68 protein-coding genes and 1 pseudogene (2 of these 69 cut by a window edge) are annotated in these 53,625 nt (G+C 68.6%); 9 read left to right on the plus strand and 60 right to left on the minus strand.

Annotation, left to right across the window (positions count from 1 at the left end):
* Positions 1-351, minus strand: partial view of a glycerol-3-phosphate dehydrogenase/oxidase gene (locus tag ACFVXC_RS12100; RefSeq protein WP_389904283.1) — the start only. The gene continues 1,356 nt to the left of window position 1, outside the view; the window shows 351 of its 1,707 coding nt (coding positions 1-351); its start codon is at positions 349-351; its stop codon lies off the left edge, out of view.
* Between the two features lie 228 nt (positions 352-579).
* On the opposite strand from ACFVXC_RS12100, the gene ACFVXC_RS12105 reads away from it, so the two are divergent.
* On the plus strand, positions 580-1,833 hold the full coding sequence (locus ACFVXC_RS12105) for a nucleotide sugar dehydrogenase (RefSeq protein ID WP_389904285.1): 1,254 nt from the start codon (positions 580-582) through the stop codon (positions 1,831-1,833).
* A 57-nt stretch (positions 1,834-1,890) separates the two neighbouring features.
* Here the strand turns inward: ACFVXC_RS12105 and ACFVXC_RS12110 are convergent, their stop codons facing one another.
* The 4 genes from ACFVXC_RS12110 to ACFVXC_RS12125 form a co-directional block, all read right to left on the minus strand.
* A complete protein-coding gene (locus tag ACFVXC_RS12110; RefSeq protein ID WP_389904286.1) occupies positions 1,891-3,015 on the minus strand; it encodes a GuaB3 family IMP dehydrogenase-related protein in 1,125 nt (374 codons plus the stop codon).
* 148 nt (positions 3,016-3,163) lie between these two features.
* Entirely contained in the window at positions 3,164-4,669 is a 1,506-nt protein-coding gene (gene guaB, locus ACFVXC_RS12115) for an IMP dehydrogenase (RefSeq protein WP_389904289.1), read from the minus strand.
* A gap of 141 nt (positions 4,670-4,810) precedes the next feature.
* Positions 4,811-5,386: a sigma-70 family RNA polymerase sigma factor gene (locus ACFVXC_RS12120; protein ID WP_389904291.1), complete on the minus strand. Its 576-nt coding sequence runs from the start codon at positions 5,384-5,386 to the stop codon at positions 4,811-4,813.
* Positions 5,387-5,652: 266 nt separating this feature from the next.
* Positions 5,653-6,264 carry a response regulator transcription factor gene (locus tag ACFVXC_RS12125; protein ID WP_003948568.1) on the minus strand — a complete coding sequence of 204 codons (612 nt, stop codon included), beginning with the start codon at positions 6,262-6,264 and terminating at the stop codon, positions 5,653-5,655.
* Positions 6,265-6,653: 389 nt separating this feature from the next.
* Between ACFVXC_RS12125 and ACFVXC_RS12130 the strand changes: the two genes are divergently transcribed.
* A complete protein-coding gene (locus tag ACFVXC_RS12130) occupies positions 6,654-6,971 on the plus strand; it encodes a WhiB family transcriptional regulator (RefSeq protein WP_389904293.1) in 318 nt (105 codons plus the stop codon).
* A gap of 49 nt (positions 6,972-7,020) precedes the next feature.
* Here ACFVXC_RS12130 and ACFVXC_RS12135 read toward each other — a convergent pair whose 3' ends face one another.
* Complete coding sequence (locus ACFVXC_RS12135) at positions 7,021-7,917, minus strand: LysR family transcriptional regulator (RefSeq protein ID WP_389904295.1); 897 nt, start codon at positions 7,915-7,917, stop codon at positions 7,021-7,023.
* Positions 7,918-7,997: 80 nt separating this feature from the next.
* Between ACFVXC_RS12135 and ACFVXC_RS12140 the strand changes: the two genes are divergently transcribed.
* Both ACFVXC_RS12140 and ACFVXC_RS12145 read left to right on the plus strand, forming a co-directional pair.
* The gene (locus ACFVXC_RS12140; RefSeq protein WP_389904298.1) at positions 7,998-8,711 is read left to right on the plus strand and encodes an MOSC domain-containing protein; all 714 of its coding nucleotides are present in this window, start codon (positions 7,998-8,000) and stop codon (positions 8,709-8,711) included.
* Positions 8,712-8,720: 9 nt separating this feature from the next.
* Entirely contained in the window at positions 8,721-9,494 is a 774-nt protein-coding gene (locus ACFVXC_RS12145) for an SDR family NAD(P)-dependent oxidoreductase (RefSeq protein WP_389904300.1), read from the plus strand.
* A 171-nt stretch (positions 9,495-9,665) separates the two neighbouring features.
* Here ACFVXC_RS12145 and groL read toward each other — a convergent pair whose 3' ends face one another.
* From groL to ACFVXC_RS12165, 4 genes are all read right to left on the minus strand, one after another.
* Positions 9,666-11,291, minus strand: a complete 1,626-nt coding sequence (gene groL, locus ACFVXC_RS12150) for a chaperonin GroEL (RefSeq protein ID WP_389904302.1) — start codon at positions 11,289-11,291, stop codon at positions 9,666-9,668.
* 134 nt (positions 11,292-11,425) lie between these two features.
* Positions 11,426-11,734: a co-chaperone GroES gene (groES, locus tag ACFVXC_RS12155; protein ID WP_006347174.1), complete on the minus strand. Its 309-nt coding sequence runs from the start codon at positions 11,732-11,734 to the stop codon at positions 11,426-11,428.
* 187 nt (positions 11,735-11,921) lie between these two features.
* Entirely contained in the window at positions 11,922-12,251 is a 330-nt protein-coding gene (locus ACFVXC_RS12160) for a hypothetical protein (protein ID WP_389904304.1), read from the minus strand.
* On the minus strand, positions 12,248-13,240 hold the full coding sequence (locus ACFVXC_RS12165; protein WP_389904307.1) for a polysaccharide deacetylase family protein: 993 nt from the start codon (positions 13,238-13,240) through the stop codon (positions 12,248-12,250). Before ACFVXC_RS12165 ends, ACFVXC_RS12160 begins: the two co-directional genes overlap by 4 nt.
* A gap of 82 nt (positions 13,241-13,322) precedes the next feature.
* Between ACFVXC_RS12165 and ACFVXC_RS12170 the strand changes: the two genes are divergently transcribed.
* A complete protein-coding gene (locus ACFVXC_RS12170; protein WP_389904309.1) occupies positions 13,323-14,534 on the plus strand; it encodes a methyltransferase domain-containing protein in 1,212 nt (403 codons plus the stop codon).
* Positions 14,535-14,624: 90 nt separating this feature from the next.
* Here ACFVXC_RS12170 and ACFVXC_RS12175 read toward each other — a convergent pair whose 3' ends face one another.
* The 6 genes from ACFVXC_RS12175 to tsaB all read right to left on the minus strand — a co-directional run bounded on the left by ACFVXC_RS12175 (position 14,625) and on the right by tsaB (position 19,140).
* Complete coding sequence (locus tag ACFVXC_RS12175; protein ID WP_389904471.1) at positions 14,625-15,875, minus strand: RNA polymerase sigma factor; 1,251 nt, start codon at positions 15,873-15,875, stop codon at positions 14,625-14,627.
* A 104-nt stretch (positions 15,876-15,979) separates the two neighbouring features.
* Entirely contained in the window at positions 15,980-16,336 is a 357-nt protein-coding gene (locus ACFVXC_RS12180; RefSeq protein WP_389904312.1) for a YciI family protein, read from the minus strand.
* Positions 16,337-16,621: 285 nt separating this feature from the next.
* Positions 16,622-16,879 (minus strand): hypothetical protein, encoded by a 258-nt coding sequence (locus ACFVXC_RS12185; RefSeq protein WP_389904313.1) that lies wholly within the window; start codon positions 16,877-16,879, stop codon positions 16,622-16,624.
* The gene (tsaD, locus tag ACFVXC_RS12190; protein ID WP_389904315.1) at positions 16,876-17,988 is read right to left on the minus strand and encodes a tRNA (adenosine(37)-N6)-threonylcarbamoyltransferase complex transferase subunit TsaD; all 1,113 of its coding nucleotides are present in this window, start codon (positions 17,986-17,988) and stop codon (positions 16,876-16,878) included. The genes ACFVXC_RS12185 and tsaD overlap by 4 nt, the downstream gene beginning before the upstream one ends.
* A complete protein-coding gene (gene rimI / locus ACFVXC_RS12195) occupies positions 17,981-18,454 on the minus strand; it encodes a ribosomal protein S18-alanine N-acetyltransferase (protein WP_389904473.1) in 474 nt (157 codons plus the stop codon). Before rimI ends, tsaD begins: the two co-directional genes overlap by 8 nt.
* A 29-nt stretch (positions 18,455-18,483) precedes the next feature.
* Positions 18,484-19,140 (minus strand): tRNA (adenosine(37)-N6)-threonylcarbamoyltransferase complex dimerization subunit type 1 TsaB, encoded by a 657-nt coding sequence (gene tsaB / locus ACFVXC_RS12200; RefSeq protein WP_389904316.1) that lies wholly within the window; start codon positions 19,138-19,140, stop codon positions 18,484-18,486.
* Positions 19,141-19,248: 108 nt separating this feature from the next.
* On the opposite strand from tsaB, the gene ACFVXC_RS12205 reads away from it, so the two are divergent.
* Positions 19,249-19,800: a hypothetical protein gene (locus ACFVXC_RS12205; protein WP_389904317.1), complete on the plus strand. Its 552-nt coding sequence runs from the start codon at positions 19,249-19,251 to the stop codon at positions 19,798-19,800.
* Between the two features lie 403 nt (positions 19,801-20,203).
* On the opposite strand, the gene tsaE is transcribed toward ACFVXC_RS12205, so the two are convergent.
* The 5 genes and pseudogenes from tsaE to ACFVXC_RS12230 form a co-directional block, all read right to left on the minus strand.
* Entirely contained in the window at positions 20,204-20,728 is a 525-nt protein-coding gene (gene tsaE / locus ACFVXC_RS12210; RefSeq protein ID WP_389904318.1) for a tRNA (adenosine(37)-N6)-threonylcarbamoyltransferase complex ATPase subunit type 1 TsaE, read from the minus strand.
* Positions 20,655-21,960, minus strand: a pseudogene (locus ACFVXC_RS12215) (alpha/beta fold hydrolase). Before ACFVXC_RS12215 ends, tsaE begins: the two are co-directional and overlap by 74 nt.
* Positions 21,961-21,973: 13 nt before the next feature.
* Complete coding sequence (alr, locus tag ACFVXC_RS12220) at positions 21,974-23,125, minus strand: alanine racemase (protein WP_389904320.1); 1,152 nt, start codon at positions 23,123-23,125, stop codon at positions 21,974-21,976.
* A 377-nt stretch (positions 23,126-23,502) separates the two neighbouring features.
* Positions 23,503-24,990 (minus strand): NAD(P)H-hydrate dehydratase, encoded by a 1,488-nt coding sequence (locus tag ACFVXC_RS12225; RefSeq protein WP_389904322.1) that lies wholly within the window; start codon positions 24,988-24,990, stop codon positions 23,503-23,505.
* Positions 24,991-25,039: 49 nt separating this feature from the next.
* The gene (locus ACFVXC_RS12230; protein WP_389904323.1) at positions 25,040-25,408 is read right to left on the minus strand and encodes a holo-ACP synthase; all 369 of its coding nucleotides are present in this window, start codon (positions 25,406-25,408) and stop codon (positions 25,040-25,042) included.
* Positions 25,409-25,508: 100 nt separating this feature from the next.
* On the opposite strand from ACFVXC_RS12230, the gene coaA reads away from it, so the two are divergent.
* Together coaA and ACFVXC_RS12240 are read left to right on the plus strand one after the other, a co-directional pair.
* Positions 25,509-26,507, plus strand: coding sequence for a type I pantothenate kinase (gene coaA / locus ACFVXC_RS12235; RefSeq protein ID WP_389904324.1), 999 nt, complete (start codon positions 25,509-25,511; stop codon positions 26,505-26,507).
* A 45-nt stretch (positions 26,508-26,552) separates the two neighbouring features.
* A complete protein-coding gene (locus tag ACFVXC_RS12240; RefSeq protein WP_389904326.1) occupies positions 26,553-27,500 on the plus strand; it encodes a DUF389 domain-containing protein in 948 nt (315 codons plus the stop codon).
* Positions 27,501-27,513: 13 nt separating this feature from the next.
* Here ACFVXC_RS12240 and glmM read toward each other — a convergent pair whose 3' ends face one another.
* From glmM to ACFVXC_RS12260, 4 genes are all read right to left on the minus strand, one after another.
* Positions 27,514-28,872: a phosphoglucosamine mutase gene (gene glmM, locus ACFVXC_RS12245; RefSeq protein WP_389904328.1), complete on the minus strand. Its 1,359-nt coding sequence runs from the start codon at positions 28,870-28,872 to the stop codon at positions 27,514-27,516.
* Between the two features lie 145 nt (positions 28,873-29,017).
* On the minus strand, positions 29,018-29,539 hold the full coding sequence (gene rpsI / locus ACFVXC_RS12250) for a 30S ribosomal protein S9 (RefSeq protein ID WP_361716623.1): 522 nt from the start codon (positions 29,537-29,539) through the stop codon (positions 29,018-29,020).
* 45 nt (positions 29,540-29,584) lie between these two features.
* On the minus strand, positions 29,585-30,028 hold the full coding sequence (gene rplM / locus ACFVXC_RS12255; RefSeq protein WP_361837244.1) for a 50S ribosomal protein L13: 444 nt from the start codon (positions 30,026-30,028) through the stop codon (positions 29,585-29,587).
* 212 nt (positions 30,029-30,240) lie between these two features.
* The gene (locus tag ACFVXC_RS12260; RefSeq protein WP_389904330.1) at positions 30,241-31,452 is read right to left on the minus strand and encodes a glycosyltransferase family 87 protein; all 1,212 of its coding nucleotides are present in this window, start codon (positions 31,450-31,452) and stop codon (positions 30,241-30,243) included.
* A gap of 74 nt (positions 31,453-31,526) precedes the next feature.
* Between ACFVXC_RS12260 and ACFVXC_RS12265 the strand changes: the two genes are divergently transcribed.
* A complete protein-coding gene (locus ACFVXC_RS12265) occupies positions 31,527-32,378 on the plus strand; it encodes a hypothetical protein (RefSeq protein WP_389904332.1) in 852 nt (283 codons plus the stop codon).
* 27 nt (positions 32,379-32,405) lie between these two features.
* Here ACFVXC_RS12265 and truA read toward each other — a convergent pair whose 3' ends face one another.
* The 35 genes from truA to fusA form a co-directional block, all read right to left on the minus strand.
* Entirely contained in the window at positions 32,406-33,260 is an 855-nt protein-coding gene (gene truA / locus ACFVXC_RS12270) for a tRNA pseudouridine(38-40) synthase TruA (RefSeq protein WP_389904333.1), read from the minus strand.
* An 81-nt stretch (positions 33,261-33,341) separates the two neighbouring features.
* Positions 33,342-33,839, minus strand: a complete 498-nt coding sequence (rplQ, locus tag ACFVXC_RS12275) for a 50S ribosomal protein L17 (RefSeq protein ID WP_389904335.1) — start codon at positions 33,837-33,839, stop codon at positions 33,342-33,344.
* A gap of 143 nt (positions 33,840-33,982) precedes the next feature.
* On the minus strand, positions 33,983-35,005 hold the full coding sequence (locus ACFVXC_RS12280) for a DNA-directed RNA polymerase subunit alpha (protein WP_016645160.1): 1,023 nt from the start codon (positions 35,003-35,005) through the stop codon (positions 33,983-33,985).
* Between the two features lie 149 nt (positions 35,006-35,154).
* Positions 35,155-35,559 (minus strand): 30S ribosomal protein S11, encoded by a 405-nt coding sequence (rpsK, locus tag ACFVXC_RS12285; RefSeq protein ID WP_003948617.1) that lies wholly within the window; start codon positions 35,557-35,559, stop codon positions 35,155-35,157.
* Between the two features lie 62 nt (positions 35,560-35,621).
* Positions 35,622-36,002 carry a 30S ribosomal protein S13 gene (rpsM, locus tag ACFVXC_RS12290; protein WP_383275917.1) on the minus strand — a complete coding sequence of 127 codons (381 nt, stop codon included), beginning with the start codon at positions 36,000-36,002 and terminating at the stop codon, positions 35,622-35,624.
* A 178-nt stretch (positions 36,003-36,180) separates the two neighbouring features.
* Positions 36,181-36,294 carry a 50S ribosomal protein L36 gene (gene rpmJ / locus ACFVXC_RS12295; RefSeq protein WP_003974245.1) on the minus strand — a complete coding sequence of 38 codons (114 nt, stop codon included), beginning with the start codon at positions 36,292-36,294 and terminating at the stop codon, positions 36,181-36,183.
* 56 nt (positions 36,295-36,350) lie between these two features.
* The gene (gene infA, locus ACFVXC_RS12300; protein ID WP_003948620.1) at positions 36,351-36,572 is read right to left on the minus strand and encodes a translation initiation factor IF-1; all 222 of its coding nucleotides are present in this window, start codon (positions 36,570-36,572) and stop codon (positions 36,351-36,353) included.
* Between the two features lie 275 nt (positions 36,573-36,847).
* Positions 36,848-37,684, minus strand: a complete 837-nt coding sequence (map, locus tag ACFVXC_RS12305; RefSeq protein ID WP_389904336.1) for a type I methionyl aminopeptidase — start codon at positions 37,682-37,684, stop codon at positions 36,848-36,850.
* Between the two features lie 126 nt (positions 37,685-37,810).
* Complete coding sequence (locus ACFVXC_RS12310; RefSeq protein ID WP_389904337.1) at positions 37,811-38,464, minus strand: adenylate kinase; 654 nt, start codon at positions 38,462-38,464, stop codon at positions 37,811-37,813.
* Positions 38,464-39,777 (minus strand): preprotein translocase subunit SecY, encoded by a 1,314-nt coding sequence (gene secY / locus ACFVXC_RS12315; protein WP_389904339.1) that lies wholly within the window; start codon positions 39,775-39,777, stop codon positions 38,464-38,466. The genes ACFVXC_RS12310 and secY overlap by 1 nt, the downstream gene beginning before the upstream one ends.
* A 224-nt stretch (positions 39,778-40,001) precedes the next feature.
* Positions 40,002-40,457 carry a 50S ribosomal protein L15 gene (gene rplO / locus ACFVXC_RS12320; RefSeq protein ID WP_249588330.1) on the minus strand — a complete coding sequence of 152 codons (456 nt, stop codon included), beginning with the start codon at positions 40,455-40,457 and terminating at the stop codon, positions 40,002-40,004.
* Between the two features lies 1 nt (position 40,458).
* Positions 40,459-40,641, minus strand: a complete 183-nt coding sequence (gene rpmD / locus ACFVXC_RS12325) for a 50S ribosomal protein L30 (RefSeq protein WP_041985698.1) — start codon at positions 40,639-40,641, stop codon at positions 40,459-40,461.
* Entirely contained in the window at positions 40,641-41,243 is a 603-nt protein-coding gene (rpsE, locus tag ACFVXC_RS12330) for a 30S ribosomal protein S5 (protein ID WP_381190757.1), read from the minus strand. Before rpsE ends, rpmD begins: the two co-directional genes overlap by 1 nt.
* Positions 41,244-41,289: 46 nt before the next feature.
* Positions 41,290-41,673 carry a 50S ribosomal protein L18 gene (rplR, locus tag ACFVXC_RS12335; protein WP_344522013.1) on the minus strand — a complete coding sequence of 128 codons (384 nt, stop codon included), beginning with the start codon at positions 41,671-41,673 and terminating at the stop codon, positions 41,290-41,292.
* Positions 41,674-41,676: 3 nt separating this feature from the next.
* A complete protein-coding gene (rplF, locus tag ACFVXC_RS12340) occupies positions 41,677-42,216 on the minus strand; it encodes a 50S ribosomal protein L6 (RefSeq protein WP_249588331.1) in 540 nt (179 codons plus the stop codon).
* Between the two features lie 21 nt (positions 42,217-42,237).
* Positions 42,238-42,636 (minus strand): 30S ribosomal protein S8, encoded by a 399-nt coding sequence (gene rpsH, locus ACFVXC_RS12345; RefSeq protein ID WP_389904341.1) that lies wholly within the window; start codon positions 42,634-42,636, stop codon positions 42,238-42,240.
* Between the two features lie 224 nt (positions 42,637-42,860).
* Positions 42,861-43,046, minus strand: a complete 186-nt coding sequence (locus ACFVXC_RS12350) for a type Z 30S ribosomal protein S14 (RefSeq protein WP_003948630.1) — start codon at positions 43,044-43,046, stop codon at positions 42,861-42,863.
* A gap of 5 nt (positions 43,047-43,051) precedes the next feature.
* The gene (rplE, locus tag ACFVXC_RS12355; protein WP_344522014.1) at positions 43,052-43,609 is read right to left on the minus strand and encodes a 50S ribosomal protein L5; all 558 of its coding nucleotides are present in this window, start codon (positions 43,607-43,609) and stop codon (positions 43,052-43,054) included.
* Positions 43,609-43,932: a 50S ribosomal protein L24 gene (rplX, locus tag ACFVXC_RS12360; RefSeq protein WP_160506664.1), complete on the minus strand. Its 324-nt coding sequence runs from the start codon at positions 43,930-43,932 to the stop codon at positions 43,609-43,611. Before rplX ends, rplE begins: the two co-directional genes overlap by 1 nt.
* Positions 43,933-43,934: 2 nt before the next feature.
* On the minus strand, positions 43,935-44,303 hold the full coding sequence (rplN, locus tag ACFVXC_RS12365) for a 50S ribosomal protein L14 (protein WP_073768975.1): 369 nt from the start codon (positions 44,301-44,303) through the stop codon (positions 43,935-43,937).
* Positions 44,304-44,407: 104 nt separating this feature from the next.
* Positions 44,408-44,692 (minus strand): 30S ribosomal protein S17, encoded by a 285-nt coding sequence (gene rpsQ, locus ACFVXC_RS12370; RefSeq protein WP_361837218.1) that lies wholly within the window; start codon positions 44,690-44,692, stop codon positions 44,408-44,410.
* Entirely contained in the window at positions 44,692-44,916 is a 225-nt protein-coding gene (rpmC, locus tag ACFVXC_RS12375; protein WP_003998824.1) for a 50S ribosomal protein L29, read from the minus strand. Before rpmC ends, rpsQ begins: the two co-directional genes overlap by 1 nt.
* Positions 44,916-45,335, minus strand: coding sequence for a 50S ribosomal protein L16 (gene rplP, locus ACFVXC_RS12380; RefSeq protein WP_135332557.1), 420 nt, complete (start codon positions 45,333-45,335; stop codon positions 44,916-44,918). The genes rpmC and rplP overlap by 1 nt, the downstream gene beginning before the upstream one ends.
* Positions 45,336-45,340: 5 nt before the next feature.
* The gene (rpsC, locus tag ACFVXC_RS12385; RefSeq protein ID WP_160506663.1) at positions 45,341-46,183 is read right to left on the minus strand and encodes a 30S ribosomal protein S3; all 843 of its coding nucleotides are present in this window, start codon (positions 46,181-46,183) and stop codon (positions 45,341-45,343) included.
* On the minus strand, positions 46,183-46,530 hold the full coding sequence (gene rplV / locus ACFVXC_RS12390; protein ID WP_016645177.1) for a 50S ribosomal protein L22: 348 nt from the start codon (positions 46,528-46,530) through the stop codon (positions 46,183-46,185). The genes rpsC and rplV overlap by 1 nt, the downstream gene beginning before the upstream one ends.
* Positions 46,531-46,571: 41 nt before the next feature.
* Entirely contained in the window at positions 46,572-46,853 is a 282-nt protein-coding gene (gene rpsS / locus ACFVXC_RS12395; protein ID WP_160506662.1) for a 30S ribosomal protein S19, read from the minus strand.
* Between the two features lie 12 nt (positions 46,854-46,865).
* Entirely contained in the window at positions 46,866-47,702 is an 837-nt protein-coding gene (rplB, locus tag ACFVXC_RS12400) for a 50S ribosomal protein L2 (RefSeq protein WP_160506661.1), read from the minus strand.
* Between the two features lie 39 nt (positions 47,703-47,741).
* Complete coding sequence (rplW, locus tag ACFVXC_RS12405) at positions 47,742-48,158, minus strand: 50S ribosomal protein L23 (protein ID WP_389904343.1); 417 nt, start codon at positions 48,156-48,158, stop codon at positions 47,742-47,744.
* The gene (rplD, locus tag ACFVXC_RS12410) at positions 48,158-48,811 is read right to left on the minus strand and encodes a 50S ribosomal protein L4 (protein WP_389904346.1); all 654 of its coding nucleotides are present in this window, start codon (positions 48,809-48,811) and stop codon (positions 48,158-48,160) included. Before rplD ends, rplW begins: the two co-directional genes overlap by 1 nt.
* Before the next feature lie 7 nt (positions 48,812-48,818).
* Positions 48,819-49,463 carry a 50S ribosomal protein L3 gene (rplC, locus tag ACFVXC_RS12415; protein ID WP_363212685.1) on the minus strand — a complete coding sequence of 215 codons (645 nt, stop codon included), beginning with the start codon at positions 49,461-49,463 and terminating at the stop codon, positions 48,819-48,821.
* A 13-nt stretch (positions 49,464-49,476) separates the two neighbouring features.
* Complete coding sequence (gene rpsJ / locus ACFVXC_RS12420) at positions 49,477-49,785, minus strand: 30S ribosomal protein S10 (protein ID WP_003948644.1); 309 nt, start codon at positions 49,783-49,785, stop codon at positions 49,477-49,479.
* A gap of 448 nt (positions 49,786-50,233) precedes the next feature.
* Positions 50,234-50,449, minus strand: a complete 216-nt coding sequence (locus ACFVXC_RS12425; RefSeq protein ID WP_389904348.1) for a DUF397 domain-containing protein — start codon at positions 50,447-50,449, stop codon at positions 50,234-50,236.
* Entirely contained in the window at positions 50,446-51,324 is an 879-nt protein-coding gene (locus ACFVXC_RS12430; protein ID WP_389904350.1) for a helix-turn-helix domain-containing protein, read from the minus strand. Before ACFVXC_RS12430 ends, ACFVXC_RS12425 begins: the two co-directional genes overlap by 4 nt.
* A 535-nt stretch (positions 51,325-51,859) precedes the next feature.
* Positions 51,860-53,053 carry an elongation factor Tu gene (gene tuf, locus ACFVXC_RS12435; protein WP_363212686.1) on the minus strand — a complete coding sequence of 398 codons (1,194 nt, stop codon included), beginning with the start codon at positions 53,051-53,053 and terminating at the stop codon, positions 51,860-51,862.
* Positions 53,054-53,207: 154 nt separating this feature from the next.
* Positions 53,208-53,625: the end of an elongation factor G gene (fusA, locus tag ACFVXC_RS12440; RefSeq protein WP_389904353.1), read on the minus strand. The gene runs 1,709 nt beyond the window's last position; the window shows 418 of its 2,127 coding nt (coding positions 1,710-2,127); its start codon lies off the right edge, out of view; the stop codon is at positions 53,208-53,210.

Genomic DNA, 53,625 nt, shown 5'->3' on the forward strand with positions numbered 1-53,625 from the left:
CTCCCAGCCCTTGTGCTGCAAGGGATAGAGGAACGGCACCGGCTTCACGAGGTGCGGGGCGAGCCGCTCCAGGAGCAGGCCACGCTCCTTCAGCGCCTCGCGCACCAGCGCGAAGTCGAGCATCTCCAGATAGCGCAGGCCGCCGTGGATCAACTTGCTCGACCGGCTCGACGTGCCCGAAGCCCAGTCCCGTGCCTCGACGAGGCCGGTGGACAGGCCGCGGGTCACGGCGTCCAGCGCGGTGCCCGCACCGACCACTCCCGCGCCCACGACCAGGACATCCAGCTCCCGCTCGGCCATTCCCGCAAGTGACTCGGCGCGCTCCACCGGTCCCAAGGTCGCTGTCCTCATCGCTGCCTCCCGCTAGCTGTCGGGTGTGGTCGCGCACACATCATGCCCAGATTCTGGCCGTGTCCGCTGAGTTCGGCCGCCGCCTGTGGACAACACTCCGACGCCCGACACAGCACAATGCCGCATAACGGTCATATTTACTCCTAGTCTGACATTGCGCTGGTCCACCTTGTCCACAGGGCTTGCGCGCTCGTCCCGCTCCGGCTATTGGGAGGACGGCCCACCGCCATGCCCGCAGATCTCGCCGTCATCGGTCTCGGCCGCCTCGGCCTGCCCCTCGCCCAGGCCGCCGTCTCCGGCGGCATCGCCACCATCGGCTACGACCCGGCCCGCGCCGTCGACCTGGCAAGCGGCCGCCTGCCCTGCGACGGCGCCGAGGGAACCCTCACCGCCGCCGATGTCCGCCGGATGCTCTCGGGGGGTTTCCGGCCCACCACGGACCCGGTCGAGCTCGGCCGGGTCCGCACCGCGGTCATCTGCGCTCCCACTCCTCCGGCAGCCGACCGCACCCTCGACCTGAGCCAGGTGGCCGACGCCGCCCGCGCCCTGGCCGCGCGGCTGCGCCCGCACACCACGGTCATCCTCGAGTCACCCGCGTACCCCGGAACCACGGAGGAATTCCTCCGCCCCATCCTCGAAGAGGGTTCGGGACTGCGCGCGGGCCGGGACTTCCACCTGGCGCACTCGCCCGGCCGACTCGACCCCGGCAACCGCACCCACGGCTACGCGGGCACCCCCAAGGTCATCGGCGGTCTCACCCCGGCCTGCACCGAGTCGGCAGCCGCCTTCTACGGCCGCCTCACCGACAAGGTCGTACGCGCGCGTGGCCCGCGTGAGGCCGAGACCGTGCATCTCCTGGAGACCAACTACCGGCACGTGAACATGGCCCTGGTCAATGAGATGGCCGTGCTCTGCCACGACCTGAGCATCGACCTCTGGGACGTCATCCGCTGCGCCGAGACCAAGCCCTTCGGCTTCCAGGCCTTCCGCCCCGGCCCCGGCGTCGGCGGCCACGGCGTCCCCCTGGACATCCCGGGCCCCGGCCGCGGCGCACACGGCCTGCGCATGGTCGAACTGGCCCAGCAGGTCAACGACCGCATGCCCCGGTACGTGATCCAGCGCTCGGCGACCCTGCTCAACGAGCACGGCAAGTCCGCCCGCGGCGCCCGCGTCCTGCTCCTCGGCGTCACCTACAAGCCCGACCTCGCCGACCAGCAGGGCTCCCCCGCCCAGGAGGTCGCGACCCGCCTCATGGAGATGGGCGCCGCCGTCAGCTACCACGACCCCTACGTGCCCAGCTGGAGCGTGCTCGGCCACCCCGTCCCCCGCGCTGACTCCCTCTACGAAGCCGCGGCCGACGCCGACCTCACGATCCTGCTCCAGCACCACCGCACGTACGACCTGCAAGGTCTCGCCGTGAAGGCCCAGCTGCTCCTCGACACGCGGGGCGCGACCCCGGCGGGCGCGGCCCACCGTCTGTGACGCACGCGAGAAGGGCCCCGGTACGAGTACCGGGGCCCTTCTTTAAGAAGCAGTCGATCAGCGGCTGTGCTGCGAGTCCGCGACCGTCACCTCGACGCGCTGGAACTCCTTGAGCTCGCTGTAGCCCGTCGTCGCCATCGCCCGGCGCAGCGCCCCGAAGAAGTTCATCGAGCCGTCCGGGATGTGCGAGGGACCGGTGAGGATCTCCTCGGTCGTGCCGACCACGCCGAGGTCGACGCGCTTGCCGCGCGGCACGTCCTCGTGGACGGCCTCCATGCCCCAGTGGTGGCCCTTGCCGGGCGCGTCCGTGGCGCGCGCCAGCGGGGAGCCCATCATCACCGAGTCGGCGCCGCAGGCGATGGCCTTGGGCAGGTCGCCCGACCAGCCCACGCCGCCGTCCGCGATGACGTGCACGTACCGGCCGCCGGACTCGTCCATGTAGTCACGGCGGGCGGCCGCGACATCCGCGACGGCGGTGGCCATCGGCACCTGGATGCCCAGGACGTTGCGCGTGGTGTGCGCGGCGCCGCCGCCGAAGCCGACCAGGACACCGGCCGCGCCCGTGCGCATCAGGTGCAGGGCGGCGGTGTACGTGGCGCAGCCGCCGACGATGACCGGCACGTCGAGCTCGTAGATGAACTGCTTGAGGTTGAGCGGCTCCGCGGCACCGGAGACGTGCTCGGCGGAGACGGTGGTGCCGCGGATGACGAAGATGTCGACGCCGGCGTCCACGACGGCCTTGGAGAACTCCGCGGTGCGCTGCGGGGAGAGCGCGGCGGCGGTGACCACGCCCGAGTCGCGCACCTCCTTGATGCGCTGCCCGATCAGGTCGGCCTGGATCGGCGCGGCGTAGATCTCCTGGAGGCGCCGGGTCGCGTTGTCGGTGTCCAGCTCCGCGATCTCGTCGAGCAGCGGCTGCGGGTCCTCGTACCGCGTCCACAGGCCTTCGAGGTTCAGTACGCCGAGGCCACCGAGCTCACCGATGCGGATCGCGGTCTGCGGCGAGACGACCGAGTCCATCGGCGCCGCCAGGAAGGGCAGCTCGAAGCGGTAGGCGTCGATCTGCCAGGCGATCGAGACCTCCTTCGGGTCGCGGGTACGACGGCTCGGCACGACGGCGATGTCGTCGAAGGCGTACGCGCGGCGGCCGCGCTTGCCGCGCCCGATCTCGATCTCAGTCACGTGGGTGGCCCTTCAGCTTTCTTCGGTACTTCGCACTTCTTAGGCACTTCGGCACTCGGTCTGCCGTTCCAGTATCCCCGACGCGCGCGAAGGGGGCGGCCCCGGGAATCCGGACCGCCCCCACGCGCGCGTGCGCGGCGAAATCGGGTCAGCGCTTGTTCGTGTAGTTCGGCGCCTCGACCGTCATCTGGATGTCGTGCGGGTGGCTCTCCTTGAGGCCCGCGGACGTGATGCGCACGAAGCGGCCCTTGGACTCCATCTCGTCGACGGAGGCGGCGCCCACGTAACCCATCGTCTGGCGCAGGCCGCCGACGAGCTGGTGCAGCACGTTGGCCAGCGGGCCGCGGTAGGGCACCTGGCCCTCGATGCCCTCGGGCACGAGCTTGTCGTCCGAGGAGACCTCCGCCTGGAAGTAGCGGTCCTTCGAGTACGAACGTCCCTGGCCGCGGCCCTGCATGGCACCGAGCGAGCCCATGCCGCGGTAGGACTTGAACTGCTTGCCGTTGATGAACATCAGCTCACCCGGCGACTCCTCGCAGCCCGCGAGCAGCGAGCCGAGCATCACGGTGTCGGCGCCGGCGGCCAGCGCCTTGCCGATGTCACCGGAGTACTGGAGGCCGCCGTCGCCGATGACCGGGACTCCGGCCGCACGCGCCGCGACAGCCGCTTCGTAGATGGCGGTGACCTGCGGAACGCCGATTCCGGCGACCACGCGCGTGGTGCAGATGGAACCCGGCCCGACGCCGACCTTGACGCCGTCGACACCGGCGTCGATGAGCGCCTGCGCGCCGTCACGCGTCGCGACGTTGCCGCCGATGACGTCGACGGCCACACCCGACTTGATCTTCGACATCCAGCTCAGGGCGTTGCTGTTGTGCCCGTGCGAGGTGTCGACGATCAGGAAGTCGACCCCGGCGGCGGCCAGCGCCTGCGCCCGCTCCAGCGCCTCGGGGCTCGCGCCGACGGCGGCACCGACGAGGAGACGGCCCTCGGCGTCCTTGGCCGCGTTCGGGTACTGCTCGGCCTTCTTGAAGTCCTTGACGGTGATGAGGCCCTTGAGGATCCCCGCGTCGTCGACGAGCGGCAGCTTCTCGATCTTGTGGCGGCGAAGGAGCTCCATGGCGTCCACGCCGCTGATCCCGACCTTGCCGGTCACGAGCGGCATGGGCGTCATGACCTCGCGCACCTGACGGCTGCGGTCGTTCTCGAAGGCCATGTCGCGGTTGGTGACGATGCCGAGCAGCTTGCCCGCCGGGTCGGTCACCGGGACGCCGCTGATGCGGAACTTGGCACAGAGCGCGTCGGCCTCCGCCAGCGTCGCGTCCGGGTGCACGGTGATCGGGTCGGTCACCATGCCGGACTCGGAGCGCTTCACGAGGTCGACCTGGTTGACCTGGTCCTCGATCGACAGGTTGCGGTGCAGCACGCCGACGCCACCCTGCCGCGCCATGGCGATGGCCATGCGGGCCTCGGTGACCTTGTCCATCGCCGCCGAGAGCAGCGGGATGTTCACATGGACGTTGCGGGAGATGCGGGACGAGGTGTCGACCGCGTTCGGGAGGACCTCCGACGCGCCCGGCAGCAACAGCACGTCGTCGTAGGTCAGCCCGAGCGTCGCGAACTTCTCGGGCACTCCGTCGACGTTTGCAGTCATGACACCTTCCCCAAATGGCCTTGATCGGTGCGGATGTCCATGCTAACGGGAACCGAGGGTGTCTCATTCCACGATCAAGATCATCGGCTTACTTTGTACGTTCACACGTACGCGGCGCACATACGCGGCCGAGGCCGCGTGCTACTGCTCCGCAAGAGCCCGCAGGCGGCTCAGCGCCCGGTGCTGCGCGACGCGCACGGCCCCCGGGGACATCCCCAGCATCTGCCCGGTCTCCTCGGCGGTGAGCCCGACCGCGATCCTCAGGAGCAGCAGCTCACGCTGGTTCTCCGAGAGGTTGGCCATGAGCTTCTTGGCCCATTCGGCATCGCTGCTGAGCAGCGCGCGCTCCTCAGGACCGAGGGAGTCGTCGGGCCGCTCCGGCATCTCGTCCGACGGCACCGCCGTCGAGCCGGGATGGCGCATCGCCGCGCGCTGCAGGTCGGCGACCTTGTGCGCTGCGATCGCGAAGACGAACGCCTCGAAGGGGCGCCCCGTGTCCTTGTACCGCGGCAGGGCGAGGAGGACCGCGACGCAGACTTCCTGCGCCAGGTCCTCGACGAAGTGCCGTGCGTCACCGGGCAGTCGAGAGAGCCGCGTGCGGCAGTACCGCAGCGCCAAGGGGTGCACATGAGCCAGGAGATCGTGCGTCGCCTGGTCATCGCCTTCGACCGCGCGAAGGACGAGGGCACCGATCACCGTCGTCTTGTCATCGCGCATCGGTCCATGGTGCCTTGGCGCTGATTGATCCGTGGCACCACGTCCGTAGTTGTGCACCGAAGCGTTATGAGCAGGTGCGCCGGAACTCATCTCGTGCGCCCTCCCCTCCCGCTCGACCGACCTGTCCCCGAGGAACTCCACACCTCAAGGATGCGGCATCGGCGGCGAAGCAACGGCAACCGCTCCCTGGAAAGGGAGCGACGGGCGTCCGTCGCCCCGCCCACCACACGGCGGGCGGGGGTCGCCGTGCCCGCACGGCGGCACACCTATCGGACCAGGCCCCAGCGGAAACCGAGCGCCACGGCGTGCGCGCGGTCCGAGGCGCCGAGCTTCTTGAACAACCGCCTGGCGTGGGTCTTGACCGTGTCCTCGGAGAGAAAAAGCTCACGTCCGATCTCGGCGTTGGACCGGCCGTGGCTCATGCCCTCCAGCACCTGGATCTCACGCGCGGTGAGTGTGGGCGCCGCGCCCATCTCGGCCGAACGCAGTCTGCGCGGAGCCAGTCGCCACGTCGGGTCGGCGAGCGCCTGCGTGACGGTCGCGCGCAGCTCGGCGCGCGAGGCGTCCTTGTGCAGATAGCCGCGGGCACCGGCGGCGACCGCGAGCGCGACACCGTCCAGATCCTCGGCCACGGTGAGCATGATGATGCGCGCACCGGGGTCGGCGGACAGCAGCCGCCGGACCGTCTCGACGCCGCCCAGACCGGGCATGCGTACGTCCATCAAAATCAAGTCCGAGCGGTCGGCGCCCCAGCGGCGGAGGACTTCCTCGCCGTTGGCCGCTGTCGTCACGCGCTCGACGCCGGGCACGGTCGCGACCGCGCGGCGGAGCGCCTCTCGGGCAAGCGGGGAGTCGTCGCAGACGAGGACGGATGTCATGACTGTCCTCCGCGGCTCTCACAGCTGCTGCGCGTCACCTTGAGCCTCCAGGCTGGTACATATTCGTCACCTGTGCGGTTGACGCTCTCGGACATGTGCCCGAGCGCTTGTTCTTTCAACCGCCTCGCACACTCAACGACGGTCACCCGAAAGAGTTACGGGGCGGTCGGCCTCGTTCGGCACTCTACGTGAGGGCGCGGACACAGAGCAGGCGGCGCAAGAGACCCTCAATCTTTCATCACAACCCATGCCCCATTTAGCCACTTTCCTTCCCTTTTGCTGGTGTCTGTGGCTAGATTTTCCAATGAGTCATATTTTCATCTCCTTAGACAGTAGATGTACGGTCATGGGCACCGTATCCGCGCATAACGGCTACCAGGAGACAAGCAATGGCAGATTTCTCCCGCCTTCCCGGACCGAACGCAGATCTCTGGGACTGGCAGCTCCTCGCGGCCTGCCGCGGGGTCGACAGCTCGCTCTTCTTCCATCCCGAGGGCGAGCGGGGCGCGGCACGCAGCGCGCGTGAGAACTCCGCCAAGGAGGTCTGCATGAGGTGCCCGGTGCGTGCGGAGTGCGCCGCTCACGCCCTCGCGGTACGGGAGCCGTACGGCGTGTGGGGCGGGCTCACCGAGGACGAGCGCGAGGAACTCATGGGCCGCGCCCGCAACCGCCTCGTCACGACGTCCGCACCGTCGACGTCAGCCTGAAGGAACGTTTCTTCAGAGGCGCGCCCGACAGAACAGGACAGCGGCGCACTCAGCGCTCCGCGGCCCTCGCGAGGTGGTCAAGGGTGGCCGCCACCGCGGGCACCTGCGCCAGATCCGGCAGGGTGAGCGCCACGATCTCGCGCTGGACGGCAGGCTCCACCGTCACTGTGCGTGCACCTTTGGGGCGTACGGACTCGATGGCGAGCTCGGGCAGCACCGCGACACCCAGGCCCGCGCCGACCAGGCCGATCACCGCCGGATAGTCGTCGGTCGCGAAATCGATGCGGGGCACGAAACCCGCCCCTTCGCAGACCTCGACCAGCTGCCTGCGACAGCGCGGACAGCCCGCGATCCACGGCTCGTCGGCCAGTTCCCCGATGGCGACCGCATCCGCCTTGGCGAGCCGGTGCCCCTCGGGTACGAGACCGACGAGCCGGTCGGCGAGCAGGGGACGGACGACCAGGTCGTCCCACTCCTCGGCGGCGGACGCGCCGTCGTAGCGGAAGGCGAGCGCCACGTCGCAGTCGCCCTCGCGCAGCATCTCGACCGAGCGCGGCGGTTCGGCCTCCACGAGCGAGACCCGGGTGCCGGGGTGCGCGGCGCGCAGGGCGGCGAGCGCGCTCGGCACCAGCGTCGAGCTGCCGCTGGGGAAGGAGACGAGGCGGACCCGGCCCGCCCGCAGGCCCGCGATGGCGGCGACCTCCTCCTCGGCGGCGGTCAGACCGGCCAGGATCCCGGCGGCGTGCCGGACCAGGGCCTCGCCCGCCTGGGTCAGGCGCATCTCGCGGCCCGTGCGGATCAGCAGCGGCGTACCGGTGGAGGCTTCGAGTGCCTTCATCTGCTGACTGACGGCAGGCTGGGTGCAGCCGAGGTCACGCGCCGCGGCCGAGAAGGAGCCGGTGGCGGCGACCGCACGCAGGACGCGGAGATGGCGGGCCTCAATCATGGATCAAGCATAAGTGACACTTGGATCAGACGCCCAATAATGCGTCGCCGCTTTGAGCGGCCACGGCCTAGCCTTCCGTCATGAAGCTTCTCTCTGTGAATACGGGCCGGTTCAAAGCCGTGGAGTACACGGACGCTCCCTCGGGCGGCACCGGCATCGACAAGCGGCCCGTCGAAGGAGCCGTACGGGTGGTGGCTCCCGGCCCGAAGGGGGTCGCGGGGAGCGGTGTCGCCGGTGACGACGTCTGCGATCTGCGGCACCACGGCGGTGACGACCAGGCGGTGTATGCCTACGCGCGCGAGGACCTCGACGAGTGGGAGCGCCTGCTCGGCCACCCGCTCGCGGGCGGCTCCTTCGGCGAGAACCTCACGACGTCCGGGATCGACGTGAGCGGCGCGAAGATCGGCGAGCGCTGGCGCGTCGGCCCCGATCTGCTCCTCGAAGTGACATCGGGCCGCATCCCCTGCCGGACGTTCCAGGGCCATCTCGGGGAGACGGGATGGGTCAGGCGCTTCACGCGGCACGGGGCTCCCGGCGCCTATCTGCGGGTGATCGAACCGGGTGAGATCCGCGGCGGGGACACGATCGAGATCGTGCACAGGCCGGAGCACGACGTCACCGTGTCCCTCCAGTTCAGGGCGGTCACGACGGAGCGGAACCTGCTGCCGGACCTGCTCGCCGCGGGCGAAGCGCTGCACTCCGAGTCGATCGAGACGGCCCGGAAGCACGTGGCGAAGTACGGCGGCGGGCCGGGCGGCCGTCCGGGCGACACGGCGGTCAGCGGATCTCACTAGCCTTGGTCCATGACTACGGCTCTGATTACGGGATCGACCGCCGGTATCGGCGCGGCCTTCGCCCGGCGGCTCGCCGGTGACGGCCACAACCTGGTCCTGGTGGCACGGAACACCGAGCGGCTGCGGGAGCAGGCGACCGAACTGCACGACCGGCACGGCATCGAGGCGGAGGTCCTCACCGCGGACCTCGCGACGGACGACGGGATCGCCGCCGTCGAGAAGCGGCTCGCGGACCGCAGGAGTCCGGTCGACCTCCTGGTGAACAACGCCGGGTTCGGCAACAAGGGCCAGTACCTGGAAGTGCCGATCGAGGACGAGCTGACGATGCTCAAGGTGCACTGCGAGGCGGTGCTCCGGCTCACGTCGGCGGCGACGGAGTCGATGCGCGAGCGGGGCCGCGGAGGCGTCGTCAACGTCGCGTCGGTGGCGGCGTTCGTACCGCGCGGCACCTACGGCGCGTCCAAGGCCTGGGTCGTGCAGTTCACGCAGGGGGCGGCGAAGGATCTGGCCGGTTCCGGGGTGCGTCTCATGGCCCTGTGCCCCGGATTCGTCCGGACCGAGTTCCATGAGCGCGCCGGGATGGGGACGTCCAACATCCCCAAGTGGATGTGGCTCGACGCGGACAAGCTGGTCGAGGCGGCGCTCGCCGACCTGTCGCGCGGCAAGTCGCTCTCCATCCCGGACCCGCGGTACAAGGCGCTGATGGGAGTGGTGAAGGTGACGCCGAGGGCGTTGCTGGGCGGAGTGACGTCACGGACGGGGCGGAAGTACGGCCCGCAGTAAGGAGAGCGCCCCTTCGCAGTAAGGAGAGCGCCCCTTCAAGGGGCGCGGGGAACCGCTGAGGGGCGCGGGGAACCGCGCGACAGGCCACGACGGGCCCGCACCCGAAAACGCACGGAGGCCCGGCACCCCCAACGCGGGGTGCCGGGCCTCCGTCGCAGCTACGCGCAAGCGTCAGTGGGAGTGACCGTGGCCGTGGCCACCGGCGTCGCCCTCTTCCTCGGCCGGCTTCTCGACGACCAGGGTCTCGGTCGTCAGGAGCAGCGACGCGATGGACGCGGCGTTCTCCAGGGCGGAGCGGGTGACCTTGACCGGGTCGATGACACCGGCCTTGACCAGGTCGCCGTACTCACCGGTCGCGGCGTTGAAGCCGAAGCCCTTGTCGAGCTCGGCGACCTTCGAGGTGATGACGTAGCCCTCGAGGCCGGCGTTCTCGGCGATCCAGCGCAGCGGCTCGACGGCGGCGCGGCGGACGACGGCCACACCGGTGGCCTCGTCGCCCTCCTTGCCGAGGGAGTCGTTGAGCACCTTGGCGGCGTGCACCAGAGCGGAGCCACCACCGGAGACGATGCCCTCCTCGACCGCGGCGCGGGTCGCGGAGATGGCGTCCTCCAGACGGTGCTTCTTCTCCTTGAGCTCGACCTCGGTGGCTGCGCCGACCTTGATCACGCAGACGCCACCGGCGAGCTTCGCCAGGCGCTCCTGCAGCTTCTCGCGGTCCCAGTCCGAGTCCGTGGACTCGATCTCGGCCTTGATCTGGTTGACGCGGCCCGTGACCTCGGAGGCGTCGCCGCCACCGTCGACGACGGTGGTGTCGTCCTTGGTGATGGTGATGCGGCGGGCGGTGCCGAGCACGTCCAGGCCGACCTGGTCGAGCTTGAGGCCGACCTCTTCGGCGATGACGGTGGCACCGGTGAGGGTGGCGAGGTCACCGAGCATGGCCTTGCGGCGGTCGCCGAAGCCGGGGGCCTTCACCGCGACGGCGTTGAAGGTGCCACGGATCTTGTTCACGACCAGGGTCGACAGGGCCTCGCCCTCGACGTCCTCGGCGATGATCAGGAGCGGCTTCGAGGCGTTGGTCTGGATGACCTTCTCGAGCAGCGGCAGGAGGTCCTGGATGGAGGAGATCTTGCCCTGGTGGATCAGGATGTACGGGTCGTCGAGGACGGCCTCCATGCGCTCCTGGTCCGTCACGAAGTACGGCGACAGGTAGCCCTTGTCGAAGGCCATGCCCTCGGTGAAGTCCAGTTCGAGCCCGAAGGTGTTGGACTCCTCGACGGTGATGACACCGTCCTTGCCGACCTTGTCCATCGCCTCGGCGATGAGCTCGCCGACCTGCGGGTCCTGGGCGGACAGACCGGCGACGGCCGCGATGTCGGCCTTGTCGTCGATCGGGCGCGCGGTCGCGAGGAGCTCGTCGGAGACGGCCTTGACGGCGGCGTCGATGCCCTTCTTCAGGGCGGCCGGGGAGGCGCCGGCGGCTACGTTGCGCAGGCCTTCCTTGACCAGGGCCTGGGCGAGCACGGTCGCGGTGGTGGTGCCGTCACCCGCGATGTCGTTGGTCTTGGTCGCCACCTCCTTGACGAGCTGCGCGCCGAGGTTCTCGTACGGGTCGTCGATCTCGACCTCGCGGGCGATCGTGACACCGTCGTTGGTGATGGTGGGGGCGCCGAACTTCTTGTCGATGACGACGTTGCGGCCACGGGGACCGATCGTCACCTTGACCGTGTCGGCAAGCTTGTTGACGCCGCGCTCAAGGGCGCGACGGGCGTCCTCGTCGAACTTCAGGATCTTCGCCATGGGAGCGATTCAGCCCTCTCGAAAACTCGGGTTAACGAACTGCGCCCCTCGCCGCCCGGCAACAGCGGGGTGACCAGGGGCGCAGCTCAAAAGCAAATCTGCTGGTGAAGCAGGTAAAGCCGTGAAGCGGTGAACTACTTCTCGACGATCGCGAGGACGTCGCGAGCCGAGAGGACGAGGTACTCGTCGCCGTTGTACTTCACCTCGGTGCCGCCGTACTTGCTGTACAGCACGACGTCGCCGACCTTGACGTCGAGCGGCAGGCGCTCGCCGTTCTCGAAGCGGCCCGGGCCCACGGCGAGGACAGCACCCTCCTGGGGCTTCTCCTTCGCGGTGTCCGGAATAACCAGGCCGGAGGCCGTGGTCTGCTCGGCGTCGAGCGGCTGGACCACGATGCGGTCCTCAAGCGGCTTGATGGCAACCTTGGAGCTTGCGGTCGTCACGATCCGGTCTCCCCCTTCGGAGATCTACGGGGTTAACAGTCTGGGGTGGCGACCAGGTGGATCCGTCGTCGCGGGTGCCGGACCTGCCCGTCGCTGGTTGGCACTCTCCAGTGGTGAGTGCCAAGGCCGAGACTAGGACGGCGATTAGCACTCGGTCAAGCGGAGTGCCAATTCACTGACGCGGGTCTTATGGGAGTTCCGCCGGGAGAGGGGTTCCTCGCGGGGGCACGGAGGGTGTCGTGCGCCCGTCCCGGCAACGCTCTGCGTACTCCGGAGGTTCCGGCTCCGGCCCCGTCTCCCCCGCCGCGTGCCCGTGCCCCGCGTCCGCCGGTCCGGCGGGCGGGGCGCAGTCGGGCGACGACGTCGGTTTTGGCGGCGGGACCTTCTCCGCCGCTTTTCTGCCGAGGCGCTCGATCGGGTCCACCGACTGCGCGCACCCGGTGAGCAGCGCGGGCGCGAGCACGCCCGCCGCGAGCGCCGCCGCGAAGTAGCGGTGCGCCCGCGCCCGCCGGGTCACAGGTAGTCCTCCAGCCTGGCCACCGCGTACCCCTTGTCGGTGACCGTCTTCATGACCTTGCGGATCATGTCCGGCATCGTGCCCTTCCAGTCCTCGCGCCCCCGGAAGTGCGTGAGGATGATGTCGCCGGGGTGCAGGTCCCGGTCCCACTCGCGCCACTCCATGTGGTCGGCGAAGGCCTCGGACGCCCACAGCGGCACGGCCTTGATCCCGCAGGACTTGGCGGCACGCAGGGTGTCCACGTTGTAGTTGCCGTACGGCGGACGGAAGAGTTCGGGCCGCTTGCCGTAGCGCTTGTGGATGATGTTTTGCATGCCGCAGATCTCGCGCCGCTGACCCTCGTAGGAAAGCCCCGGCAGATAGCGGTGGTTGAGGGTGTGGTTGTTCAGCGTGACGCCGCGGGACTGCATCTTCTTGAAGTAGCCGTAGTCCTCCTTGACCAGATAGTCACTGAGGAACGCGGTGTACGGGATCTTCAGTTCGCCCATCATCTTGAGCAGCGCCGGGTCCTTCTCGGCGCCGTCGTCGATGGTCAGGAAGACGACCTTCTTCTTGGTCGGGATGGTCGTGAAGACGGGCGGCAGGCTCGCCTGCCCCTTGACCTCGAACCCCTTGCGCGTGGTGATCTTCGCCTTCGCGGCGGGGGCGGCCGGCGCGGTCAGCGGGGTCTTCGCCAGGCCCCAGCGTTTCGCGGCGGCGGCGCGCGCGACCTCGGCGACGCGCAGTTTCTGGGCGTAGGAGTCGAGGGCGCGGGCGGGCGGCGCGTTCAGGCGCTGCTGACCGGGTGCGGGGTTGGCTCCCCCGTCGGCGCCCGAGGCGCAGCCGGAGGCGATCGCGGCGACGGCGAGCACGGCCACCCCGGCCCGCACCTGCCCCCTCGCCCGGCTCCGCGCCGAACCCCTCGCCCGACTCACCCGGTCCCGCGTCCGACCCCACCTCCGGCTCTTCCGTCTTGTGCTGAATTTGTCGTTTTGTCGTACCAGTTGCATGGCGCCGGATCTTTGCAGCTCACGGGCCTGCCACCGGGCCGACACCGCCGCCGGGCGCGCACCATCCACCGACTGGCCCACAATGGACCGGGTGAACGACCTCGACACCGCCCTGGCCTCCTTCTCCGCGCTGCTGACCGCCGAAGGCCGGTCGCTGCTCGATCTCGACGAGGTGCGTCAGGCCGATCCGGCCCGGGAGCTCGCCGTCGCCACCCGCCTCCGCCGCGAGCATCCGGCGGACCTCGTCACCGCGGTGCTCGCGCAGGCGCGGCTGCGGCGGCGGGCGGTGGCGAAGTTCGGCGCCGATGACGCGGGGCGGATGTTCTTCACTCCGAACGGCGTCGAACAGGCGACGCGCACGAGCGTGGCCGTGCACCGCGCCGAGGGTTTCAAGTCACTCGGCGTACGCAGCGTGGCCGATCTCTGCTGCGGCATCGGCGGCGACGCGATCGCACTCGCCCGGGCCGGGATCTCCGTCCTCGCTGTCGACCGTGACCCGCTGACGTGCGCGGTGGCGCGCGCGAACGCGGACGCGCTGGGCCTCGCGGACCTCATCGAGGTGCGCGAGGCCGATGTCACCGAGGTCGACACAGCCGCGTACGACGCTGTCTTCGTGGACCCCGCACGGCGTGGCGGGCGTGGCCGCATCTTCGACCCCGAGGCCTACTCGCCGCCCCTCTCCTGGGCCGTCCAGGCCGCCCGCAAGGCCCCGCACGCGGCGCTGAAGATCGCCCCCGGCATTCCGCACGAGGCCGTTCCCGCCGAGGCCGCCGCGGAGTGGATCTCGGACGGCGGGGACGTGAAGGAGGCCGTGCTGTGGTTCGGCACGGACACCCCGTCGTCGCACCGCGCGACGCTGCTGCCATCGGGCGCGTCCCTGTGGTCCTCGCTCGACGCGATGCTGCCGGATCCGGCGGTACGGGCGGTGGGCCGCTATCTGTACGAGCCGGACGGCGCCGTCATCCGCGCGCACCTGGTGGCGGAGGTGGCCGCGCGGGTGGAGGGTGGCCTCATCGACGAGACCATCGCCTACGTCACCTCCGACTCGCTGCACGCGACGCCGTACGCGGTGGCGTACGAGATCACCGATCAACTGCCGTTCGGCGTGAAGAAGTTGAAGGCGGTGCTGCGGGAGCGTGAGGTCGGGAATCTGACGGTGAAGAAGCGGGGGTCCGCGGTGGAGCCGGAGGAGCTGCGGCGGAAGGTGAAGCCGCGGGGGGCCAACTCGGCGACCGTGTTCCTCACCCGGGTGGCGGGGGCGCCGGCGATGTTGATCGGGCGGCCGGTCGCATGAGTCATCCCGCTCCGGCGTTTGAGGAGCGGAGCCTGGGACGAAGCCCGGCTCCAGGAAGGGGCGGGACGGGGGGAGAGCCGCGCAGGCCCCCTACCCGCACCCGTCCACCCGCCCCAGCAGCATCTCCCGCTCCCGCTCATTGCGCGTAAGCCCCGCCGCCCGCTCGAACTCCTCCCGCGCCTGAGCCACCCGCCCGAGCCTCATCAGCAGGTCGCCCCGCACGCTCGGCAGCAAGTGGTAGTCCTTCAGGGCGGGTTCGTCCGCGAGCGCGTCCACCAGGCGCAGCGCCTGCGCCGGTCCCGAGGCCATCGACACCGCCACCGCGCGGTTCAGTTCGACCACCGGTGACGGAGCGCGGGCGGCAAGGAGTTCGTAGAGCGTGACGATCCGGGGCCAGTCCGTCTCCTCGTACGAAGGGGCGTTCGCGTGGCAGGCGGCGATCGCGGCCTGGAGCGCGTACGGTCCTGCCGCGCCCGGAGCCGCCGAGTGCGCGCGGGCGAGCGCCGCGAAGCCCCGCCGGATCAGCGGCCGGTTCCAGTGGCGGCGGTCCTGGTCGGCGAGGAGCACCGGCTCGCCCTCGGGGCCCGTCCGCGCCGCCGAGCGGGACGTCTGGAGCTCCAGCAGCGCCGTAAGGCCGTGCACTTCGGCCTCCCGCGGCATCAGCGCGGCCAGCACACGGGCGAGACGCAGGGCGTCCTCGCACAGGGAGGGGCGCAGCCAGTCGTCGCCCGCCGTGGCCGCGTACCCCTCGTTGAAGATGAGGTAGATGACTTCGAGCACCGACCCCAGCCGGGCCTCGCGTTCGGCTCCGTACGGCACTTCGAAGGGCACGCCCTTGGTGGCGAGGGTGCGCTTGGCACGCACGACGCGCTGGGCCACCGTCGCCTCGGGGACCAGCATCGCGCGGGCGATCTCCGGCGTCGTGAGGCCGCCGAGCAGCCGCAGCGTGAGTGCGATGCGGGCCTCGGCGGAGAGCACGGGGTGGCAGGCGGTGAAGACGAGGCGCAGGAGGTCGTCGTCGATGTCATCGGGGTCGACGGGTTCCACGACGAGGGGCGGGGCCGTCTCCAGGTCGCGGCCCATCTCCTGAAGCTTGCTCGCGTAGCGCTCCCCGCGGCGTACGAGGTCGATGGCGCGGCGCTTGGCCGTGGTCATCAGCCAGGCGCCCGGGTTGTCGGGGACGCCGGTGCGCGGCCACTGTTCGAGGGCGGTGACCAGCGCGTCCTGCGCGAGCTCCTCCGCGATGCCCACGTCGCGCACGATCCGCGCGACACCGGCGATGAGGCGCGGGGACTCGATCCGGAAGACGGTCTCGACCGCGTGGCCGGGCGCCTGCGGAATGCCGCCGGGAGTCTCGGGGCGGGGATGCTCTGGGGAGTGGGCCGTCACGGCCACCCATCAGAGCACCCCCGCGGCCGCGCCGCAAAGGACCGGCGCCTGCCGCGTCAGCCCTCGATGATCTCCCTGACCTCCGCCGTCACGGTCCACTGCTCGTCATGGGTCTTCAGGAACCGGCTCGCCCACTCGATCGCCTCGGCCTTGTCCTTGCACTGTGTGATCGAGTAGCCGCCGACGACCTCCTTCGCCTCGGTGAACGGGCCGTCCGTGACGGACACCTGGCCGCCCTTCCAGTGCACCTGGGTGGTCTGGGCGCTCGGGGTGAGGCCCGCGGTGTCGAGCATCACCCCGGCCTTGGTGATCTCTTCGAGGAGCTCGCCCATGCGCTCGCCCATCTCGGGGCTCGGGCCGCCCTCGGGGGACTTCTTCTCGTCGATGCGGATCATCGTCAGATAGCGCGGCATGATGGTCGTTCCCTTCGGCTGTCGGCGGGCATCCCCCGCCTCTCACCCCTGCGTCGAACGGGAGACGCCCGGATCGACATCGTCTCCGGGATTCTTTCGACTTTCTTCCGGAGCGGGCGCGCCCAAGGACGTTTCCGTCGACGCGGGCGACGCGGGCCGTGAAGGCCTACGCGCCGGATGCGGCACCGCAGTGGCCACCGCCCCCGTCCACCCGACCGGGTGCGGTCATCGGCGGACTCCTGAGGCAGGCGGGCCTCCCCTGACACCCGCTGACATGCTCCGCGTTCAGCCGAGCCCGACCGACTCGAAGCGCCACCGGTGCACCGCCCGCGTCATCAACTCCGGCGCGGGCTCCGGGAGCTCGGGAAGATCGGCGTCGTACGGCGCGTCCCACCAGGTCAGGACGAGGACCCGGTCCTGCGGGGCACGGAAGCTCTCCCGCCGGACGGGCTCACCGTCAAGGACCTGCGCCCGCGCCCAGGCGAGCAGTTCCTCGCCCCGTCCGTCCGCGGCGCGGGCCTCCCACATCAGCGCGACGGTCACGAGTACAGGTTCTCCTTGCTGACCTCATGCACGTGGTCGTGCGCATGCGTGTGCGAGTGGCCCGGGACGTGCGGTTCCGTCACCGGCAGGGAGGAGTCCGCCGACAGGTCCCAGTCGGACGCCGAGCGGTTGCGCGCCACCATCTCCGCGCCCAGCGCGGCCACCATCGCGCCGTTGTCCGTGCACAGCTTCGGCCGCGGCACCCGCAGCCGGATACCGGCCGCTTCGCACCGCTCCTGGGCGAGCGCGCGCAGCCGCGTGTTGGCCGCCACGCCGCCGCCGATCATCAGGTGGTCCACGCCCTCGTCCTTGCAGGCCCGTACGGCCTTGCGGGTCAGCACGTCGACGACCGCCTCCTGGAAGGACGCCGACACATCGCGGACGGGAACCTCCTCGCCCGCGGCCCGCCTGGCCTCGATCCAGCGCGCGACGGACGTCTTCAGTCCTGAGAAGGAGAAGTCGTACGCCGGGTCGCGCGGCCCTGTCAGGCCGCGCGGGAAGGTGATCGCGTTCGGGTCGCCCTCCTTCGCGTACCGGTCGATGACGGGACCGCCGGGGAAGCCCAGGTTGAGCACCCGCGCGATCTTGTCGAAGGCCTCGCCCGCCGCGTCGTCGATGGTCGCGCCCAGGGGACGCACGTCCGACGTGATGTCGGTGGAGAGCAGCAGCGAGGAGTGGCCGCCGGAGACGAGCAGCGCCATCGTCGGCTCGGGCAGCGCGCCGTGCTCCAGCTGGTCGACGCAGATGTGCGACGCCAGGTGGTTGACGCCGTAGAGCGGCTTGCCGAGCGCGTACGCGTACGCCTTGGCCGCCGATACGCCCACGAGCAGCGCGCCCGCGAGACCGGGCCCCGCGGTCACCGCGATGCCGTCCAGGTCCTTCGCCGACACCCCCGCCTCCTTCAGGGCGCGGTCGATGGTCGGCACCATCGCCTCCAGGTGCGCGCGCGAGGCGACCTCGGGCACGACCCCGCCGTAGCGCGCGTGCTCGTCGACGCTGGAGGCGATGGCGTCGGCGAGCAGGGTGGTGCCGCGGACGATGCCGACGCCGGTCTCGTCACAGGAGGTCTCGATGCCGAGAACGAGAGGTTGGTCGCGCGAGTCAGCCATGGGTGTCGGTTCCTTGTACGGATGTCGATGGGTCGGTCAGGCGCATCACCAGGGCGTCCACGTTGCCCGGCTGGTAGTAGCCGCGCCTGAAGCCGATGGGCTCGAAGCCGAAGCGCTCGTACAGCTTCTGCGCCCGCGTGTTGTCGACCCGCACCTCAAGGAGGACCTCGGCGCACTCGAAGGCGGTCGCCGCGCGCAGCAGATCGGTCAGGAGCCGGGAGCCGAGCCCCGTGCGCCGATGGCTCGGGGCCACCGCGATGGTCTGTACGTCGGCCTGGTCGCCCAAGGAGGCGAGTCCCGCGTACCCGACGATCCGCCCCTCGTCCGTCGCCACCACATAGCGGCGGCTGGCGAGCGGCCCGCGCGCGTGGGAGAGCTCGGACCAGAACATGCCGCGCGACCAGGTGTCGTCCGGGAAGAGCTCCTTCTCAAGGACGTAGACGGGCTCGATGTCCCACCAGCGCATCTCGCGCAGGACAGCTGTCGTCACGGATGTCACTTGGGGGTGACCACCTTGTAGTTTTTGGGGACCTGCGCGTCGGGACGGCGCAGGTACAGCGGCCGGGGGGCCAGCAGCTCCTCGCCCGCGGCGAGCTGCCGGGCGGCGATCGAGGCCAGCGAGGCCGCCGATACGTTCTCGGGGGCGCGGGCGTCGGGGAACGTCTCGGGGTAGAGCACCGCGCCGGCGCCGACGGCGGGCAGGCCCGCCACCTCGTCCGCGATGTCGGCGGGGCGGTCCACGGCTGCCTCGGTGAGGCGGGTGCGCGGGTCCGCGTACCGCGCCCAGTAGACCTCCTTGCGCCGCGCGTCCGTGGCGACGACGAAGGGCCCGCTCTCGATGCCGGACTCGTGCGCGAGGCCGTCGAGCGTGCACACGCCGTGCACCGGCACGCCGAGCGCGAGGCCGAAGGTCTCGGCGGTCATCAGGCCGACACGAAGACCGGTGTAGGGGCCGGGGCCCACGCCGACGACGATGTCGGTCACGGCGTCGAGTTTCAGCCCCGCGTCGGCGAGCACCCGGTCGACGGCGGGAAGCAGCAGCTCACCGTGGCGGCGGGCGTCCACCTGACTGGAGGCTGCGACGACGGACGAGCCGTCGTGCAGCGCGACGGTGACGGCGGGGGTGGCGGTATCCAGAGCGAGCAAGAGCACGCGAATAGCCTACGGCTCCGGCGCCCGCAGCACGGCCGACCGAACAAGCCGCACACCTGCTGCTAACGTCACCCCATAGCCGTACGGAGTACGAAGAGGGTGGCGCAGGTGTCCAGGAGCAGCTCGGGAATCGTGGCCGGGCTCACCGCCGCCGCGGTCGCCGCGGTCGGCTTCCTCGCTTACCAGGCCTCGGCCAGCGCGCCGGACAGTCTGGGCAAGAAGCCGCAGACGTCCCCTTCCGCCTCGGCCTCGCGCTCCCCCAAGGACAAGGCCGACCCGACGGCGGTCCCGGCGCAGTCCGGTGCGGGCGAGCGGGTCGTCTACTCGGTGGGCGAGGACCGCGTATGGCTGGTCGGCACCGCCGGCAAGGCGCAGCGCACGTTCAAGGTCACGCCGAGCACGGTGGACCCCGTACCCGGTACGTACGCCGTCACCTCGCGCTCGGGCACCGTCACCGGAACGGACGGCGTGGCGATCGAGCACGTCGTGCGTTTCGCGAGCGTGGACGGGATCGCGATCGGCTTCAGCGCGGCGACGGACGGCTCGACGCCGAAGCCGGACCCCGGGAAGAAGACCGGCGGCATCCGCGAGTCGCGCAAGGACGGCAACGCGATGTGGGAGTTCGCGACGATCAGCAAGAAGGTCGTCGTCGTTCCGTAGGGACGTCGCCCGCGGACGTGGGCGCCTGAGCGCGCGGCGGGGTCGAGACCGCGCTCGCGGCCACGCAGGACGCCAGCAGATCGCGCATGGAAATCCCCGATGACCCCGATGACCCCGACAGTCCGTGCGGCCGGGGCTTTACGTCACGTTCTGAAGCCGACATGGATGCCTCCTGGGCTCCGGGGGCAGACGTGGTTAGGTAGACCTAACCAGTACCGGTATCCATGTGACCATGCCCGATGCGCGCCGCGCAACATCTTGCCGACGCTCTGTCGGAATGTTCGGGCGAAAAGACGAAGATCAGGCCGAAAGACGAGGGGCGGGGGCTGGGAGTCAGGGGTCAGGCGTCCGGGGTCCGGGGTCCGGCATCAGGCATCAGGGGTCCAGCATCATGCGTCCGGCGTCAGGCCGAGAGCAGCGTGAGATCGGCCTCCGCCCACCGCGCCCCGACCCCGGTCAGCGTCACTTCGCGCACCTCGTCCGTCGTGTCGCCGACGGTCCTGTCGATGACGACACGCAGCCGGTCGTCCGAGAGCTCCTCGACCTTGCCGTCGCCCCACTCCACGACGATCACCGATTCGGGCAGCGAGACGTCGAGATCGAGGTCCTCCATCTCGTCGAGCCCGCCGCCCAGGCGGTACGCGTCCACGTGCACCAGCGGCGGCCCGTCGGAGAGGGACGGATGGACGCGGGCGATGACGAAGGTCGGCGATGTGACGGCGCCCCGGACGCCGAGGCCCTCGCCCAGGCCGCGGGTCAGCGTCGTCTTGCCCGCGCCGAGTTCGCCGGTGAGCATCACGAGGTCGCCGGGGCGAAGGAGCTTGGCGAGGCGGCGACCCAGGTCGCCCATCCGCTCAGGCGATGTGACGGTGATGCCGAGGGAGTTCACGGGGGCCGGGGCCGGGGCCGGGTTGTGCGGTGCTTCCATGCCCACCCACGTTAGCCGCTGGACGACCGTGCGTCGGCCGCCGCGGGAACCGCGCCCGCGCGCGCGAGGAGGTCCGCTAGGCGGTCCGTGACCACCTCGGGGTGCTCCATCATGACCAGGTGCCCGGCGTCAGGGACGAGCACGAGCTCGGCGTCCGGGAGCAGATCGGCGATGACCTCGCTGTGCTCGCTGGGCGTCACCAGGTCCTTGTCACCGGCAAGGACGAGCACCGGAAGCCCGGCGAAGTGCCCCAGCGCCTCCGTCTTGTCGTGCTCGGCGAACGCCGGATAGAACTCCGCGACCACGTCGATGGGCGTCGACTCGATCATCCGCTCGGCGAACCGCGAGATCGCCGGGTCCACGTCCTTCGAGGAGAACGAGTAGCGCTTGATGATGCCCGCGAAGAGGTCCGCGGTGGCCCGCCGCCCCTTCTCCACGAGATCGGCCTGTGAGCCAAGGGCCTTGAGGACGCCGGGGAGCACCCGCCGCACGGCGTTCATCCCGGCGACCGGCAGACCGAAGTTGACCTCGCCGAGGCGCCCTGACGACGTACCGACGAGGGCCACGCCGACGACGCGCTCGCGGATCAGCTCGGGGAAGTGGTCGGCGAGGGCCATCGTCGTCATGCCGCCCATGGAGTGCCCGACCAGGACCAGCGGCCCCTCGGGCGCCGCCGCGTCGATGACCGCCTTCAGGTCCCGCCCCAACTGGTCGATGGAGACGGGCTCCTTGTCGGCCAGCTGCGCCGCGCCCCGGCCCGACCGGCCGTGGCTGCGCTGGTCCCAGTACACGGAGCGCACGACACCGCGCAGGGCCGCCCGCTGGAAGTGCCAGGAGTCCTGGCTCAGACAGTAGCCATGGCTGAAGACGACGGTGACGGGGGCGGGTGCCTTGCGCCCGAAGAGCCTGCGGCGGCGCGCACCCCGTGTGCTGTCCGCGGACGTCCTGTCGATCTCGTCGACCTCGTACGAGAGCTCTGTGCCGTCGTCCGCGTACGCCTGGCCCGGCATGCCGCGCAGCGATCCGTACGGCCCCGACGCGTCGAGTGCGAGCCGCGCCTTCTTGCGCATGCCGCGCCCGACGGTCAGCCGCTCGATGGCGACACCGGCCGCCGCGCCCGCGGCGACGACGCCTATCGCGGCACCGGCGATTCCCGCCCTGCGCCAGTTACCGGCCGCCGCCGCGACTTCCGTCACCGCTTCCGCGGCCGCCCCCGTGCTGGTCTCACTCACGTGCCGCTCCTACTCAGTCGTCGGGTCGCTCATTCACATGGACGCGCGGAACACGCGATCCGATGCGGGTGACGATCTCGTACGCGATGGTGCCCGCCGCCTGTGCCCAGTCCTCGGCGGTCGGCTCACCCCGGTCACCGGGACCGAACAGGACCGCTTCGGAGCCCACCGCCGGCTCGTCGCCGCCGAGGTCGACCACGAACTGGTCCATCGCCACCCTCCCGGCGATCGTGCGCCACTTACCGCCGACGAGCACGGGGCCGGTGCCGGAGGCGTGGCGCGGGATCCCGTCCCCGTACCCGACAGGGACGAGCCCGAGGGTCGTCTCACCGGGTGTGACGTAGTGATGCCCGTAACTCACGCCGTGACCCCCCGGGACGTGCTTCACGAGGGCGAGCGAGGCGCTGAGCGTCATGACGGGGCGCAGCCCGAACTGCTCGGACGTGCCCACCTCGGGGCTCGGCGAGATCCCGTACATCGCGATCCCGGGGCGTACGAGATCGAAGTGGGTCTCCGGAAGCGTGAGCGTGCCCGGCGAGTTGGCGATGTGCCGCACCTCCGGCCGGATCCCGCGCTCCTGCGCGGCGGCGACCATCTCGCGGAAGAGTGCCAGTTGAGGGGCGATGGAGGGATGACCCGGCTCGTCGGCGCACGCGAAGTGCGACCAGAGTCCGGTGACGCGCACCAGGCCCTCGGCCTCGGCCTGGAGCGCCTGCGAGACGAGCTCGGGCCAGTCGGCGGGCATGCAGCCGCCCCGCCCGAGTCCGGTGTCGGCCTTCAGCTGGATACGGGCCGGGCGCCCCACGGCCCGCGCGGCGGACGCCACTTCGCGCAGCGCCCACAGCGCGCTCACCGACATGTCGAGATCGGCTTCGATGCCCTCGCGCCAGGGGCCGCCCGGAGTCCACAGCCAGCACATGAGACGCCCCTGGATCCCGGCGGCCCGCAGCGCGAGCGCTTCCTCGGGGGTCGCGGTGCCCACCCAGGTGGCTCCCGCCTCGATGGCGGCCTTGGCGCAGGGCACCATCCCGTGGCCGTACGCGTCGGCCTTCACGACGGCCATGAAGGCGGCGCCTGGCGCATGGGCGCGCAGAGTCCGCACGTTGGCCCGGAGGGCGGCCAGGTCGATCTCGGCGCGGGCACGCAAGGGTGCGGTCTCAGTCATATCGCCGACCAGTGTCTCAGAGGCCGCTGACACCCTGGCGGCCGCGCGCCTCAGGTCCCGGCCTTGCGCAGGGTCTTCCACAGCGCACGCGCGTCGTCGATCCACTGTAGGGGGACGCGGGGCTCGGTGGCGTGGGGTCGGCGGACCCACCCACCCGCAGTCGGCAGCGAGACGCGAGGGGACGTGTCGGTATTTCCGCCCGGAGCACGGTACGCGGCACTCCCCCGCCGAAGCAGACAGGCGACCACTGGCGGATGGCGAGGACGGACATACCGGCGCGGCCCCGCCCCACAACGAACCCGCACCGCACCAGCCACGCGCAACGCAGCCCCGCCCCCACACAAACCCGAACCCCCACCGCACCGCCCAGCCGGACGCTAGTCCCCCCGCACATCCCGCCAAGCCGCCGGAATCGCCCCGGCCACGTCATGCGCCCCCACCGGCGCCCCATCCGCCGCGAGCCGCCCGGCGAGCCCATGCAGATAGGCGCCCACAGCCCCCGCGTCCCCCGCGCCAAGGCCCGCCGCGAGCAACGCCCCGGCAAGCCCCGAGAGGACGTCCCCACTGCCCGCGGTGGCGAGCCAGGGCGTCCCTGTCGGATTGACCCGCACGGCACCGGAACCGGCACCCTCCCGGCCACCCGCGACAAGCGTCGTGGACCCCTTGAGCAGCACGGTCGCCCCGTAACGCCCCGCCAACTCCCGCACCGCGGCGAGCCGTCCGCGCTCGACCTCCTCCCGCGCGACCCCCAGCAGGGCAGCCGCCTCCCCCGCGTGCGGCGTGAGCAGAGTCGGCGCGCTCCGCCCCCGTACCGCCGTCTCATCGGCGAGCCGCAACCCATCCGCGTCGATCAGCACGGGCACATCGGCGCCGACCACGTCCGCGAGCCGCTCGGCGTCGTCCCCGAGCCCGGGGCCGACCACCCAGGCCTGCACCCGCCCCGCCTTGGACGGCGGCCCCTCGAAGACGAGGGTCTCCGGGTACCGCGCGATGACCGCGTCCGCGGCGTGCCCCACGTAGCGCACGGCCCCCGCCCCGCCCCGCAGCGCCCCGGCGACGGCGAGGACAGCGGCTCCGGGAAACCGGGCGGACCCGGCGACGATCCCCACGACACCCCGCCGGTACTTGTCGCTCTCGCCGGTCGGCATCGGCAGGAGCGAGGCCACATCGGCGTACTGGAGCGCCTCGACCGCGCCCCCGCCCGCCCCCGGCTCAAGCCCCGGCTCAAGACCCGGCTCAAGACCGATGTCGACAAGCCGCACCACCCCCGCGTACTCCCGCCCGGGATCAATCAGAAGCCCCGGCTTGTACGCCCCGAAGGTCACCGTCACATCGGCCCGAACGGCCTCCCCGGCGACCACACCACTGTCCGCGTCGACACCGCTCGGCAAGTCGACGGAGACCACGGACGCCCCCGACTCGCGTACGGCAGCCGCCAGTTGAGCAGCGGGCGACCGCAGCCCGCCCTTACCTCCGATACCCACGATCCCGTCAACGACAAGATCGGCCCCCCGCACGACATCCTCAGAACCAGAACCAGAACCAGAACCAGAACCAGCGACCCGCCCCCCAGCCGCACGGAAGGCGGCAAGCCCACCCGCATGCACCCGTTCGGGTGAGAGCAGCACCGCGGAAACACCCGCCCCGCGCCGGGCGAGCCGAGCCCCCGCGTACAGCGCGTCGCCCCCGTTGTCCCCGCTGCCCACGAGCAGCACGACCCGGGACCCGTACACCTTGCCGAGCACCTCGGCGCAGACCACCGCGAGCCCCGCCGCGGCCCTCTGCATCAGGGCACCTTCCGGCACCCGAGCCATCAACTCCCGCTCAGCGGCCCTTACCGTCTCCACCGGGTACGCAGTACGCATACCCCGAGTGTCACCCAGCACCGCGCACGGCGCCTACCCCCGGCCATCACTACCCCTCGGCGATCACCACGGCAGAAGCCACCCCCGCGTCATGGCTGAGCGAGACGTGCCACGACCGCACCCCCAGCTCGGCGGCCCGCGCGGCGACCGTCCCCTTCACCCGCAGCCGCGGCTGCCCGCTCCCCTCGACGTACACCTCCGCGTCCGTCCACCGCAGCCCCGCCGGCGCGCCCAGCGCCTTGGCCAGCGCCTCCTTGGCGGCGAACCGCGCCGCGAGCGAGGCGATCCCCCGCCGCTCCCCGCTCAAAAGCAGCAGCTCCCGCTCCACGAAGAGACGCCCCGCCATCCCGGCCGTACGCTCCAGCGCCGCCTCGAACCGCTCGATCTCGGCCACGTCGATTCCGACCCCAATAATCACGAGCAGCAGCCTACGAGTCCGCGCACCCTAATGGTTCAAGCCCCGCGGGGGGTGACGCACCCCACCCCCCGTCCCGTTCAAACAGCCGTAACAATGGACTGTGATCTCATCGGTCTCCGTACCCCCGACGAACCCGCGGAGCGCCCACCGGCACAGGCCGGAGGCGACTCCCTACGTCGACCTCACCCGCACCGAGTGGAGCGCCCTGCGTGACAAGACGCCGCTCCCCCTGACCGCCGCGGAGCTGGAGAAGCTGCGCGGCCTGGGCGATGTCATCGACCTGGACGAGGTGCGGGACATCTATCTCCCGCTCTCCCGCCTCCTGAACCTCTACGTAGGCGCCACGGACGGCCTGCGCGGCGCCCTGAACACCTTCCTCGGCGAGAAGGGCTCCCAGTCGGGCACGCCTTTCGTCATAGGAGTCGCGGGCTCGGTGGCCGTCGGCAAGTCGACCGTCGCCCGCCTCCTGCAGGCACTGCTCTCCCGCTGGCCCGAGCACCCCCGCGTCGAGCGCGTGACGACGGACGGCTTCCTCCTGCCCACCAGGGAGCTGGAGGCCCGCGGCCTGATGTCCCGCAAGGGCTTCCCGGAGTCGTACGACAGAAGGGCCCTGACCCGCTTCGTGGCGGACATCAAGGCGGGCAAGGACGAGGTGACGGCACCCGTCTACTCCCACCTGATCTACGACATCGTCCCGGGCCAGCGCCTCACGGTCCGCCGCCCCGACATCCTCATCGTCGAGGGCATCAACGTCCTCCAGCCGGCGCTCCCCGGCAAGGACGGCCGCACCCGCGTGGGTCTTGCCGACTACTTCGACTTCAGCGTGTACGTGGACGCGCGCGAGGAGGACATCGAGCGCTGGTACCTGAACCGCTTCAAGAAGCTGCGCGACACTGCGTTCAAGGACCCGTCCTCGTACTTCCGCAAGTACACCCAGGTCTCGGAGGAAGAGGCCCTGGACTACGCCCGCACGACCTGGCGCACGATCAACAAGCCCAACCTCCTGGAGAACGTGGCCCCCACGCGCGGCCGGGCCGCCCTGGTCATCCGCAAGGGCCCCGACCACAAGGTGCGCAAGCTGAGCCTGCGCAAACTCTGACCCCGCATCCTCAACCCACCCCGGGCCCCCGGCTAACCTGCGCGCATGCTGCATCTGCGCCTGATCACCCCGGCCGACACGACGGACGACGTGGTGCGCCTGATCGAGAGGACGGTCGGCGCCACGCACCTGGCCGTCATGCCGGGCGCGGCGCGCAGCCCCGCCGGCGACGTGGTGACGTGCGACGTCGCCCGTGAGGCGGGCGACACGCTGATCAGCGGTCTGCGCGCCCTCGGCATCGACAAGTCGGGCTCGATCGCGCTGGAGAACATCGACCTGTCGCTCTCCGCGCGCGCGGACGAGGCGGAGGACGACGCACCGGGCGAGGGCGCCGACGCGGTCCTGTGGGAGCAGCTCTCCGACGCGACGCACGAGGAATCCACGCTCTCGGTCACGTACTTGGCCTTCATCACGATCGCCACGATGATCGCGGCCTGCGGTGTGGTCCTCGACAACGCGATCCTGATCGTGGGCGCGATGGCGGTGGGCCCCGAGTTCGGCCCGCTGGCGGGCTTCTGCACCGCGCTCGTCCAGCGCGCCCCGCGACTGGCCCTGCGCTCGCTGATCGCGCTGCTCGTGGGCTTCGCGGGGGCGATGGTGGTCACCGTCGGCTTCAGCTACTTCATGGACGCGATGAACCTGTTCAGCGACGACGCCCTGAAGTCGGAGCGCCCGAACACGAACTTCATCTACCGGCCCGACTGGTTCTCGTTCGTCGTGGCGGTCCTCGCGGGCGCGGCAGGCACGCTCTCGCTCACCTCGGCCAAGTCGGGCGCGCTGGTGGGCGTGGCGATCTCGGTGACGACGGTCCCGGCTGCCGCGAACGCCGCCGTCGCCTTCAGTTACGCCGAGTACAAGCAGGCGTGGGGCTCCGCCGAGCAGCTCCTGCTCAACCTGTTGGGCATCGTCCTGGCGGGCACCCTCACGCTGCTGGCCCAGAAGTTCCTCTGGGCCAGACAGCACGAGCGTACGGCCAGGAAGCGCGCGGCCTAGGCGGGAGGCTCCCCTAGCCCAGCGCGGACTTCACCACGTCGGCGAGCCGCCCGGCCACGGTCCGGGCCTGGTCGATGTCGGCGGCCTCGACCATGACGCGCACCAACGGCTCCGTACCGGACGAGCGCAGCAGCACTCGTCCGGTGGCGCCCAGTTCACGCTCGGCCTCGGCGACGGCGGACGTCAGCTCGGCGGAGGTCGTGACCCGCGACTTGTCGACGTCGGGCACATTGATCAGGATCTGCGGAAGCCGCTCCATGACCCCGGCGAGATCCGCGAGGCTGCGCCCGGTCTCGGCGACGCGCGCCGCGAGCAGAAGCCCCGTCAGTGTGCCGTCGCCTGTGGTCGCGTGGTCGAGGATGATCACGTGCCCGGACTGCTCGCCGCCGAGGGCGAAGCCGTGCTGCTTCATGGACTCCAGGACGTACCGGTCGCCGACGTTGGTCTGCACGAGGGAGAGGCCCTCGCGCTCCATGGCGAGCTTGAACCCCAGGTTCGACATGACCGTCGCGACGACGGTGTTCTCGCGCAGCGTGCCGTGCTCCCGCATGGCGAGCGCCAGGACGGCGAGGATCTGGTCGCCGTCGACCTCGGCACCCGTGTGGTCCACGGCGAGGCAGCGGTCCGCGTCGCCGTCGTGCGCGACACCGAAGTCGGCGCCGTGCTCGACGACGGCGGCCTTCAGGAGGCCCAGGTGCGTGGAGCCGCAGCCGTCGTTGATGTTCAGGCCGTCCGGCTTGGCGCCGATCGTGATGATCTCGGCACCGGCCCGCGCGAACGCCTCGGGCGAGACACGGGCGGCGGCGCCGTGCGCCTCGTCGAGGACGATCTTCAGTCCGTCGAGACGGTTGGGGAGGACACCCAGGAGATGGGCGACGTACTGGTCCAGGCCCTGGTCGTACGTCCGCACGCGTCCGACGCCCTCGCCCGTGGGGCGCTGCCAGGGAGCGCCGGTGCGGTGCTCCTCGTACACGGACTCGATGCGGTCCTCCAGCTCGTCGGCCAGTTTCTGGCCGCCGCGCGCGAAGAACTTGATGCCGTTGTCCGGCATGGCGTTGTGGCTCGCGGAGAGCATCACGCCGAGGTCGGCGCCCAGCGCACCGGTGAGATGCGCCACCGCGGGGGTGGGCAGCACACCGACGAGCTGGACGTCCACGCCCGCGCTCGCGAGACCGGCGACCACCGCGGCTTCCAGGAACTCCCCTGACGCGCGGGGATCTCGTCCGACCACCGCGACCGGGCGATGGCCCTCGAACGTACCCACCTCGCCGAGCACATGAGCCGCCGCCACGGAGAGCCCGAGCGCGAGCTCGGCCGTCAGATCCGCGTTGGCGACACCGCGCACGCCGTCCGTGCCGAAGAGTCGTCCCACTGCTGTCCTCCTCCGGACTTCTACCCCGGGGTCACCGGGGTCCCGACCCGGATCACCAGGAAGGATCACCAGGGTTTCCGATAAACGAACGCCCCGGCAGCACACAACGTGCCGCCGGGGCGAACGAAAAGTACGAGCAGGCAGATTAACGCTTGCTGTACTGCGGAGCCTTGCGGGCCTTCTTGAGACCGGCCTTCTTGCGCTCGACCGCACGGTCGTCACGCTTGAGGTAACCGGCCTTCTTGAGGGCGGCGCGGTTGTTGTCGACGTCGGCCTCGTTCAGCGCACGGGCGACACCGAGACGGAGCGCACCGGCCTGACCGGAGACGCCGCCACCCGAGATGCGGGCGATGACGTCGTAGCGGTTGTCGAGCTCGAGCACCTTGAAGGGCTCGTTGACTTCCTGCTGGTGAACCTTGTTCGGGAAGTAGTCCTCGAGCGTGCGCCCGTTGACCTTCCACTTGCCGGTGCCCGGGACGATCCGGACGCGGGCGATGGCGTTCTTGCGACGGCCCAGGCCGGCGGCCGGCTGGGGGTCGCCGAAGCGCGCGGCGTTCGACTCAGAGGTGTACTCGCCCTCGACGGGCACCTCGGACTCGGTGGTGTACTGCTCGACGTCAACAACCTCGGTCTCTTCGACCGGCTGCTCAACGGTGGTCTCGGCCACGATTCTCCTCAGAATTCTTTACGTCTTTGGGGGTGGTGGCCGGAACTACTGCGCGACCTGGGTGATCTCGAACGGGACCGGCTGCTGAGCGCCGTGCGGGTGCTGGTCACCCGCGTAGATCTTCAGCTTCGAGAGCATCTGACGGCCCAGGGTGTTCTTGGGGATCATGCCCTTGATGGCCTTCTCGACGGCCTTCTCGGGGTTCTTCGCAAGAAGCTCGTCGTAGCGGACGGAACGCAGACCACCCGGGTAACCGGAGTGGCGGTACGCCATCTTCTGGGTCTTCTTGTTGCCGGAGAGGTGAACCTTCTCGGCGTTGATGATGATGACGAAGTCGCCCATGTCCATGTGGGGCGCGTAAATCGCCTTGTGCTTGCCGCGCAGGAGGTTGGCGGCAGTGGTCGCCAGACGACCCAGGACGATGTCCTGAGCGTCAATGACGTGCCACTGGCGGGTCACATCGCCGGGCTTGGGGCTGTACGTACGCACTTCGTAGCCTTCGCTTCTTCAGTGGATGGGGTCCAGACACACGGCATCCCGGAAGCGATCATGCAGCTGGGGCTCACAATGCCGGGGACGCTGCCCGTATGCGAGCCACTGGTAACTGCTCCAGGGAACCTTACGTAAGGGCCCTTCGCGTGAGAACGACGAAGCCAATACGTATAACAATCCTCGAGAGTACCCGCGCCGCCCCGTACGGGTCAAAACGCGGATCTGGAGACCGGCACCCCGGACTCCACCGCCTCAGGCGGTTCTGCGCCACCCAGGGTAACCGCACCCGGCCGCAGACAGGACCGGGCGACCGTGAAGGCCAGGACACACAGCGTGACGCAGTCCCGGAAGGCCCGCCGGGTGCCGGGTTCCAGCCAAGGCCAGGTGAACCCGGGAATCTGTGGGACGAGCGCAAGCCAGAACCACTTCCCCCGGGCCACCGCCCCCGGCACGAGCACCCCGGAGAGCAGCAGCGGCACGACGACGACCAGGTAGTGGTCGTAGGACGGCCGCGACACCAGGAAGGCCGCCAGCATCAGCATCACGGCCGTCTCGACCACTCGCTGCTCCTGTGGCCCCGCACCGCCCCGCCAGCGCCGCCACGCGCACCACAGCCCCGCGCCCGCGGCCATGAGCGCGAGCAGCGACGCCGCCCCCTGCGGCACCCCGAGCCGCGGCAGGACAGCGGCCGGCGACGCCTCGTAGAGCCGTACGAAAGAGTCGTCGCCCCGCAGCAGGAACGGCAGCGTCCGCGTGAAGAACCCCGCGGGGTCCGGCATGGCGAGCGCCGCCCCCACGGACACCACCGCGGGCACGAGCACCGCGCACGCGAGCCCCCGCCACCGCCGAGCGAAGACGAAGAGCAGCACCACCGGCGCGAGCAGCGGCTTCACGGCGACGGCCGCCCCGATCACAAGCCCCGCGGCCACCCACTTCCCCCGGCACACGAGGAGCAGCGCGAGCGGCAGCGCGGCCGCCGACGCCACGGTCCAGTTGCCGAGGTCGACGAGGTGCCCCAGCGGCGCGAACCCCACCGCGAGCGCCAGCAGACCGAGGACCGCGAACCGGCTGCGCCACGCCACCCCGTGGATCCGCAGCGCGCACCCCCAGCCGACGACGAGCGAGGCCGTGACCCCCGCGGGCACGAGGAACCGCACGACGGACTGCGGAAGCAGCGTCTGTGGCACCGCGGCGAGCACGGCGCCCGGCAGATAGAGGAAGTGCCGGTCGGCATAGGGCGAACGCCCGTCCAGCCAGGCATCGGCCGCCCGCACCACGATGGCGTTGTCCATCCCGCCGTCCGGGAGCCTCAGCCCCACCCGGACGGCCGCGGCGAGCAGCACCGCCCCGAGCGCCGCCCATGCGTGCCAGGTCGCCGGCCGCAACAACCACCCGCTAACAGCTACTTTGCCCGTATTCATATGGATCAGGCTAGGGCGGGCCCCTTCCCCGGCCCCCGCTCAACATCCCCAACTCCCCGTCTAAGATGCGGCGCATGAGCTTTGGGCAAGGGGGACCTCAGTGGGGTCCAGGGGATTCACGGCAGACCCCTGACTGGGCGGCGCTCGCCGAGGCGTCCGAATCGCGCACCCGGCGCCGGAAATGGCTGATGATCGGTGGCGGCGCGCTCGCCACCGTCGTGGTCGCGGCAGCCGTCGCCGTGGCGGTCGTCTCCGCCAACAGCGACGACACCTCCGCCTCGAACAAACCGGCGAGCGAGCTGCCCTCGACCGCGGACATCCCGGGCGCGAGCGAGAATCCCGGCCCGTCGTTCGAGAAGACGACGCCGCCGCCCCCGCCGGACCCCAAGGAGTTCATCTCCAGCGCCAAGAAGGACAAGGCGCCCCTCGGCCCCGACACGCTCTTCCCGGGGAAGTCGCTGACCTCGGGCGACCGCGTCTACAAGAAGGGCGCCACGGACAGCACGAAGAAGTGCGCGAGCGTCGCCCAGGACAAGCTCGGCACGATCCTCACCAAGAACGACTGCACTGAGCTCTTCCGCGCGAGCTATGTGAAGGACAACATCGCCGTGACGGTCGGCGTCGCCGTCTTCGACACGGCGGCCCAGGCCAAGAAGGTGAACGAGCAGGCGAACAAGGGCCTCATCGTCTCGCTGCCCGGCAAGGGCGTGCCCAGCTTCTGCCGTACGGCGGTCTGCCGGGGCACGTACAACGCCTACGGCCGCTACGCCTACTTCACGACGTCCGGCTTCACCAGCGACAAGGACGTCACGGAGAAGGAGCGCAAGGTCTACACGGTCGGCGACGACCTGGCCCGCTTCACCTTCGGTCAGATCAACCGGCGGGGCGAGGCCCAGGCCTCCGCCGCGGCCAACGCCCCCGAGTAGTCCGCCGATCAGTCCGGCAGCCGGGGCTCAGCAGCACCCGGCGCCGGGCAACGTCCGCTTGTTGCGCGCTTCCTTGCTGCGCGCGGCGAGCAACTCGTCGGCGGGGTAACCCACTTCCTCCAGGGTCAGCCCGTGCGGCCGTACGACATGCACGGCGGAGTCCCGCACCCCGGCGGCGAGCACCTTGGCGGGCCATTCCACGGGCCGGTGCCCATCACCCACGAACAGCATCGCCCCCACCAGGGACCGCACCATGTTGTGGCAGAAGGCATCGGCCCGCACGGTCGCTTCGAGGATCCCGTCCGGCCGCCGCTCCCAGCGCAGTTCCTGGAGCGTACGAATGGTCGTGGCACCCTCACGCTTCTTGCAGTAGGCGGCGAAATCATGCTCTCCGAGGAGCTTGTCCGCCGCGGCGTTCATGGCGTCGAGGTCCAACTCCCAGTCGTGCCAGAGCACATGACTGCGCAACAGCGGATCGACTCCGCCCGGGTGATCGGTCACGCGATAGGCGTAGCGCCGCCACACGGCCGCGAACCGCGCGTTGAACCCCGCGGGGGCCTGCGCCACCTTCCAGACCCGCACATCGTGCGGAAGGCGCCCCGCGAGCCTGCGCAGCAGTTTGTCACTGTGCTCGGCCCACACGCTCTGAGGCAGATCGACGTGGGCGACCTGCCCCCGGGCATGCACCCCGCTGTCGGTCCGCCCCGCGACGGTCAGCTCGTACGTCTCCTGCGACCGCGTCACGGTCCGCAGCGCGTCCTCGATCTCCTGCTGGACGGTCCGCTGCCCCTGGCGCTGCTTGGCCCAGCCGGAGAAGTCCTTGCCGTCGTACGAAAGGTCGAGACGCACCCGCACGAACCCGGGCTCCACTTCATCACTCACACCAGTAATCCTCTCAGCACCGGGGACACGCGAAAGCGGGCCCGCCCCGAAGGGCGGACCCGCTCACAGCAAGGCAGAGCCTCAGGCGTCCTTGGACTCCTCGGCAGCGTCCTCAGCCGGCTTCGCGTCCTCGACGGGCGCGTCGTCCTTCTTGAGGGCGTCTTCCTTGACGGCACGCTTCGTGGCCGCCTCGGCCTCACCGGTGGCAGCCTGCGCCACGGTCAGGGCCTCGACAAGCTCGATGACCGCCATGGGCGCGTTGTCGCCACGACGGTTACCGATCTTGGTGATACGCGTGTAACCACCGGGGCGGTTCTCGTAGCGCGGGCCGATCTCCGTGAAGAGCGTGTGCACGATGCTCTTGTCGGTGATGACGGTCAGCACCTGGCGGCGGTTGTGAAGGTCACCCTTCTTCGCCTTGGTGACCAGACGCTCCGCGTAGGGACGCAGACGACGGGCCTTCGCCTCGGTGGTGGTGATGCGGCCGTACTCGAAGAGCTGCTTGGCGAGGTTCGCCAGGAGGAGCTTCTCGTGCGCGGCGCTGCCGCCCATACGGGCACCCTTGGTGGGCTTCGGCATGGTGTTTCTCCTTCATCGCTGCACCGGCCGTATCAGGTACCGGTGTCAGTGTCCGAGCAGGCGGTCGCCCGTCGGAGACCGCGCCCCGTAAGGGGCGCGGGGAACTGCGCGACCAGCCGAAGCGGACCCGCAGCTAAATCAGATCAGTACTGCTCGGTCTCGACGAACCCGGCGTCCGCGTCGTCGTCGGCGCCGAAGGCGTCAGCCGCGGCGGTCGGGTCGAAGCCGGGAGGCGAGTCCTTCAGCGCGAGACCCATGCCGTTGAGCTTCATCTTGACCTCGTCGATCGACTTCGCACCGAAGTTGCGAATGTCGAGCAGGTCGGCCTCGGAGCGGGCCACGAGCTCACCCACGGAGTGGATGCCCTCGCGCTTGAGGCAGTTGTACGACCGAACGGTGAGCTCAAGCTCCTCGATCGGCAGGGCGAGATCGGCGGCCAGGGCCGCGTCCGTCGGCGAGGGGCCCATGTCGATGCCCTCGGCGTCGATGTTGAGCTCGCGGGCCAGACCGAACAGCTCGACCAGGGTCTTACCGGCGGACGCCATGGCGTCACGCGGGCGCATGGCCTGCTTGGTCTCGACGTCGACGATCAGCTTGTCGAAGTCGGTGCGCTGCTCGACACGCGTGGCCTCGACCTTGTACGTGACCTTCAGGACCGGCGAGTAGATCGAGTCGACCGGGATGCGCCCGATCTCCTGACCGACCTGCTTGTTCTGAACGGCGGAGACGTAGCCGCGACCGCGCTCGACGGTCAGCTCCATCTCCAGCTTGCCCTTGCCGTTGAGCGTGGCGAGGACCAGGTCGGGGTTGTGCACCTCGACACCGGCGGGCGGGGCGATGTCAGCGGCGGTGACGAGACCGGGGCCCTGCTTGCGCAGGTACATCACGACGGGCTCATCGTGCTCGCTGGAAACGACCAGCTGCTTGATGTTGAGGATGAGGTCGGTGACGTCTTCCTTGACGCCCGGCACGGTGGTGAACTCGTGCAGGACACCGTCGATACGGATGGACGTGACGGCCGCACCCGGGATCGAGGAGAGAAGGGTCCGACGCAGGGAGTTGCCGAGGGTGTAACCGAAGCCCGGCTCCAGCGGCTCGATCACGAACCGGGAGCGGAATTCGTCGACGACCTCTTCGGTCAACGAGGGACGCTGAGCGATCAGCATGAAGTGATTCCTTCAGTCAGGGGCACCCACTATTTGATGCCCTGATGTTGTTACAAGGGTACGGGCGACCCGCCTGAAAAGAGGCGGGTCGCCCGGAGCCCTTCAAGCCGAATGACGGCCGTGACCACAGATGCGCAAGGCACCTGAGGTCAGACGCGCCTCCGCTTGGGGGGACGGCAGCCGTTGTGCGGCGTGGGGGTGACGTCCTGGATCGAACCGACCTCGAGGCCCGTGGCCTGGAGGGAGCGGATCGCGGTCTCCCGGCCGGAGCCGGGACCCTTGACGAAGACGTCAACCTTGCGCATGCCGTGCTCCTGGGCGCGACGCGCGGCCGACTCGGCGGCCATCTGCGCGGCGAACGGAGTCGACTTGCGCGAGCCCTTGAAGCCGACGTGGCCGGCGGAGGCCCAGCTGATCACGTTGCCCGTGGGGTCCGTGATCGAGACGATCGTGTTGTTGAACGTGCTCTTGATGTGGGCGTGCCCGTGAGCGACGTTCTTCTTTTCCTTGCGGCGCACCTTCTTGGCAGCGCCCTGACGACCCTTGGGGGGCATCTATTAACTCCTACGCGAGGTGGTCGGTCCTGCAGCGACAGCTGTCGATCGACCGCTGAGGACTACTTCTTGCCCGGCTTCTTCTTACCGGCGATGGCGCGACGCGGGCCCTTGCGGGTGCGGGCGTTGGTGCTGGTGCGCTGACCGCGGACGGGCAGGCCACGACGGTGACGAACACCCTGGTAGCAGCCGATCTCGACCTTGCGGCGGATGTCGGCCTGGATCTCGCGGCGGAGGTCACCCTCGGTCTGGAGGTTGGCGTCCACGTACTCGCGGATCTTGATCAGGTCCTCTTCGGACAGATCACGAACACGGGTGTTGCGGTCCACACCGGTGGCGTCCAGCGTCTGCTGGGACAGCGTGCGGCCAATGCCGAACACGTACGTGAGGGCAACCTCGACGCGCTTTTCGCGCGGGAGGTCAACACCTTCAAGGCGTGCCATTCAAGGCTCCTGTTGATTTTCGGAGGTCTTCAGCAGAACCGTTCCCAGGTGCCGTACGAGGTACATCCTGAGTCCCCGGCCTCCGACCGGGGGTGTCGCCCTCCATCACTGAAGAGGGACGGGTCCTGCACATGTGCTTACGTGCGTCGCGCGAAAATCTGCGAACTGCAGTCGTGCGTCAGCCCTGGCGCTGCTTGTGGCGCGGGTTGTCGCAGATAACCATGACCCGGCCGTGACGGCGGATCACCCTGCACTTGTCGCAGATCTTCTTGACGCTCGGCTTGACCTTCATTGGTGAGGTTCTCCGGGTCAGTGCCACACCCCACGTGAATGAGGTGCGGGCAAGATCTACTTGTACCGGTAGACGATCCGGCCACGGGTCAGGTCGTAAGGAGACAACTCCACCACGACCCGGTCGTCAGGGAGGATGCGGATGTAGTGCATACGCATCTTGCCGCTGATGTGTGCCAGGACCTGGTGGCCGTTCTGGAGCTCAACCTTGAACATGGCGTTCGGAAGAGACTCAACGACAGTGCCCTCGATCTCGATGGCACCTTGCTTCTTGGCCACGCTCTGCCCTTCGAATCGACTACCTTGATCGACTTCGTACGCCGCATGCAGGCACACGGATGCACGAGAGCCGACGAGTCAGTCTACGTCAGGCCACCCGGAAAGACGAATCGAGGAAGAATGCCCCACGGACAAGATCCTTAAGCAAGGGGGGTCACTTCCCCACCGGCGCAGATCCCTCTCGACGCCCCTCCCGCGGGCTCGGCGCCAGGGCGCCTCACAAGCTTCGAGCGGCTGCGCCGGACTCCGTCCGTCGGAGCTGGCCCGACAGCACCTCAGGCCAGCGGGTCGGGCGCCGTAGCCACCCCGTACTCCGCGAGCTTCGCCTTGCCGCAGTCAGGAGCCGTCAGCACGATCGGCCCCTCCTCCGTCAGCGCGATGGAGTGCTCCCAGTGCGAGGACCAGGTGCCGTCCGTCGTGATGACGGTCCAGTCGTCCTCCAGGACCTCCGTGCGGGGCGTGCCGAGGGAGACCATGGGCTCGATGGCGAGGCAGAAGCCGGGGACGAGCTTGGGGCCCTTGCCGCGGCGGCGCTCGACGTAGTTCAGGAGGTGGGGGTCCATGTGCATCTCGGTGCCGATGCCGTGGCCGCCGTAGTCCTCGACGATGCCGTACTTGCCGCCGCCGGGCTTCGGCTGGCGGCGGATGTACGACTCGATGGCGCGGGAGATGTCGACGAGCCGGTTGCCCTGCTTCATGGCGGCGAGCCCGGCCCACATCGACTCCTCGGTCACCCGGGAGAGCTCGATCAGCTCCGGAGCGTGACCGGTGCCCACGAACGCGGTGTACGCGGCGTCGCCGTGCCAGCCGTCGATGATGGCGCCCGCGTCGATGGAGATGATGTCGCCGTCCTTCAGGACGGTCTTGTCGTCCGGGATGCCGTGCACGACGACCTCGTTGACCGAGGTGCAGATCGTGGCGGGGAAGCCGCCGTACCCGAGGAAATTCGACTTCGCGCCGTGCTCGGCGATCACCTTGCGGGCGACGTCGTCCAGGTCCTTCGTGGTGGCGCCCGGCACCGCCGCTTCACGTGTCGCGGCGTGGACCGCGGCGACGACAAGGCCCGCCTCACGCATCTTCGCGATCTGCTCGGGGGTCTTGATCTGCACCATGGGGCTTCCGCTCTCCGTCATCCGTCCGACAACCGGCTGCGTACGCAACCGCGACGTACACAACACTACGGCCGCGGTCCCCCGAGGGGCACCGCGGCCGAAACAGCGTACTGGACTGCGTACGGGCTACTTGTCGCCCTTGATCGCGTCCATCGCGCGCTTGGTGACCTCGTCGACCTTGCCGAGCGCGGAGATCGTGACCACCAGGCCCTGGGCCTTGTAGTGGTCGATGATCGGCTCGGTCTCGCGGTGGTACACGTCGAGCCGCTTGCGCACGGTCTCTTCCTGGTCGTCACCGCGCGTGTAGAGCTCGCCGCCGCAGACGTCGCAGACGCCCTCGACCTTCGGCTTGCTGTACGTCACGTGGAAGACGTGACTCGAATCGTTACGGCAGATGCGGCGGCCGGCGATGCGCTCGACCACCTCGTCCTCGGAGACCTCGAGGTCGAGCACCGCGTCGAGCTTCTGGCCGTCCGCCTTGAGCAGCTCGTCCAGGGCCTCGGCCTGCGACACGTTCCGCGGGAATCCGTCGAGCAGGAAGCCGTTCTCGGCGTCCGGCTGCGTCATGCGGTCGTGGGCCATGCCGATGGTGACCTCGTCGGGAACCAGGTTGCCCTCGGAAATGAACGCCTTCGCCCGCTTGCCAAGCTCCGTGCCCTGGCTGATGTTGGCACGGAAGAGGTCGCCCGTGGAGATGTGCGGGATCGACAGGTTCTTGGCGAGAAACGCGGCCTGCGTTCCCTTGCCCGCCCCGGGCGGCCCGACGAGGACGATTCGCATCAGCGGAGGAACCCTTCGTAATTGCGCTGCTGGAGCTGGCTCTCGATCTGCTTCACGGTCTCCAGACCCACACCCACGATGATCAGGATGCTTGTCCCGCCGAACGGGAAGTTCTGGTTCGCGCCGAAGCCCACCAACGCCATCGTCGGTACGAGAGCGATCAGACCCAGATACAGCGAGCCCGGCCACGTGATCCGGTTGAGTACGTAACTCAAGTACTCAGCGGTCGGACGGCCAGCCCGGATGCCCGGGATGAAGCCACCATACTTCTTCATGTTGTCCGCGACTTCCTCGGGGTTGAACGAGATAGCCACGTAGAAGAAGGCGAAGAACACGATCAACAAGAAGTACGTCGCGATGTAGATCGGGTGGTCGCCCTTGGTCAGGTTCGCCTCGATCCACTGCTTCCACCCCGAGTTGCCACCCGCGAACTGGGCGACGAGAGCGGGGATGTAGAGCAGCGAAGAGGCGAAGATCACAGGGATGATGCCCGCCTGATTGACCTTCAGCGGAATGTACGTCGACGTACCGCCGTAGGAACGGCGGCCGATCATTCGCTTCGCGTACTGGACGGGAATGCGGCGCTGAGCCTGCTCCACGAATACGACCAGACCGACCATGACGAGACCGACCGCGATGACGGTGCCGAACTCGATCCAGCCACCGGCGAGCGAACCCTGCTTCTTGATGGCCCACAGGGCGCTCGGGAACGTCGCGGCGATCGAGATGAACATCAGGATCGACATGCCGTTGCCGATGCCGCGGTCGGTGATGAGCTCACCGAGCCACATCACGCAGGCCGTACCGGCAGTCATCGTGATGACCATGGTGACGGTCACGAAGATGGACTGGTCCGGCACGATCTCCGTGGCGACGGGGCAGCCGGAGAACAGCGAGCCCGTACGAGCCGTGGCCACGAGGCCGGTCCCCTGGAGGATCGCGAGCGCGACGGTCAGATAACGCGTGTACTGCGTGATCTTCGCCGTGCCGGCTTGTCCCTCCTTCTTGAGGGCCTCGAGCCGCGGGATCACCACGGTCAGCAGCTGCAGGATGATGCTCGCCGTGATGTACGGCATGATGCCGAGCGCGAAGATCGTGATCTGCAGCAGCGCGCCACCACTCATCATGTTGACCAGGCCGAACAACCCTTGATTGGTGCTGTTCTGGTCCATGCAAGTCTGGACGTTCTTATAACTGACGCCAGGAATCGGAACATGAGTACCGATTCGGTAGATCACGATGATGCCGAGTGTGAAGAGCAGCTTCTTGCGCAGGTCGGGCGTCTTGAACGCCCGGGCGAACGCGGTGAGCACGGTGCCTCCTGCGACCCCCGCGCGCGTGCGCAAGAGGTAGTGGTCTGAGGATCGACGAATACGTATCAGTCAGAAAAACCGCACGGACAGGCCGCACGGAGCTTAGACAGTGCACGCCACCTTACCGGCGACCGTGCCCCCCTTGGAACGACCAACCGGGGATGCCCCATATGTGGGGCATCCCCGGCTGGGAATCGCTCAAGTCATCGAGTGGCCTGAAGAATTCAGACGAGCTCGGTGACGGTACCGCCGGCGGCGGTGATCTTCTCCTTGGCGGAGCCGGAGACGGCGTCAACCGTCACCTGCAGCGCCACGGTGACCTCACCCTGGCCGAGGACCTTGACGAGGCTGTTCTTGCGAACCGCACCCTTGGCGACGAGACCCTCTACGGTGACCTCGCCCCCTTCCGGGAACAGCGCGCTCAGCTTGTCGAGGTTCACGACCTGGAACTCGGTCTTGAACGGGTTCTTGAAGCCCTTGAGCTTCGGGAGGCGCATGTGGAGGGGCATCTGCCCGCCCTCGAAGCGCTCCGGAACCTGGTAACGGGCCTTGGTGCCCTTGGTACCACGACCAGCGGTCTTACCCTTGGACGCCTCACCACGACCCACACGGGTCTTGGCGGTCTTGGCGCCCGGGGCGGGCCGGAGGTTGTGGACCTTCAGCGGGTTCTGCTCCGCCATGTCAGTCGACCTCCTCAACCGTCACGAGGTGGCGGACGGTGTTAGCCATTCCGCGGAACTCGGGGCGGTCTTCCTTGACGACGACGTCGTTCAGGCGCTTGAGCCCGAGCGAACGCAGCGTGTCGCGGTGGTTCTGCTTGCTGCCGATGTACGACTTCGTCTGCGTGATCTTGAGACGGGCCATTACGCACCCGCTCCCGCACGTGCACGAAGCAGAGCCGCGGGGGCGACGTCCTCGAGGGGCAGACCACGGCGAGCCGCGATCTCCTCGGGACGCTGCAGGCCCTTGAGGGCCGTCACGGTCGCGTGCACGATGTTGATCGCGTTGGACGAGCCGAGCGACTTCGACAGGATGTCGTGAACGCCGGCGCACTCGAGCACCGCACGCACCGGGCCACCGGCGATAACACCGGTACCGGGGGAAGCAGGCTTGAGCAGGACGACGCCCGCGGCCTTCTCGCCCGTGATCGGGTGCGGGATGGTGCCCTGGATACGCGGAACCTTGAAGAAGTTCTTCTTGGCCTCTTCAACGCCCTTGGCGATGGCCGCGGGAACTTCCTTGGCCTTGCCGTATCCGACACCTACGGTGCCGTCACCGTCGCCCACCACGACCAGCGCGGTGAAGCTGAAGCGGCGACCACCCTTGACAACCTTGGCGACACGGTTGATCGCGACAACGCGCTCAACGTATGCGGTCTTCTCGGCAGCGGCGCCACCGTCGCGACCCTTCCGGTCCCGCCGCTCGCCGCCACCGGCACCGCTCCCGCGGCGCTGGGGTCCAGCCATTGGAATTACCTCTCTCTGTTACGTCCGCTAGCTCCGGAACCGGGGCTTAGAACTTCAGCCCGGCTTCGCGGGCGGCGTCCGCCAGAGCGGCAATGCGCCCGGCGTACTTGTTGCCACCGCGGTCGAACACGACGGTCTCGACACCCGCAGCCTTGGCACGCTCGGCAACGAGCGCGCCGACCTGCTTGGCCTGCGCGGACTTGTCAGCCTCGCCACCGCGGATCGTGGTGTCCAGGGTCGACGCCGACGCAAGGGTGTGACCCTTGAGGTCGTCGATGACCTGAGCAACGATGTTGCGGTTCGAGCGCGTCACGACGAGGCGCGGACGCTCCGCCGTACCCGACACGTTCTTGCGGATGCGGATATGGCGGCGAGCCTTGGCGGCACGCTTGTAAGCGTCACCCTTGGCGATCTTCACACCGTATGCCATGGCTTACTTACCTGCCTTTCCGACCTTGCGTCGGATGACTTCGCCCTCGTACTTGACACCCTTGGCCTTGTACGGGTCGGGCTTGCGGAGCTTGCGGATGTTGGCCGCAACCTCGCCGACCTTCTGCTTGTCGATGCCCTCGACCGAAAGCTTGGTCGCGGACTCCACCTTGAAGGTGATGCCCTCAGGGGCCTCGACCAGGATCGGGTGGCTGTAGCCCAGCGAGAACTCCAGGTTGGAGCCCTTCGCGAGCACGCGGTAACCGACACCGCTGATCTCGAGCTTCTTCACATACCCCGTGGTCACACCGGTGATCATGTTCGCCACCAGCGTGCGGGACAGGCCGTGCAGGGCCTTGTTCTGACGCTCGTCGTTGGGGCGGGTGACGCTCAGGACGCCGTCCTCACCCTTAGCGATGTCGATCGGCGCGACGACGGTGTGGGAAAGGGAGCCCTTGGGACCCTTAACCGAGACCGTCCGGCCGTCGATGGTGACGTCCACGCCGGCGGGAACCGTGATGGGGAGCTTGCCAATACGTGACATTAGCTATTCCTCCGTTCCCGACTACCAGACGTAGGCGAGGACTTCCCCACCTACGCCCTTCTTGCCTGCCTGCTGGCCGGTCAGGAGACCGTGGGAAGTGGAGATGATCGCCACTCCCAGGCCGCCCAGAACCTTCGGCAGGCTGGTGGACTTCGCGTAAACCCGGAGACCGGGCTTGGAGATCCGCTTGATGCCCGCGATGGAGCGCTCACGGTTCGGGCCGAACTTCAGCTCGAGGACGAGGTTCTTGCCGACCTCGGCGTCCTCGGTCTTCCAGCCCGTGATGAAGCCCTCCTGCTGGAGGATCTCCGCGATGTGAGACTTGATCTTGCTGTGCGGCATAGCCACGGTGTCGTGGTACGCCGAGTTCGCGTTACGCAGACGAGTCAGCATGTCCGCGATCGGATCAGTCATGGTCATGAATTGGCCTTCGGCCTCTCTCGCCGTGGTTTCCTATCTGCGCCATCCCTCTCCCCACTCAGAGGCGGGACGGGTGCGGCGCGGGGACCTACGGCGTAGTAAGTCGGTCAGGGCGGCAGGCGCCCAACCCTCCTAGCCTAAGGCATGGAGGGCCGGGTCACCTACCGACCAGATACTTACCGAGAGCCTCCAGTAATTCCCAAGTCCCTAAGGACAGAGGGGAATTACCAGGAGCTCTTGGTTACGCCCGGCAGCTCGCCACGGTGAGCCATCTCACGAAGGCAGACGCGGCACAGGCCGAACTTGCGGTACACGGAGTGCGGACGGCCGCAGCGCTGGCAGCGGGTGTAGCCGCGCACACCGAACTTGGGCTTACGAGCAGCCTTGGCAATAAGTGCCTTCTTCGCCATCTCGGTTACGCCTCCTTGAAGGGGAAGCCGAGGTGACGAAGGAGCGCACGGCCCTCAGCGTCGTTGGTCGCCGTGGTGACCACGGTGATGTCCATACCCCGGACGCGGTCGATCTTGTCCTGGTCGATCTCGTGGAACATGACCTGCTCCGTGAGACCGAAGGTGTAGTTGCCACGGCCGTCGAACTGCTTGGGGGACAGACCACGGAAGTCGCGGATGCGCGGAAGCGCGAGCGACAGGGTGCGGTCCAGGAACTCCCACATGCGGTCGCCACGGAGCGTGACGTGGCAGCCGATCGGCTGACCCTCGCGCAGCTTGAACTGCGCGATGGACTTCCGGGCCTTGGTGATGGCCGGCTTCTGACCCGTGATGGTGGTCAGGTCACGGACGGCACCGTCCATGAGCTTCGAGTCACGGGCGGCGTCGCCGACACCCATGTTGACCACGATCTTGACGAGGCCGGGGGTCTGCATGACGTTCTCGTAGGAGAACTCTTCCTGCAGCTTGCCCGCGATCTCCTCGCGGTACTTCGTCTTCAGACGCGGGCTGGTGGTGGTCGTCATCAGATGTCCTCACCCGTCCGCTTGGCAACGCGGATCTTGTTGCCGTCATCGTCGAAGCGGAAACCGACACGCGTGACGACCTTGTTGCCGTCCTTCTCCACGACCAGCTGGACGTTGGAGACGTGGACAGGGGCTTCGGTGGTCACGATGCCGCCGGCCTGCGAACCGCTGGCGGTCGGGCCGGCCTTCGTGTGCTTCTTGACCCGGTTGACACCCTCGACCAGGACGCGCTCGTCGCGCGGGTAAGCGGCAATGACCTTGCCCTGCTTGCCCTTGTCCTTACCGGTGATGACCTGAACCAGGTCGCCCTTCTTGATCTTCATGCTTACAGCACCTCCGGCGCGAGCGAGATGATCTTCATGAACTTCTTCTCGCGCAGCTCACGGCCCACCGGGCCGAAGATACGGGTGCCGCGAGGGTCGCCGTCGTTCTTGAGAATGACGGCGGCGTTCTCGTCGAAGCGGATGTACGAGCCGTCGGGACGGCGGCGCTCCTTGACGGTGCGAACGATGACAGCCTTGACGACGTCACCCTTCTTCACGTTGCCACCGGGGATCGCGTCCTTGACGGTGGCGACGATGACGTCACCGATACCCGCGTAGCGGCGACCCGAGCCACCGAGAACACGAATGGTGAGAATTTCCTTCGCACCCGTGTTGTCGGCGATCCGAAGTCGCGACTCCTGCTGGATCACGTCTATCTCCTGATTGTCTGCCGGTTCCCGGCGAGCTCCGTAAGTCGATTCACGGAGCTCACCGAGCCTGGCGGAACGAACTCCGAGGGATACCCCTCAGAGATTTACTTGGCCTTCTCGAGGATCTCGACGATGCGCCAGCGCTTGGTCGCCGACAGCGGACGCGTCTCCATCAGGAGGACGCGGTCGCCGACGCCGGCAGCGTTCTGCTCGTCGTGCGCCTTGAGCTTGTTCGTACGGCGGATGACCTTGCCGTACAGCGCGTGCTTGACGCGGTCCTCGACAGCGACGACGACGGTCTTGTCCATCTTGTCGCTGACGACCAGACCCTCACGGGTCTTGCGGAATCCGCGGTCGCTCTTGGTCTCAGTCACGTTGCTCTCGCTCATCAGGCGCTCTCCACCGTCTCGATGCCCAGCTCGCGCTCACGCATCAGGGTGTAGATCCGCGCGATGTCCTTACGGACGGCCTTGAGCCGCCCGTGGTTCTCGAGCTGACCGGTCGCCGCCTGGAAGCGGAGGTTGAACAGCTCTTCCTTGGCTTCGCGAAGCTTCGCGAGAAGCTCCTCGTCACCCAGTTCGCGCAGCTCGGACGCCTTGGTACCGGCCGACATCACGACTCACCTGCCTCGCGCCGAACAATCCGGCACTTCATCGGAAGCTTGTGAGCAGCGCGGGTAAGCGCCTCACGCGCAGTCTTCTCATTCGGGTAGGACAGCTCGAACATCACCCGTCCGGGCTTGACGTTCGCGACCCACCACTCGGGGGAACCCTTACCGGAACCCATGCGGGTCTCGGCGGGCTTCTTCGTCAGCGGGCGGTCCGGGTAGATGTTGATCCAGACCTTGCCGCCACGCTTGATGTGGCGGGTCATCGCGATACGAGCCGCCTCGATCTGGCGGTTGGTCACGTACGCCGGAGTGAGGGCCTGAATCCCGTACTCGCCGAACGCAACCTGCGTACCACCCTTGGACATACCGCTGCGCTTGGGGTGGTGCTGCTTGCGGTGCTTGACCCTACGAGGGATCAGCATGTCGGTCAGGCCTCCGTTCCGGTGCTCTCAGCCGGAGCGGCAGCTGCGGCGGGAGCGTCGGCCTTGGGGGCCTCGGCAGCCGGCGCTGACTGCTGCTGCGGCTTGCGGCCGCGGCCGCCACGCTCGCCACCACGGCCACCACGGGCCGGGCGGTCGTTGCCGCCACCACGGGCCGGGCGGTTACCCGCACGGGCCGCGGCGTTCTCGGCGCGGACCTCGGCGATGTTCTTGACGTCGCCCTTGTAGATCCAGACCTTCACGCCGATACGGCCGAAGGTCGTCTTGGCCTCGAAGAAGCCGTAGTCGACGTTCGCGCGGAGGGTGTGCAGGGGCACACGGCCCTCGCGGTAGAACTCCGAGCGAGACATCTCGGCGCCGCCGAGACGGCCGCCACACTGGATCTTGATGCCCTTGGCGCCGGCCTTCATCGTCGACTGCATGCTCTTACGCATGGCGCGACGGAAGGAGACGCGGGAGGACAGCTGCTCGGCAACGGCCTGCGCGACAAGCTGAGCGTCGACCTCGGGGTTCTTGACCTCGAGGATGTTCAGCTGAACCTGCTTGCCCGTGAGCTTCTCGAGGTCACCGCGGATGCGGTCGGCCTCGGCGCCACGGCGGCCGATGACGATGCCGGGACGCGCGGTGTGGATGTCCACCCGCACGCGGTCACGGGTGCGCTCGATCTCAACCTTCGAGATGCCGGCGCGCTCCATGCCGGACGTCATCATCCGACGGATGGCGACGTCTTCCTTGACGTAGTCCTTGTACAGCTTGTCGGCGTACCAACGCGACTTGAAGTCGGTGGTGATGCCGAGGCGGAACCCGTGCGGGTTTACCTTCTGGCCCATTACCGGGTTCCTTCCTTGCTGCTGACGACCACGGTGATGTGGCTGGTCCGCTTACGGATCCGGTAGGCACGGCCCTGAGCACGCGGACGGAACCGCTTCAGGGTCGGGCCCTCATCCACGTACGCCTCGCTGATGACCAGCGAAGAGGCGTCACTGTGGTCGTAGTTGTGTGCAGCATTGGCAATGGCGCTGTCAAGCACCTTGCCAACCGGCACGCTCGCGGCCTGCGGGGCGAAACGCAGGACCGCCTGAGCCTCCGTGGCATCCATGCCACGGATGAGGTCCACCACTCGGCGGGCCTTCATGGGCGTGACGCGGATGTACCGCGCCTGGGCCCTGGCTTCCATGGTTGTCCCTTCGGTGTAAGTCATAGTCGTTCCACCCCGCGCTAGCGGCGCTTCGACTTCCGGTCGTCCTTGACGTGGCCGCGGAAGGTGCGAGTCGGCGAGAACTCGCCGAGCTTGTGGCCGACCATCGCCTCGGTGACGAACACCGGGATGTGGGTCTTGCCGTTGTGCACCGCGATCGTGTGGCCCAGCATGGCCGGGACGATCATCGAGCGACGGGACCAGGTCTTGATGACGTTCTTGGAACCTGCTTCGTTCTGGACATCCACCTTCTTGATGAGGTGTCCGTCGACGAAGGGTCCCTTCTTGAGACTGCGCGGCATCTAAACCCGCTCCTAGCGCTTCTTGTTCGTCTTGCGGCGGCGGACGATGTACTTGTTGCTCGCCTTCTTCGGCGAACGAGTACGACCCTCCTTCTGACCCCACGGCGAGACCGGGTGACGACCACCGGAAGTCTTGCCTTCACCACCACCGTGCGGGTGGTCGACCGGGTTCATCGCCACACCGCGAACGGTCGGGCGAACGCCAAGCCAGCGCTTACGGCCGGCCTTGCCCCAGTTGATGTTCGACTGCTCGGCGTTGCCGACCTCGCCAATCGTGGCGCGGCAGCGGACGTCGACCAGACGGATCTCACCGGACGGCATACGAAGGTGGGCCATGGAGCCCTCCTTCGCCAGCAGCTGCACGGAGGCACCCGCGGAGCGGGCGAACTTCGCGCCGCCGCCGGGCCGCAGCTCGATGGCGTGGATGGTCGTACCGACCGGGATGTTGCGGAGCGCCAGGTTGTTGCCCGGCTTGATGTCCGCGCCCGGTCCGTTCTCGACCCGGTCACCCTGCGACAGGTTGCGGGGGGCCAGGATGTAGCGCTTCTCGCCGTCCGCGTAGTGCAGGAGCGCGATGCGCGCGGTGCGGTTCGGGTCGTACTCGATGTGCGCGACCTTCGCCGGCACGCCGTCCTTGTCGTGACGACGGAAGTCGATCACTCGGTAGGCGCGCTTGTGTCCGCCACCCTGGTGGCGAACGGTCACACGACCGGCGTTGTTACGGCCGCCCTTGCTGTGCAGCGGGCGGACCAGCGACTTCTCCGGCGTGGACCGCGTTACCTCGACGAAGTCGGCGACGCTGGAGCCACGACGGCCCGGCGTAGTCGGCTTGTACTTGCGGATTCCCATTTCTCAGTCCTCGTCCGATATTCGGACCAGGGCGCTCCGTTAGGAGGCCTGGCCGAAGATGTCGATACGGTCGCCCTCAGCAAGGGTCACGATCGCGCGCTTGGTGTCAGCGCGCTTACCGAACCCCGTGCGGGTGCGCTTGCGCTTGCCCTGGCGGTTGATCGTGTTGACCCCAGTGACCTTGACCGAGAAGACCGCCTCGACGGCCTGCTTGATCTGGGTCTTGTTGGCGCCGGGCGCAACGACGAAGGTGTACTTGCCCTCGTCGAGGAGCGCGTAGCTCTTCTCAGAGACGACCGGCTTGACGAGGACGTCACGGGGGTCCGTGAAGCTCTTGCTCAGCGGCGTCTGAACGGTGTTCTTGCCCTCGGTGGCGTGGCGCTTCGCCTTGGCGAGGCGCGCGGCCTTGGCGACCTTGGCCGCCTTGGGGGCGATGCTCGGGTGACGCGTTGCCATCAGGCTTCGCTCCCTTCGGTCTCATCGGCCTTGGGGCCAGACACGAAGGACTCGAAGGCGGCCTTGGTGAAGACCACGTCGTCCGAGACGAGCACGTCGTACGTGTTCAGCTGGCCCGGCTCCAGGATGTGCACCTGGGGCAGGTTGCGCGCGGAGAGCAGCGAAGTCTCGTCCGCCCGGTCGATGACCAGGAGCACGTTCTTACGCTCGCTGACCTTGCCGATCAGCGTCTTCGCGGCCTTGGTGGAGATGTCGCCCTCGACCACGTTGGTGACAACGTGGATACGAGCGTTGCGGGCCCGGTCGGTGAGGGCGTGGCGCAGGGCCGCGGCCTTCATCTTCTTCGGGGTCCGCTGCGAGTAGTCACGCGGCTGCGGGCCGTGGACGACGCCACCGCCTGCGAACTGCGGCGCACGGGTCGAACCCTGGCGCGCGCGGCCGGTGCCCTTCTGGCGGTACGGCTTCTTACCACCACCGCGGACTTCACCGCGGCGCTTGGTCTTGTGCGTGCCCTGTCGGGCAGCGGCCAGCTGTGCGACAACGACCTGGTGGAGAAGCGGGATGCTGATCTTCTCTACGTCGAAAATCTCCGAGGGGAGCTCGACGGTCCCGGCCTTGTCGCCTGCCGGCGAAAGGATGTCAATGGTGCTCATCGGTTCCTCAAGCCCCCTTGGCCGCGGTACGGACCAGGACGAGGCCGCCGTTCGGACCGGGAACTGCGCCCTTGATGAGGAGCAGGCCCTTCTCCGCGTCAACGGCGTGAACGGTCAGGTTCTGGGTGGTGACCCGCTCGTTGCCCATACGGCCCGCCATGCGGAGGCCCTTGAACACACGGCCCGGGGTGGCACAGCCACCGATGGAACCGGGAGAGCGGTGCTTGCGCTGGGTGCCGTGACCGGCGCCGAGTCCCTTGAAGTTGTGACGCTTCATGACACCGGCGAAGCCCTTGCCCTTGCTCTTGCCCGTGACGTCAACCTTGACGCCGGACTCGAACACCTCGGCAGTCACCTCCTGGCCCAGCGTGTACTCGCTGGCGCCAGGGGTGCGGATCTCCACCAGGTGGCGGCGGGGGGTCACGTCGGCCTTGGCGAAGTGACCCTTGAGGGGCTTGTTCACCTTGCGAGGGTCGATCTCGCCGAAGGCGATCTGGACCGACTCGTAGCCGTCGGAGTCATTCGTACGGACCTGGGTAACGACGCAGGGCCCGGCCTTGACGACGGTGACCGGGACGACACGGTTGTTCTCGTCCCAGACCTGGGTCATGCCGAGCTTCTCGCCCAGGACGCCCTTGATCTGCTTAGTCATCTGTCCGCGCCTCTCAGAGCTTGATCTCGATGTCGACGCCGGCCGGAAGGTCCAGGCGCATCAACGAGTCAACGGTCTTGGGCGTCGGGTCGAGGATGTCGATCAGGCGCTTGTGCGTGCGCATCTCGAAGTGCTCGCGCGAGTCCTTGTACTTGTGCGGCGACTTGATGACGCAGTACACGTTCTTCTCAGTGGGCAGCGGCACCGGGCCTGCGACCGACGCACCAGTGCGAGTCACCGTCTCGACGATCTTCTTCGCCGAAGAGTCGATGACCTCGTGGTCGTAGGCCTTGAGCCGGATGCGGATCTTCTGTCCCGCCATGGCTACTTGGTAGTCCTGTCTCTCGAAACGCTCTGGAACCTGGTGTTCTACTCATCTTCTGACCGACCCACGCGGTCGGGCGTGTCGCAATCTCACCAACGAAATCTCCCGAAGGAAATCCACTGCTGTGGGATCGCGGCCCAAGGACCGCTGGCCGGGGAGAAGAAACCCACCGGGCGCCTGGTCAGTACCCCGCCCACGCTTCCCAGAAGATTCCCGTACGTCCGCTCCAGCGCTGCCTTACGGCAGATGGGGCGACGAGTACTGTGGGACTCGCTTCCGGTCCTCCCGGCGGGAGGCGCGCAGCATCGGCACTCAACCGAGCAACCCCGACAGTCTGCCATACGGGTACAGGCGCTGGCCAATCGGAGCCCGGGATCGTACCCGGTGACCGACGAAGGTCAAACTCCGACCTCCACTCAGAGGCGCGTTCCCGGGGAAAGTCCGGCTACAGCCTGTCCCCGGACGCGTACGCGACGAAGTCCGCCCAGGCCGTGCCACCCACGGCGAAACGGGGGCCCTGCGTGTTCTTGGAGTCGCGGATGTGGACCGCGCCGGGGGCGCGGGCGACCTCGATGCAGTCGGCCTCGCTGCTGTTGCTGCTGTAGCTGCTCTTGAACCAGTCCAGTTCGAGCAGGCCCTCAGCGGAGGTCTTGCGGATCATGCTTCTCCCAGCAATTGCTCGACGAAGGCCAGCGACTCCCCTGGAGTGAGAGCCTGGGCCCGGATCATGCCATAGCGCAGTTCCAGGATGTGGAGCTGCTTGGGCTCCGTGACCGGCCTGCCGTTGAACGCCCCTTCCGACCGCCCCACGGCCGATCCATCCTTGAACTTCAGCACCTGCAGCTCGCCCGGCATTCCGGCATGCTCTTCTCGCTCCGTCGGCATCACCTGAATCGACACCGCCCTCAACTGGCCAAGCTCCAGAAGGCGTTCGAGCTGTCGGCGCAGCACCATTCTGCCTCCGAGGGGGCGTCGGAGCGTCACCTCTTCCTGCACGAAACTGAGCGCGGGCGCCGGTGAGCGCTCAAAGATGACCTGCCTGGCCTGGCGCGCGGCCACCGCCCTCTCGATCTCGTCCGGCCCGTAAGCGGGCAGCCGCATCTCGAACAGCGCACGCGCATACTGCGGCGTCTGCAACAGCCCGTGGATGTTGTGGTCGCCGTACGCCAGCAGCTCAGCAGCCTGCGCCTCCATCCTCGCCAGATCCCGAACCTTCTTCGGATACCGGGCCTCCGCCACGTCCTCCTTCATCGCCGCGACAGCCCCACCCGCCCCGAGCACCTCATCAGCCTTCTCCAGGTACTCAGCCCGAGGAATCCGTTTCCCCGACTCGACCTTGTAGACGAGGCCCTCCCCGTACCCCATCGCCGCACCGAACTCAGCGGCGCGCAGCCCGGCCGCCTCACGCCGGGCCCGCAGCTGCCGCCCCACAAAGGCGACGATCGCCGCGCCCTGCTCGTCGTCCGGATCGACCTCCCAGCCAGGTTCCTCGGCCTCCTGCTCACTCACCGTCGCGGCACTCGTCGTCCGTTCCATCCGCCTCCGCCTCCCGCCTCGCCGAACTTCCCCGCCACGTACCGTCAGCGCCTGTACCCGTACGCCGCCCTGGACAGGCAGTACAGCCCTGGACAAAGCGTGGGCAGTCACCGTACGCAACCGTCGTGTCACTGAGCAGCGTAGAAGTCGAAGGCCACGCTGAGTGACGTGAATCAGGAAACCGCCGAACTCCCGCGCACCACCCGTCACTTCAGCGTCCAGCTCTCACCGGACCGGTCCTGTCCGAGATCCACCCGACACCCCAGGGTCCGCACTACGCCACCCGTAAGGACTTCGTCTATGGCGAAGACGTCGCCATCGGCAAGTGGACGCCTTCGACCGAGGGCCTGCCCCGCTATGAGAACCAGGTCGGCGTGCCGGGCGCATAAGCCTCCGGCGCGGGTGGAGCAGCACGCGAAAGGGCCCGTACGACCGAAGTCGTACGGGCCCTTCCGTTACTGCGTGTACTGCCTTTACTGCGATGCGCTCAGTTCAGAGCAACCGGGTTACCCCGATCCGCAAGCAAGCGGGAAGCTTACTTGTTGATCTTGGTGACCTGGCCGGCGCCGACGGTCCGGCCACCCTCACGGATGGCGAACTTCAGGCCCTCTTCCATCGCGACGGGCTGGATGAGCTCAACGGTCATCTCAGTGTTGTCGCCCGGCATGACCATCTCGGTGCCCTCGGGGAGGGTCACGACGCCGGTCACGTCCGTGGTGCGGAAGTAGAACTGCGGGCGGTAGTTGTTGAAGAAGGGGGTGTGACGGCCACCCTCGTCCTTCGACAGGATGTAGGCCTGGGCCTCGAACTCGGTGTGCGGCGTGACCGAACCGGGCTTGATGATGACCTGGCCGCGCTCGACGTCCTCGCGCTTGATGCCACGGAGGAGCAGACCGACGTTCTCACCGGCCTGGCCCTCGTCGAGCAGCTTGCGGAACATCTCGATGCCGGTGACCGTGGTGGTGGTCTTCTCGGTCTTGATGCCGATGATGTCGACGGTCTCGTTGACCTTGAGGATGCCACGCTCGATACGACCGGTGACGACGGTGCCACGACCGGTGATCGTGAAGACGTCCTCGATCGGCATCAGGAACGGCTTGTCGACGTCACGCTCGGGCTCCGGGATGGACTCGTCGACAGCCTTCATCAGGTTGAGGACGGACTCACCCCACTCCTTGTCGCCCTCGAGCGCCTTGAGCGCCGAGACCTTGACGACCGGCAGGTCGTCGCCCGGGAACTCGTACTCGGAGAGGAGCTCACGGACCTCGAGCTCGACGAGCTCCAGGATCTCCTCGTCGTCCACCATGTCGGCCTTGTTCAGGGCGACGACGATGTACGGAACGCCGACCTGGCGGGCCAGGAGCACGTGCTCCTTGGTCTGCGGCATCGGGCCGTCGGTGGCGGCGACCACGAGGATGGCGCCGTCCATCTGCGCGGCACCCGTGATCATGTTCTTGATGTAGTCCGCGTGCCCGGGGCAGTCGACGTGCGCGTAGTGACGCGTCTCCGTCTGGTACTCGACGTGCGCGATCGAGATCGTGATACCGCGCTGGCGCTCCTCAGGAGCCTTGTCGATCTGGTCGAAGGCCGAAGCCTCGTTCAGGTTCGGGTACGCGTCGTGCAGCACCTTGGTAATGGCGGCCGTGAGGGTCGTCTTACCGTGGTCAATGTGACCGATGGTGCCGATGTTGACGTGCGGCTTAGTCCGCTCGAACTTTGCCTTCGCCACTGAATCCTCCTGCGGAGTGGTTCTGTACGCCTTGCTTCATCGGCGCCAGGTGATCTTTGCTGGGATGCCCGGGGCACCCGGGGCACCCGGCCCGAAGAGGGTCGGAATGCCCCGGAGACTCCGGAGTCAAGCCTAAAGCGTCAACTCGGGTGAGTTACTCGCCCTTGGCCTTCGCGATGATCTCCTCGGCGACGTTCCGCGGAACCTCGGCGTAGGAGTCGAACTGCATTGAGTAGCTTGCGCGACCCGACGTCTTGCTGCGGAGGTCTCCGACGTAGCCGAACATCTCCGAGAGGGGCACGAGGCCCTTCACGACGCGAGCGCCGCTGCGCTCCTCCATGGCCTGGATCTGGCCACGACGAGAGTTGATGTCACCGATGACATCACCCATGTAGTCCTCGGGCGTGGTGACCTCGACGGCCATCATCGGCTCGAGCAGCACGGGCTTCGCCTGGCGCGCGGCCTCCTTGAAGGCCTGCGAACCGGCGATCTTGAACGCCAGCTCGGAGGAGTCGACCTCGTGGTAGGCGCCGTCGAGAAGCGTGATGCGGACACCAGTCATCTCGTAGCCC

This window comes from Streptomyces sp. NPDC058257 (genome assembly GCF_042881845.1).
Taxonomy (GTDB): Bacteria; Actinomycetota; Actinomycetes; order Streptomycetales; family Streptomycetaceae; genus Streptomyces.

Excerpts from the sequence above, each read along its gene's own strand:
- ACFVXC_RS12105 (WP_389904285.1), top strand. The coding sequence starts at position 580 with ATGCCCGCAGATCTCGCCGTCATCGGTCTCGGCCGCCTCGGCCTGCCC.
- guaB (WP_389904289.1), bottom strand. The coding sequence starts at position 4,669 with ATGACTGCAAACGTCGACGGAGTGCCCGAGAAGTTCGCGACGCTCGGG.
- ACFVXC_RS12120 (WP_389904291.1), bottom strand. The coding sequence starts at position 5,386 with ATGCGCGATGACAAGACGACGGTGATCGGTGCCCTCGTCCTTCGCGCG.
- ACFVXC_RS12125 (WP_003948568.1), bottom strand. The coding sequence starts at position 6,264 with ATGACATCCGTCCTCGTCTGCGACGACTCCCCGCTTGCCCGAGAGGCG.
- ACFVXC_RS12130 (WP_389904293.1), top strand. The coding sequence starts at position 6,654 with ATGGCAGATTTCTCCCGCCTTCCCGGACCGAACGCAGATCTCTGGGAC.
- ACFVXC_RS12135 (WP_389904295.1), bottom strand. The coding sequence starts at position 7,917 with ATGATTGAGGCCCGCCATCTCCGCGTCCTGCGTGCGGTCGCCGCCACC.
- ACFVXC_RS12140 (WP_389904298.1), top strand. The coding sequence starts at position 7,998 with ATGAAGCTTCTCTCTGTGAATACGGGCCGGTTCAAAGCCGTGGAGTAC.
- ACFVXC_RS12145 (WP_389904300.1), top strand. The coding sequence starts at position 8,721 with ATGACTACGGCTCTGATTACGGGATCGACCGCCGGTATCGGCGCGGCC.
- groL (WP_389904302.1), bottom strand. The coding sequence starts at position 11,291 with ATGGCGAAGATCCTGAAGTTCGACGAGGACGCCCGTCGCGCCCTTGAG.
- ACFVXC_RS12165 (WP_389904307.1), bottom strand. The coding sequence starts at position 13,240 with ATGCAACTGGTACGACAAAACGACAAATTCAGCACAAGACGGAAGAGC.
- ACFVXC_RS12170 (WP_389904309.1), top strand. The coding sequence starts at position 13,323 with ATGGACCGGGTGAACGACCTCGACACCGCCCTGGCCTCCTTCTCCGCG.
- ACFVXC_RS12180 (WP_389904312.1), bottom strand. The coding sequence starts at position 16,336 with ATGCCGCGCTATCTGACGATGATCCGCATCGACGAGAAGAAGTCCCCC.
- tsaD (WP_389904315.1), bottom strand. The coding sequence starts at position 17,988 with ATGGCTGACTCGCGCGACCAACCTCTCGTTCTCGGCATCGAGACCTCC.
- rimI (WP_389904473.1), bottom strand. The coding sequence starts at position 18,454 with ATGCGCTGGTGGGACATCGAGCCCGTCTACGTCCTTGAGAAGGAGCTC.
- tsaE (WP_389904318.1), bottom strand. The coding sequence starts at position 20,728 with ATGGAAGCACCGCACAACCCGGCCCCGGCCCCGGCCCCCGTGAACTCC.
- alr (WP_389904320.1), bottom strand. The coding sequence starts at position 23,125 with ATGACTGAGACCGCACCCTTGCGTGCCCGCGCCGAGATCGACCTGGCC.
- ACFVXC_RS12225 (WP_389904322.1), bottom strand. The coding sequence starts at position 24,990 with ATGCGTACTGCGTACCCGGTGGAGACGGTAAGGGCCGCTGAGCGGGAG.
- ACFVXC_RS12240 (WP_389904326.1), top strand. The coding sequence starts at position 26,553 with ATGCTGCATCTGCGCCTGATCACCCCGGCCGACACGACGGACGACGTG.
- ACFVXC_RS12260 (WP_389904330.1), bottom strand. The coding sequence starts at position 31,452 with ATGAATACGGGCAAAGTAGCTGTTAGCGGGTGGTTGTTGCGGCCGGCG.
- ACFVXC_RS12265 (WP_389904332.1), top strand. The coding sequence starts at position 31,527 with ATGAGCTTTGGGCAAGGGGGACCTCAGTGGGGTCCAGGGGATTCACGG.
- rplQ (WP_389904335.1), bottom strand. The coding sequence starts at position 33,839 with ATGCCGAAGCCCACCAAGGGTGCCCGTATGGGCGGCAGCGCCGCGCAC.
- ACFVXC_RS12280 (WP_016645160.1), bottom strand. The coding sequence starts at position 35,005 with ATGCTGATCGCTCAGCGTCCCTCGTTGACCGAAGAGGTCGTCGACGAA.
- rpsK (WP_003948617.1), bottom strand. The coding sequence starts at position 35,559 with ATGCCCCCCAAGGGTCGTCAGGGCGCTGCCAAGAAGGTGCGCCGCAAG.
- rpsM (WP_383275917.1), bottom strand. The coding sequence starts at position 36,002 with ATGGCACGCCTTGAAGGTGTTGACCTCCCGCGCGAAAAGCGCGTCGAG.
- rpmJ (WP_003974245.1), bottom strand. The coding sequence starts at position 36,294 with ATGAAGGTCAAGCCGAGCGTCAAGAAGATCTGCGACAAGTGCAGGGTG.
- map (WP_389904336.1), bottom strand. The coding sequence starts at position 37,684 with ATGGTGCAGATCAAGACCCCCGAGCAGATCGCGAAGATGCGTGAGGCG.
- ACFVXC_RS12310 (WP_389904337.1), bottom strand. The coding sequence starts at position 38,464 with ATGCGAATCGTCCTCGTCGGGCCGCCCGGGGCGGGCAAGGGAACGCAG.
- rplO (WP_249588330.1), bottom strand. The coding sequence starts at position 40,457 with ATGGCGGAGCAGAACCCGCTGAAGGTCCACAACCTCCGGCCCGCCCCG.
- rpmD (WP_041985698.1), bottom strand. The coding sequence starts at position 40,641 with ATGGCCCGTCTCAAGATCACGCAGACGAAGTCGTACATCGGCAGCAAG.
- rpsE (WP_381190757.1), bottom strand. The coding sequence starts at position 41,243 with ATGGCTGGACCCCAGCGCCGCGGGAGCGGTGCCGGTGGCGGCGAGCGG.
- rplR (WP_344522013.1), bottom strand. The coding sequence starts at position 41,673 with ATGGCATACGGTGTGAAGATCGCCAAGGGTGACGCTTACAAGCGTGCC.
- rplF (WP_249588331.1), bottom strand. The coding sequence starts at position 42,216 with ATGTCACGTATTGGCAAGCTCCCCATCACGGTTCCCGCCGGCGTGGAC.
- rpsH (WP_389904341.1), bottom strand. The coding sequence starts at position 42,636 with ATGACCATGACTGATCCGATCGCGGACATGCTGACTCGTCTGCGTAAC.
- ACFVXC_RS12350 (WP_003948630.1), bottom strand. The coding sequence starts at position 43,046 with ATGGCGAAGAAGGCACTTATTGCCAAGGCTGCTCGTAAGCCCAAGTTC.
- rplE (WP_344522014.1), bottom strand. The coding sequence starts at position 43,609 with ATGACGACCACCACCAGCCCGCGTCTGAAGACGAAGTACCGCGAGGAG.
- rplX (WP_160506664.1), bottom strand. The coding sequence starts at position 43,932 with ATGAAGATCAAGAAGGGCGACCTGGTTCAGGTCATCACCGGTAAGGAC.
- rpsQ (WP_361837218.1), bottom strand. The coding sequence starts at position 44,692 with ATGAGCGAGAGCAACGTGACTGAGACCAAGAGCGACCGCGGATTCCGC.
- rpmC (WP_003998824.1), bottom strand. The coding sequence starts at position 44,916 with ATGTCGGCCGGTACCAAGGCGTCCGAGCTGCGCGAACTGGGTGACGAG.
- rplP (WP_135332557.1), bottom strand. The coding sequence starts at position 45,335 with ATGCTGATCCCTCGTAGGGTCAAGCACCGCAAGCAGCACCACCCCAAG.
- rpsC (WP_160506663.1), bottom strand. The coding sequence starts at position 46,183 with ATGGGCCAGAAGGTAAACCCGCACGGGTTCCGCCTCGGCATCACCACC.
- rplV (WP_016645177.1), bottom strand. The coding sequence starts at position 46,530 with ATGGAAGCCAGGGCCCAGGCGCGGTACATCCGCGTCACGCCCATGAAG.
- rpsS (WP_160506662.1), bottom strand. The coding sequence starts at position 46,853 with ATGCCGCGCAGTCTCAAGAAGGGACCCTTCGTCGACGGACACCTCATC.
- rplB (WP_160506661.1), bottom strand. The coding sequence starts at position 47,702 with ATGGGAATCCGCAAGTACAAGCCGACTACGCCGGGCCGTCGTGGCTCC.
- rplW (WP_389904343.1), bottom strand. The coding sequence starts at position 48,158 with ATGGCAACGCGTCACCCGAGCATCGCCCCCAAGGCGGCCAAGGTCGCC.
- rplD (WP_389904346.1), bottom strand. The coding sequence starts at position 48,811 with ATGAGCACCATTGACATCCTTTCGCCGGCAGGCGACAAGGCCGGGACC.
- rplC (WP_363212685.1), bottom strand. The coding sequence starts at position 49,463 with ATGACTAAGCAGATCAAGGGCGTCCTGGGCGAGAAGCTCGGCATGACC.
- rpsJ (WP_003948644.1), bottom strand. The coding sequence starts at position 49,785 with ATGGCGGGACAGAAGATCCGCATCCGGCTCAAGGCCTACGACCACGAG.
- ACFVXC_RS12425 (WP_389904348.1), bottom strand. The coding sequence starts at position 50,449 with ATGATCCGCAAGACCTCCGCTGAGGGCCTGCTCGAACTGGACTGGTTC.
- ACFVXC_RS12430 (WP_389904350.1), bottom strand. The coding sequence starts at position 51,324 with ATGGAACGGACGACGAGTGCCGCGACGGTGAGTGAGCAGGAGGCCGAG.